The organism is Streptomyces sp. NPDC059224 (assembly GCF_042754285.1).
In the GTDB taxonomy this organism is placed as follows: domain Bacteria; phylum Actinomycetota; class Actinomycetes; order Streptomycetales; family Streptomycetaceae; genus Streptomyces.
On the sequence record NZ_JBHZAN010000028.1, the window covers coordinates 56,987 to 113,107 of the forward strand.

The 56,121-nt window shown below is 72.0% G+C and carries 49 protein-coding genes and 3 pseudogenes (2 of these 52 only partly in view); 22 read left to right on the plus strand and 30 right to left on the minus strand.

Going from position 1 to position 56,121, the window contains the following annotated elements:
- Nucleotides 1–2,078, minus strand: partial view of a penicillin acylase family protein gene (locus tag ACFXI4_RS29640; protein ID WP_384996706.1) — the 5' portion only. It extends 712 nt beyond the left edge of the window; 2,078 of the gene's 2,790 nt are visible here — the first part of the coding sequence; its start codon is at nucleotides 2,076–2,078; its stop codon lies beyond the left edge, outside the window.
- 268 nt (nucleotides 2,079–2,346) lie between these two features.
- On the opposite strand from ACFXI4_RS29640, the gene ACFXI4_RS29645 reads away from it, so the two are divergent.
- Nucleotides 2,347–2,949: a hypothetical protein gene (locus ACFXI4_RS29645; protein WP_384996709.1), complete on the plus strand. Its 603-nt coding sequence runs from the start codon at nucleotides 2,347–2,349 to the stop codon at nucleotides 2,947–2,949.
- 100 nt (nucleotides 2,950–3,049) lie between these two features.
- On the opposite strand, the gene soxR is transcribed toward ACFXI4_RS29645, so the two are convergent.
- The gene (soxR, locus tag ACFXI4_RS29650) at nucleotides 3,050–3,508 is read right to left on the minus strand and encodes a redox-sensitive transcriptional activator SoxR (RefSeq protein WP_362726367.1); all 459 of its coding nucleotides are present in this window, start codon (nucleotides 3,506–3,508) and stop codon (nucleotides 3,050–3,052) included.
- 113 nt (nucleotides 3,509–3,621) lie between these two features.
- On the opposite strand from soxR, the gene ACFXI4_RS29655 reads away from it, so the two are divergent.
- Entirely contained in the window at nucleotides 3,622–4,083 is a 462-nt protein-coding gene (locus ACFXI4_RS29655) for a MaoC family dehydratase (RefSeq protein ID WP_384996712.1), read from the plus strand.
- Nucleotides 4,084–4,118: 35 nt separating this feature from the next.
- Here ACFXI4_RS29655 and ACFXI4_RS29660 read toward each other — a convergent pair whose 3' ends face one another.
- The 3 genes from ACFXI4_RS29660 to ACFXI4_RS29670 form a co-directional block, all read right to left on the minus strand.
- On the minus strand, nucleotides 4,119–4,742 hold the full coding sequence (locus tag ACFXI4_RS29660) for a TetR/AcrR family transcriptional regulator (protein WP_362726371.1): 624 nt from the start codon (nucleotides 4,740–4,742) through the stop codon (nucleotides 4,119–4,121).
- A gap of 91 nt (nucleotides 4,743–4,833) precedes the next feature.
- Nucleotides 4,834–5,121: a YiaA/YiaB family inner membrane protein gene (locus tag ACFXI4_RS29665; protein WP_384996715.1), complete on the minus strand. Its 288-nt coding sequence runs from the start codon at nucleotides 5,119–5,121 to the stop codon at nucleotides 4,834–4,836.
- A gap of 59 nt (nucleotides 5,122–5,180) precedes the next feature.
- Nucleotides 5,181–6,332 (minus strand): acyl-CoA dehydrogenase family protein, encoded by a 1,152-nt coding sequence (locus ACFXI4_RS29670; protein WP_362726387.1) that lies wholly within the window; start codon nucleotides 6,330–6,332, stop codon nucleotides 5,181–5,183.
- 65 nt (nucleotides 6,333–6,397) lie between these two features.
- Between ACFXI4_RS29670 and ACFXI4_RS29675 the strand changes: the two genes are divergently transcribed.
- Both ACFXI4_RS29675 and ACFXI4_RS29680 read left to right on the plus strand, forming a co-directional pair.
- A complete protein-coding gene (locus ACFXI4_RS29675) occupies nucleotides 6,398–7,048 on the plus strand; it encodes a TetR/AcrR family transcriptional regulator (RefSeq protein WP_362726378.1) in 651 nt (216 codons plus the stop codon).
- A gap of 74 nt (nucleotides 7,049–7,122) precedes the next feature.
- On the plus strand, nucleotides 7,123–8,082 hold the full coding sequence (locus ACFXI4_RS29680; protein WP_384996717.1) for a DMT family transporter: 960 nt from the start codon (nucleotides 7,123–7,125) through the stop codon (nucleotides 8,080–8,082).
- A gap of 12 nt (nucleotides 8,083–8,094) precedes the next feature.
- Here ACFXI4_RS29680 and ACFXI4_RS29685 read toward each other — a convergent pair whose 3' ends face one another.
- From ACFXI4_RS29685 to ACFXI4_RS29725, 9 genes are all read right to left on the minus strand, one after another.
- Nucleotides 8,095–9,183, minus strand: coding sequence for a Zn-dependent alcohol dehydrogenase (locus tag ACFXI4_RS29685; RefSeq protein ID WP_384996719.1), 1,089 nt, complete (start codon nucleotides 9,181–9,183; stop codon nucleotides 8,095–8,097).
- Nucleotides 9,184–9,196: 13 nt separating this feature from the next.
- Nucleotides 9,197–10,585, minus strand: coding sequence for an aldehyde dehydrogenase family protein (locus tag ACFXI4_RS29690; protein WP_384996721.1), 1,389 nt, complete (start codon nucleotides 10,583–10,585; stop codon nucleotides 9,197–9,199).
- A gap of 89 nt (nucleotides 10,586–10,674) precedes the next feature.
- A complete protein-coding gene (locus tag ACFXI4_RS29695; RefSeq protein ID WP_384996724.1) occupies nucleotides 10,675–11,127 on the minus strand; it encodes a DUF3574 domain-containing protein in 453 nt (150 codons plus the stop codon).
- Nucleotides 11,128–11,285: 158 nt separating this feature from the next.
- Nucleotides 11,286–11,933, minus strand: a complete 648-nt coding sequence (locus tag ACFXI4_RS29700) for a class F sortase (RefSeq protein WP_384996727.1) — start codon at nucleotides 11,931–11,933, stop codon at nucleotides 11,286–11,288.
- On the minus strand, nucleotides 11,920–12,633 hold the full coding sequence (locus ACFXI4_RS29705; protein WP_384996729.1) for a hypothetical protein: 714 nt from the start codon (nucleotides 12,631–12,633) through the stop codon (nucleotides 11,920–11,922). The genes ACFXI4_RS29700 and ACFXI4_RS29705 overlap by 14 nt, the downstream gene beginning before the upstream one ends.
- Nucleotides 12,634–12,734: 101 nt before the next feature.
- A complete protein-coding gene (locus ACFXI4_RS29710; protein WP_384996731.1) occupies nucleotides 12,735–13,979 on the minus strand; it encodes an MFS transporter in 1,245 nt (414 codons plus the stop codon).
- Nucleotides 13,980–14,002: 23 nt separating this feature from the next.
- On the minus strand, nucleotides 14,003–15,385 hold the full coding sequence (locus ACFXI4_RS29715) for a CitMHS family transporter (protein WP_384996733.1): 1,383 nt from the start codon (nucleotides 15,383–15,385) through the stop codon (nucleotides 14,003–14,005).
- Between the two features lie 138 nt (nucleotides 15,386–15,523).
- Nucleotides 15,524–16,141, minus strand: a complete 618-nt coding sequence (locus tag ACFXI4_RS29720; RefSeq protein ID WP_384996735.1) for a TetR family transcriptional regulator — start codon at nucleotides 16,139–16,141, stop codon at nucleotides 15,524–15,526.
- A 64-nt stretch (nucleotides 16,142–16,205) separates the two neighbouring features.
- Nucleotides 16,206–16,748 carry a hypothetical protein gene (locus ACFXI4_RS29725; protein WP_384996737.1) on the minus strand — a complete coding sequence of 181 codons (543 nt, stop codon included), beginning with the start codon at nucleotides 16,746–16,748 and terminating at the stop codon, nucleotides 16,206–16,208.
- A 157-nt stretch (nucleotides 16,749–16,905) separates the two neighbouring features.
- Here ACFXI4_RS29725 and hmgA point away from each other — a divergent pair, with 157 nt between their 5' ends.
- The 4 genes from hmgA (at nucleotide 16,906) to ACFXI4_RS29745 (ending at nucleotide 21,717) form a co-directional block, all read left to right on the plus strand.
- On the plus strand, nucleotides 16,906–18,261 hold the full coding sequence (gene hmgA / locus ACFXI4_RS29730; RefSeq protein ID WP_384996739.1) for a homogentisate 1,2-dioxygenase: 1,356 nt from the start codon (nucleotides 16,906–16,908) through the stop codon (nucleotides 18,259–18,261).
- A 26-nt stretch (nucleotides 18,262–18,287) separates the two neighbouring features.
- Entirely contained in the window at nucleotides 18,288–19,037 is a 750-nt protein-coding gene (locus tag ACFXI4_RS29735) for a GntR family transcriptional regulator (protein WP_384996741.1), read from the plus strand.
- Between the two features lie 12 nt (nucleotides 19,038–19,049).
- Complete coding sequence (locus ACFXI4_RS29740; protein ID WP_384996743.1) at nucleotides 19,050–20,201, plus strand: type ISP restriction/modification enzyme; 1,152 nt, start codon at nucleotides 19,050–19,052, stop codon at nucleotides 20,199–20,201.
- A gap of 319 nt (nucleotides 20,202–20,520) precedes the next feature.
- Complete coding sequence (locus ACFXI4_RS29745) at nucleotides 20,521–21,717, plus strand: CaiB/BaiF CoA transferase family protein (RefSeq protein WP_384996745.1); 1,197 nt, start codon at nucleotides 20,521–20,523, stop codon at nucleotides 21,715–21,717.
- Nucleotides 21,718–21,732: 15 nt separating this feature from the next.
- Here ACFXI4_RS29745 and ACFXI4_RS29750 read toward each other — a convergent pair whose 3' ends face one another.
- From ACFXI4_RS29750 to ACFXI4_RS29760, 3 genes are all read right to left on the minus strand, one after another.
- Nucleotides 21,733–22,005 carry a hypothetical protein gene (locus ACFXI4_RS29750; protein WP_362732465.1) on the minus strand — a complete coding sequence of 91 codons (273 nt, stop codon included), beginning with the start codon at nucleotides 22,003–22,005 and terminating at the stop codon, nucleotides 21,733–21,735.
- A 126-nt stretch (nucleotides 22,006–22,131) separates the two neighbouring features.
- Complete coding sequence (locus ACFXI4_RS29755) at nucleotides 22,132–22,935, minus strand: anti-sigma factor domain-containing protein (RefSeq protein WP_384996747.1); 804 nt, start codon at nucleotides 22,933–22,935, stop codon at nucleotides 22,132–22,134.
- Entirely contained in the window at nucleotides 22,932–23,474 is a 543-nt protein-coding gene (locus tag ACFXI4_RS29760; protein WP_362729215.1) for a sigma-70 family RNA polymerase sigma factor, read from the minus strand. Before ACFXI4_RS29760 ends, ACFXI4_RS29755 begins: the two co-directional genes overlap by 4 nt.
- Before the next feature lie 206 nt (nucleotides 23,475–23,680).
- Here ACFXI4_RS29760 and ACFXI4_RS29765 point away from each other — a divergent pair, with 206 nt between their 5' ends.
- The 4 genes from ACFXI4_RS29765 (at nucleotide 23,681) to ACFXI4_RS29780 (ending at nucleotide 30,030) form a co-directional block, all read left to right on the plus strand.
- Nucleotides 23,681–25,204, plus strand: coding sequence for a DUF4331 domain-containing protein (locus tag ACFXI4_RS29765; protein WP_384996749.1), 1,524 nt, complete (start codon nucleotides 23,681–23,683; stop codon nucleotides 25,202–25,204).
- 144 nt (nucleotides 25,205–25,348) lie between these two features.
- Nucleotides 25,349–26,755 (plus strand): tetratricopeptide repeat protein, encoded by a 1,407-nt coding sequence (locus tag ACFXI4_RS29770; RefSeq protein WP_384996751.1) that lies wholly within the window; start codon nucleotides 25,349–25,351, stop codon nucleotides 26,753–26,755.
- The gene (locus ACFXI4_RS29775) at nucleotides 26,752–28,371 is read left to right on the plus strand and encodes a nickel transporter (RefSeq protein ID WP_384996753.1); all 1,620 of its coding nucleotides are present in this window, start codon (nucleotides 26,752–26,754) and stop codon (nucleotides 28,369–28,371) included. The genes ACFXI4_RS29770 and ACFXI4_RS29775 overlap by 4 nt, the downstream gene beginning before the upstream one ends.
- A gap of 45 nt (nucleotides 28,372–28,416) precedes the next feature.
- Nucleotides 28,417–30,030 (plus strand): serine/threonine-protein kinase, encoded by a 1,614-nt coding sequence (locus tag ACFXI4_RS29780; protein WP_384996755.1) that lies wholly within the window; start codon nucleotides 28,417–28,419, stop codon nucleotides 30,028–30,030.
- An 11-nt stretch (nucleotides 30,031–30,041) separates the two neighbouring features.
- Here the strand turns inward: ACFXI4_RS29780 and ACFXI4_RS29785 are convergent, their stop codons facing one another.
- On the minus strand, nucleotides 30,042–30,839 hold the full coding sequence (locus ACFXI4_RS29785) for an SGNH/GDSL hydrolase family protein (protein WP_384996757.1): 798 nt from the start codon (nucleotides 30,837–30,839) through the stop codon (nucleotides 30,042–30,044).
- 279 nt (nucleotides 30,840–31,118) lie between these two features.
- Between ACFXI4_RS29785 and ACFXI4_RS29790 the strand changes: the two are divergent.
- The 3 genes and pseudogenes from ACFXI4_RS29790 to ACFXI4_RS29800 form a co-directional block, all read left to right on the plus strand.
- Nucleotides 31,119–31,674 (plus strand): annotated as a pseudogene (locus ACFXI4_RS29790) (lipopolysaccharide biosynthesis protein); the annotation flags it as partial.
- Between the two features lie 292 nt (nucleotides 31,675–31,966).
- Nucleotides 31,967–33,061 carry a DUF5925 domain-containing protein gene (locus ACFXI4_RS29795; protein WP_384996759.1) on the plus strand — a complete coding sequence of 365 codons (1,095 nt, stop codon included), beginning with the start codon at nucleotides 31,967–31,969 and terminating at the stop codon, nucleotides 33,059–33,061.
- Nucleotides 33,062–33,076: 15 nt separating this feature from the next.
- Nucleotides 33,077–33,847 carry a DUF72 domain-containing protein gene (locus ACFXI4_RS29800; RefSeq protein WP_384996761.1) on the plus strand — a complete coding sequence of 257 codons (771 nt, stop codon included), beginning with the start codon at nucleotides 33,077–33,079 and terminating at the stop codon, nucleotides 33,845–33,847.
- Between the two features lie 7 nt (nucleotides 33,848–33,854).
- On the opposite strand, the gene ACFXI4_RS29805 is transcribed toward ACFXI4_RS29800, so the two are convergent.
- Complete coding sequence (locus ACFXI4_RS29805) at nucleotides 33,855–34,223, minus strand: GntR family transcriptional regulator (RefSeq protein WP_362718010.1); 369 nt, start codon at nucleotides 34,221–34,223, stop codon at nucleotides 33,855–33,857.
- Nucleotides 34,224–34,293: 70 nt separating this feature from the next.
- Between ACFXI4_RS29805 and ACFXI4_RS29810 the strand changes: the two genes are divergently transcribed.
- Both ACFXI4_RS29810 and ACFXI4_RS29815 read left to right on the plus strand, forming a co-directional pair.
- Nucleotides 34,294–35,223 (plus strand): GNAT family N-acetyltransferase, encoded by a 930-nt coding sequence (locus tag ACFXI4_RS29810; protein WP_384996763.1) that lies wholly within the window; start codon nucleotides 34,294–34,296, stop codon nucleotides 35,221–35,223.
- Entirely contained in the window at nucleotides 35,204–35,704 is a 501-nt protein-coding gene (locus tag ACFXI4_RS29815) for a DUF402 domain-containing protein (RefSeq protein ID WP_384996765.1), read from the plus strand. The genes ACFXI4_RS29810 and ACFXI4_RS29815 overlap by 20 nt, the downstream gene beginning before the upstream one ends.
- Before the next feature lie 26 nt (nucleotides 35,705–35,730).
- On the opposite strand, the gene ACFXI4_RS29820 is transcribed toward ACFXI4_RS29815, so the two are convergent.
- Nucleotides 35,731–36,345 (minus strand): class I SAM-dependent methyltransferase, encoded by a 615-nt coding sequence (locus tag ACFXI4_RS29820; protein ID WP_384996767.1) that lies wholly within the window; start codon nucleotides 36,343–36,345, stop codon nucleotides 35,731–35,733.
- Between the two features lie 141 nt (nucleotides 36,346–36,486).
- Here ACFXI4_RS29820 and ACFXI4_RS29825 point away from each other — a divergent pair, with 141 nt between their 5' ends.
- A complete protein-coding gene (locus ACFXI4_RS29825; protein ID WP_362718018.1) occupies nucleotides 36,487–36,621 on the plus strand; it encodes a hypothetical protein in 135 nt (44 codons plus the stop codon).
- 26 nt (nucleotides 36,622–36,647) lie between these two features.
- Here ACFXI4_RS29825 and ACFXI4_RS29830 read toward each other — a convergent pair.
- Nucleotides 36,648–37,098, minus strand: a pseudogene (locus tag ACFXI4_RS29830) (GNAT family N-acetyltransferase).
- A gap of 185 nt (nucleotides 37,099–37,283) precedes the next feature.
- Here ACFXI4_RS29830 and ACFXI4_RS29835 point away from each other — a divergent pair.
- A complete protein-coding gene (locus ACFXI4_RS29835; RefSeq protein ID WP_384996769.1) occupies nucleotides 37,284–38,240 on the plus strand; it encodes a lytic polysaccharide monooxygenase in 957 nt (318 codons plus the stop codon).
- Nucleotides 38,241–38,316: 76 nt separating this feature from the next.
- Here ACFXI4_RS29835 and ACFXI4_RS29840 read toward each other — a convergent pair whose 3' ends face one another.
- Nucleotides 38,317–39,177, minus strand: coding sequence for an esterase/lipase family protein (locus ACFXI4_RS29840; protein WP_384996772.1), 861 nt, complete (start codon nucleotides 39,175–39,177; stop codon nucleotides 38,317–38,319).
- 170 nt (nucleotides 39,178–39,347) lie between these two features.
- Nucleotides 39,348–39,795: pseudogene (locus ACFXI4_RS29845) on the minus strand (MarR family winged helix-turn-helix transcriptional regulator).
- A gap of 313 nt (nucleotides 39,796–40,108) precedes the next feature.
- Here ACFXI4_RS29845 and ACFXI4_RS29850 point away from each other — a divergent pair.
- Complete coding sequence (locus ACFXI4_RS29850; protein WP_384996774.1) at nucleotides 40,109–43,561, plus strand: DNA polymerase III subunit alpha; 3,453 nt, start codon at nucleotides 40,109–40,111, stop codon at nucleotides 43,559–43,561.
- A gap of 5 nt (nucleotides 43,562–43,566) precedes the next feature.
- On the plus strand, nucleotides 43,567–44,565 hold the full coding sequence (locus tag ACFXI4_RS29855) for an ImpB/MucB/SamB family protein (protein WP_384996850.1): 999 nt from the start codon (nucleotides 43,567–43,569) through the stop codon (nucleotides 44,563–44,565).
- A 348-nt stretch (nucleotides 44,566–44,913) separates the two neighbouring features.
- Here ACFXI4_RS29855 and ACFXI4_RS29860 read toward each other — a convergent pair whose 3' ends face one another.
- From ACFXI4_RS29860 to ACFXI4_RS29885, 6 genes are all read right to left on the minus strand, one after another.
- Nucleotides 44,914–46,998 (minus strand): SpoIIE family protein phosphatase, encoded by a 2,085-nt coding sequence (locus ACFXI4_RS29860; RefSeq protein WP_384996776.1) that lies wholly within the window; start codon nucleotides 46,996–46,998, stop codon nucleotides 44,914–44,916.
- A 168-nt stretch (nucleotides 46,999–47,166) separates the two neighbouring features.
- Entirely contained in the window at nucleotides 47,167–48,246 is a 1,080-nt protein-coding gene (locus tag ACFXI4_RS29865) for a S1 family peptidase (protein WP_384996778.1), read from the minus strand.
- 232 nt (nucleotides 48,247–48,478) lie between these two features.
- Entirely contained in the window at nucleotides 48,479–49,336 is an 858-nt protein-coding gene (locus ACFXI4_RS29870; RefSeq protein WP_384996780.1) for a slipin family protein, read from the minus strand.
- Between the two features lie 139 nt (nucleotides 49,337–49,475).
- A complete protein-coding gene (locus ACFXI4_RS29875) occupies nucleotides 49,476–50,375 on the minus strand; it encodes a S1 family peptidase (protein ID WP_362720133.1) in 900 nt (299 codons plus the stop codon).
- 464 nt (nucleotides 50,376–50,839) lie between these two features.
- A complete protein-coding gene (locus ACFXI4_RS29880; protein WP_384996783.1) occupies nucleotides 50,840–51,655 on the minus strand; it encodes an LLM class flavin-dependent oxidoreductase in 816 nt (271 codons plus the stop codon).
- Between the two features lie 156 nt (nucleotides 51,656–51,811).
- Nucleotides 51,812–53,614, minus strand: a complete 1,803-nt coding sequence (locus tag ACFXI4_RS29885) for an FAD/NAD(P)-binding protein (RefSeq protein WP_384996785.1) — start codon at nucleotides 53,612–53,614, stop codon at nucleotides 51,812–51,814.
- Nucleotides 53,615–54,494: 880 nt separating this feature from the next.
- Between ACFXI4_RS29885 and ACFXI4_RS29890 the strand changes: the two genes are divergently transcribed.
- Nucleotides 54,495–54,935, plus strand: coding sequence for a cell division protein SepF (locus tag ACFXI4_RS29890; protein ID WP_351699550.1), 441 nt, complete (start codon nucleotides 54,495–54,497; stop codon nucleotides 54,933–54,935).
- A gap of 37 nt (nucleotides 54,936–54,972) precedes the next feature.
- Here ACFXI4_RS29890 and ACFXI4_RS29895 read toward each other — a convergent pair whose 3' ends face one another.
- Nucleotides 54,973–56,121 carry the 3' portion of an acyl-CoA dehydrogenase family protein gene (locus ACFXI4_RS29895; RefSeq protein WP_384996787.1) on the minus strand. It continues 45 nt past the right edge of the window, so the window shows 1,149 of its 1,194 coding nt (coding positions 46–1,194); its start codon lies off the right edge, out of view — the gene reads right to left on this strand; the stop codon is at nucleotides 54,973–54,975.

The window sequence follows — 56,121 nt, forward strand, 5'->3', positions numbered from 1 at the left end:
AGTTTCTTCACCCGGTCGTCGAGGAGGTTGCCGCGATGGACGGATCCGTCGCCCCAGCTCGCCGTCGTGTAGTTCAGTGCCTGTTTGTTGTTCCAGGAGATGTAGTAGTCCTGGTCGATGGAGTTGGGGTGCTGCGAGGCCGGGGTGTAGTCGGACGTGTTGGTGGCCGGGTTCCAGTTCTGCCACTCGTAGGCCGCCTGCGCCCAGACCGGGAACTCGGGGTCGACGCCGGTCGCCCGTACCGGGTTGTTGCCGCTGTTGTAGTACGCGGTGTGCGAGGAGTCGGCGTAGAACCAGTTGAAGGTGAAGTTGATGTGCTGCGCCGCGCTCTGGAAGGTCTCCGGGCTCTTCACGTAGTCGGGGTCGTTGAGCATCTGGAAGCCGATGATCGAGTCGGCCTCGTGCATGTAGGAGGAGCGCAGGGTGGTGTAGGCCACCTTCTTCCCGCCGACGGTCGCGCGGTATTCGACGGGTCCGTACTTCGTCTTCCACACGCGCATGGTGTACGAGCCGGCGGCCGTGCCGTCGGCGGTCGTCGGCTTCCAGGAGTTCTTCTGCTCGACCTCGTCCATGGCCGTACAGGTGCCGTGGTACAGGTAGTGGTGGTCGTCCTGGCAGAGCTCGACGGCGTAGCTGTCGATGATGTCCTGGCCGGAGGTGGTGGCGGACCAGGCGTAGTCCTGGCCGCGGCCGAGTTCGACGTACATGCTCAGACCCGCGAAGGAGGCGCCGCGGGCGCTGATGCCCGGGCCCTGGATCTCCTGGAGCATGAGCAGCTGCGGGGCGAAGTAGCCGGTCTGCGGTCCGAAGACGGCGACCGGGTGTCCGCTCGCGGTGTGCCTGCCGCTGACCACGAGCGCGTTGGACATCCCGCGCCTGGCCGAGCTGAGGGCGGTCGCGGTCGCCGCGGCGGAGGCGGCGGAGGCGCTCTGGTCGGCGCCGGTGCCGGTGGCGTCGTAGACCAGTGGCTCGGTCGCCACCGAACCGGAGTCCGGCAGTGCCTCGCCCTGCGGGCTGGACGGCTTGGTGCCGTAGGGGAAGCTCTCGCCGTTGTGGACGGTGAGCGCGGCCTCGGGGTCGTTGCGTTCGCGGAACGACTCCCAGACCTTGGTGCCCTGCTCCACGCCGTACTTCTGCTGGGCGGCGAGCAGTGAGAGGGCGTTGTTGACCTCGCCTCCGCCGCCGGAACCGAACAGCGAGCCGACCACGGAGGCCAGGGCCACCAGGTCGGTGATCTTGAAGTGGTCGATGGTGCCGGCGTTGGTGATCGAGTCCTTGTGACCGGTCAGGACGTACTCGCCGGGGAAGTAACGGCCGCTGTCGGAGGCGTCTATGTAGGAGTTGACGCCGGCGAGGTAGGCGTTGGCGTCGGCGAGGGCCTGCTGGCCGCGGGTGCCGTTGTTGGCGACGGCGTTGTCGATCTGCGCCTGGAGGTCGGCCTCGGTGTAGGGGGCGTTGCGGTAGAACTCCTGCTCAAGGCCCTGGTTGGAGGCGGCGCCGCCGGCGAAGGTGGTGAGCTGGCCGCGGCCGACGTGCCGGAACACGTCCATCAGCCACAGCCGGTCCTCAGCCGCGGCATAGCCGGCGCCGAACTCCGTGCCGTATCTGGTGGTACCGGTGATGTGCGGGACGCCCGTCTTCTTGTCGCGGACGATCGTCACGTCGCTGCGCCCCGCCGGGCTCTCCGTGGAGGCGACCTGATCGGAGGCGACCCCGAACGAGGAGTCGTTGAAGAACGTGTTGATCTTCGCGTCGGTGAGGGTGGAGTAACCCGTGGCCAGGTTGCTGTAGGGGCCCAACTGGTCCTCGGCGTGCGCGGGCTGGGTGCCGAAGACCTGGTTGAGCAGGACCTGGGCGAGAGTGGCGTTGCCGTTCTCACCGGGCGGAAGGATGTCCGAACACTGGCCGCCGCAGTAGTCGTTGGAGGCCGTGGCCGCCGCGGCCGGAGTGGCCTGGGCCAGCGGGGAGAGCAGACCGGCGACGAGGACGCATACAGATGCCGCTTTCAGGAACCCGGGGAGCTTGCGGGGAGTTCTCAGTCTGTCGAACAACGCGTGATGTCTGGTGCGCCGGGGCATGGCGACTCCTCACGACGGGGGTGGTGCCGGACGTTACCGCCGGTATCCCCGGGATTGAAGATGAACATGCGTCAAGTTTTGGAGTGGTGGCCCGAGTCGGCGGCGTCACCGGCCGTCGGTCAAGGCGGGCGGCCTTATGGACGGCATCGGAAATCCGATGGAGCCGATTCGAGTGTCGATACGTCTATACGGCAACGCCGCGCGACGTCCGTGCGACGCCGCCGAAGTGACCGGAGTACAGGTGCAGGTGTGACGGAGGTGCAGGGCGATGGCCGGTTTCCGGAGTCTGGCGAGACAGGTGCGAGACCCACGGTGTGATCTGGCGCTGCGGCGCTACTCGCTGCGCAAGTGCCTGGAGCGGTTCGCTCCCTACGGGCACCGTGCGACCTGGGACCATCTCTGCTCGCGGGCCGGGTTCGGTCCTGAGGACCGGTCCCCCGATCCAGCGCGTCTCGTGGGCGCACTGGAGGAGCTGGAAGAGGCACGGGCGGTCTGGCTGGCCTACGAGGTCGAGTTCGCGGAGCGCCGCAAGAAGGAGAAGCACGACGGGCTGCGCCGCCCGGGCAGCGTGGACGACTGGCATCGGCTGACCTGGGGCGGATTCGGAGTGGCCTGGTGCGACGACCCACGGGTCCACCCCGACGAACCACTGGCCGAGGTGCTGCGACGGCTGATCGCCGCCCTGGAGCGCGAACCGGGCGCGGTCTGCCCGGTGTGCGCCGGGGAGCGCCTCATCTGGAAGTACGACCTGGACCACGAGCCCTCCGCCGGTCCGGTCTGCACGGACTGCGGGATCCTGGTGCCGCGTCCGGTGCTCACCTCCGAGGCCCTGGCCTACGCCAGGCGCGGACGGCTGCTCATGTCGGCCTGACCCCCTGGGGTGCGTCGGGGGCGCACCCCCCCAACTGGCGTCGGGACCGGCCGCGTCGACGCCGGCCGCCGTCCCCGCGTGTGCTCGCCGCCGGCCGGGTTCAGGGGCGCTCCGGCAACAGGCTCGAGCCCGCCCGGCGTTGACCGAAGGCGTCGTCCGGGTTGGACAGCACGCAGGTGTCCAGCGAGAGACAGCCGCAGCCGATGCAGTCGGTGAGGTGATCGCGCAGCCGGTTGAGCTGCCTGATGCGTTCGTCCAGTTCGGCGCGCCAGGCGCGCGAGAGACGGGCCCAGTCCTCCCGGGTCGGGGTGCGTTCCTCGGGAAGTTCGCTCAGGGCCTCTCGGATGGTGGCGAGGGGGATGCCGACGCGTTGTGCCGCCCGGACGAAGGCCACCCTGCGTAGTGTGTCGCGGGTGTAGCGGCGCTGGTTGCCGGTGGTGCGCCGACTGCTGATGAGCCCCTTGGCCTCGTAGAAGTGGAGTGCGGAGACGGCGGCGCCGCTGCGCGCGGACAACTGGCCCACGCTCAGCTCTTGGATCTTGTCGGGAATCTGCGGCACCCCGCAGAGCCTACCGACCCGCGCGGGCCGCGCTCCGTTGACAGGGAGCCCGCTCCCGACCATGCTAAGCAGTCGCTTAGGTATGGACGTGCGATCGCGAGAGGGCCGGGAACATGGCAGAACCGAGGATCTTCACCTCCCCCGACGAGCTGAAGGCGGCCGTGGGCGAGCAACTTGGCCACACCGACTGGCTGGAGGTCGACCAGAAGCGGATCGATCTGTTCGCGGAGGCGACGGGCGACCACCAGTGGATTCACGTCGACCCGGAGAAGGCCGCCGCGGGACCGTTCGGGACGACCATCGCGCACGGCTACCTGACGCTGTCGCTGCTCCCGCTCTTCGGCCCCCAGCTGATCTCGGTCGAGGGCGTCAGGATGGGCGTGAACTACGGCACCAACAAGGTCCGTTTCCCTGCCCCTGTCCCCGTCGGTTCCCGGCTGCGCGCCACCGCCACGATCACCGACGTGACGGACGTCACGGGCGGTGTCCAGGTGAGTGTCGCCTTCACCGTGGAGCGCGAGGGCGGCGACAAGCCGGTCTGCGTGGCGGAGTCGGTGTCCCGGTACTACCTGTAGGAGCGGCCGCCCGCGAGGCCGTCCGGTCCGCAGGGCTACCTGGCCCCGACCATCCGGAGCACGAGGTCGGCGTAGAGCGCGCCGACCTGCTCGGGTGTGCGGGGGCCGTCCACGTTGAACCAGCGGGCGACGTCGATGCAGAGGGAGAGCACCGCGAGGGTGGTGCCGTGGATGTCGATGACGTCGAACTCCCCCGACGCGACGCCGTCCTCGATGATCCCGCGCACCTCGGCGTCGACCTGGCGGCGCAGCGCGAGGATCTCGGCGCGCGCGTCGGGGCCGAGAGCGTCCAGTTCGTACTGCACGACCCGGGCGGTGGTGCGCCGTCCGGCGTGCCAGCGGACGAAGGAGCTGACGCCGTCGGCGAGCCGCTCGGCGGCGGTGCCCTCGCGCCGGGCCGCCGTCTGGAGGATCTCCAGGGCCTTGTCGTGACCGATGCGGCTGATCCGGTGGAGCAGCTCTTCCTTGGTCTTGTAGTGGATGTAGAGCGCGGCCGGGCTCATGCCGGCGCGGCCCGCGATGTCGCGGGTGGTGGTGGCGTGGTAGCCGCGCTCGGCGAAGGCCTCCACGGCGGCGACCAGCAGCCGCCGGGCCGCGTCAGGGGTGACCTCGTCCCACGGCTCGACCTCGCCGCCGGTCGTCTCCTCCGCCGTACTCATCGCTCGCTCGCCCCTCTCGGTACCGGAGCACCACCATACCGCCGAAGCTGAGCGAGCGCTTAGCATGCCCGCTCAGAGCTTGTCCCACGACTCAGAGCTTCTCGAAGGGGTCGTGTTCGGCGAGCAGCTTCTCCAGCCGGGCCTGGTCGACGCGGCTGACGATCTGCCCGGCCTCCTGACGGTCGCGGACGACCTTCGCGAGGGTGAAGGCGGAGGTGACCAAGTAGAGGACGGCGATGCCGAGGAAGGCGCGCACCCAGGCGTCTGCGTGCAGCCGGAAGATGCCGATGGCGGTGGCCGTGACGGCGATGGCGAAGGAGGCGACGGCCTGGCCGTAGTAGGCGGCCGTGTTCTGCTGTCTGACCGGTGTGTCATTCATGGTCCGATGATCGGCGGACGTGGCCCGCGCCACATCCGTCGGGATACTCAGAGACCTACTCAGAACGCCGAAACGCCTGTCAGTGCCCGCCCGATGAGCAGTTTCTGGATCTGGCTGGTGCCCTCGTAAAGGGTCATCACCCGCGCGTCGCGCAGGAGTTTGCCGACCGGGTACTCGTCGATGTAGCCGTAGCCGCCGAAGACCTGGAGGGCGTTGTTGGCGGCGCGCACGGCGGCCTCGGAGGCGAAGAGCTTGGCCTTGGAGGACTCGGTGGCGAACGGCAGGCCGCGGTCGACCAGGTCGGCGACCCGCCAGGTCAGCAGCCGGGCCGCGTCCACGTCGACGGCGATGTCGCTGATGAGCTCCTGGACCAGCTGGTGGCCGGCGATCGGGGTGCCGAACTGCTCGCGCTCCCCCGCATACCCCACGGCCGCCTCCAGCGCGGCCTGGGCGATCCCGACGCAGCCGGCGGCGACCGACATCCGCCCCTTGGCCAGCGCCGACATGGCCACCGAGAAGCCCTTGCCCTCGGGACCGAGCATCGCGGCGGCGGGCACCCGGACGTCCTCCAGGACGAGTTCCGCGGTGGCCTGGCCGCGCAGGCCGAGCTTGCCGTGCACGGCCCGGCGGGTCAGGCCGGGGGTGTCGGCGGGCACCAGGAAGGCGGAGACGCCCTTGTGGCCGGGCGCGTCGGTGGAGCGGGCGAAGAGCAGGACCACGTCGGCCCAGGTGCCGTTGGTGATGAACATCTTGGCGCCGTTGACGACGTAGTCGTCGCCGTCGCGAACGGCGCGGGTGGTGAGGCTGCCCGCGTCGGAGCCGGTGCCGGGTTCGGTGAGACCGAAGCAGCCGACGTACCCGCCGGAGGTCAGCCCCGGCAGCCACCGCCGTTTCTGCTCCTCGCTGCCCCAGGCGGCGACGGTCTTGGCGACCAGGCCCAGGGAGACCGAGACGATTCCGCGCACCGAGGAGTCACCGCGGCCGAGTTCCTCGGTGACCAGGCAGTACGACAGGTGATCGCCGCCCGAGCCGCCGTACTCCTCGTCGACGGTCAGGCCGAGGAAACCGACCTCGCCGAGCTTCTTCACGATCCCCCGGTCCACCTCCTCGGCGCGATCCCAGGCGATCACGTGCGGGGCGATCTCGCGCTCGACGAAGTCCCGCGCGAGCTGCCGTACGGCGGTCTGCTCCTCGCTGAGTCCCAGGTCCACCATGCGATCACCCCACATTTAAATTAGCAGTGCTAGTTTACTGGTGCAGCCCTACTATGTGCGCCATGGCCCGACCGCGCAAGCCCCTCCTCAGCACCGACCGGATCGTCCGGGTGGCACGGGAACTCGTGGACGCGGAGGGCCTGGCGGCCGTCTCCACCCGCCGGCTCGCGGCCGAGCTGGGGGTGAGCGGGCCCTCGCTCTACAACCACTTCCGCACCAAGGACGAGATCCTGGAGGCCGTCGCGGACTCGGTGAGCGCGCAGGTCGACCTGTCGATGTTCGGGCGCGGCGACGGGCGGGACTGGCGGACCGCGCTGCACGACTGGGCGGTGTCGTACCGGGCCGCGCTGCGCGACCACCCGAACATCGTCCCGGTCCTGGCCCGCGGTCCCGGACGCCGCCCCGCCGGGCTGCGGCTCGCCGACGCGGTCTACGGCGCGATGGTGGACGCGGGGTGGCCGCCGGCGCAGGCGACGTCGATCGGGGCGCTGATGCGCTACTTCGTCATGGGATCGGCGCTGGGATCGTTCGCCGGGGGCTTCGTGGACGACGCGAGCGCCTACGATCCGGCCGACTATCCGCATCTGGGCCAGGCGCACCTGCTGGCGGACCAGCAGGAGAAGATCGACGAACGGGCCTTCGAGACGGGGGTGCGGGCGCTGCTGGACGGGCTGGCCCAGCAGTTCACCCAGGTGAAGGAGACGGCGGGGTAGGCCGCGCCCCGGTCCCGGCCGGCCGTCCGAAATCCGCCAGCCCCGCCCCCGCCTCCCTCTCTAACCTCAATGTCATGACGAATCCCGCGCCCCGGTCCCTCCCCCGTGCCCCCGCCGTCTCCGCCCTCCCCGCCGTAGCCGCCGTCGTCACCGTCGTGCTGTGGGCCTCCGCCTTCGTGGCCATCCGGAGTGCGGGGGACTCCTACTCCCCCGGTGCCCTCGCCCTCGGCCGGCTGTTCTCCGGGTCGGTCGCGCTCGGGCTGCTCTGCCTGGTGCGGCGCGAAGGGCTGCCGCCCCGGTCCGCGTGGCGGGGTGTCGGGATATCAGGCGTGCTCTGGTTCGGCTTCTACATGGTCGCCCTGAACTGGGGCGAGCAGCAGGTCGACGCGGGGACGGCCGCCCTCGTGGTGAACGTCGGCCCCCTGCTGATCGCCCTGCTCGGGGCCCGGCTGCTCGGCGACCCCATGCCGCCCCGGCTGCTCGCCGGGATGGCGGTGTCGTTCGCGGGTGCCGTGACCGTGGGTCTTTCGATGGCCGGCGGGGGCGGTTCCTCGGTCCTGGGCGTGGTGCTGTGCCTGCTCGCGGCGGTCGCCTACGCGGCCGGTGTGGTCTCCCAGAAACCCGCCCTGGCCCGGGCGAGCGCGCTCCAGGTGACGACGTACGGGTGTCTCGTGGGCACCGTGGCCACCCTCCCGTTCGCCGGGCAGCTGGTGCACCAGGTCGCGGGCGCACCACTGTCCGCGACCCTCGACATGGTGTATCTCGGGATCTTCCCGACCGCCCTCGCCTTCACGACCTGGGCATACGCCCTCGCCCGGACCACGGCGAGCCGGATGGGCGCGACGACGTACGCCGTGCCGGCGCTGGTCGTGCTGATGTCCTGGCTGGCCCTGGGCGAGGTGCCGGGGCCGGTCACCCTGGCGGGCGGGGTGCTGTGCCTGGCCGGTGTGGCGGTGTCCCGGTCCCGGGCCCGGACGCGGGCCCCCCGTACCGTGCCGACGGCCGGGGAGCCGCACCCCGAACGGGTGCCGTGACCCTCCTCGGGGTCAGAAGACGACCAGGGCCCGGCCGCCCTTGCCCACCAGCATGTTCTCGAACGCCGAGGGGATGCCCTCCAGGGCGATCCGTTCCGTCACCAGCGCGCCCAGGTCCAGGCGGCCGGCCCGGACGTGCTCGGCGAGCACCGGCAGGTCGCGGGCCGGGTCGGAGTTGCCGTAGACGCAGCCGGAGAGGGTGCGGCCCCAGTGGAAGAGCTCCAGGGCGTTGAAGGTGACCTGCTCGCCCCTGCCACCGATGCCGACCACCGTCGTACGGCCGCCCCGGCGGGTGGACTCCCAGGCCGCGCGGATGCTGACCGCGCGGCCGGCGCACTCCACGGAGACGTCGACGCCCTGTTTCCCGGTGAGCCCCCGGATCGCCCGGGGTGTGGCGTCGGAGGCGACCACGTAGTCGGTGGCCCCGGCGGCCCGGGCCAGTTCCTCCTTGGCCGCGGAGACGTCCACCGCGACGATCCGGGACGCGCCCGCGATCCGGGCGGCCTGCACCGCGGCCAGGCCCACCCCGCCGACGCCGAACACCGCGACGGTCTCGCCCTCCCGGACCCGCGCCGAGTTGTGGACGGCGCCGTAGCCCGTGAGCACCGCGCAGCCCAGCAGGGCCGCGTCGGTGAGCGGGATGCCGCCCGGCAGCGGCAGGACGCAGGACTCGGCGACCACCGTCTCCTCCGCGAACGCGGCGACGTTCAGGCCGGGGTGCAGGTCGGTGCCGTCCGCCGTGCGGGCGTGGACGTCGGCGGCGCCGGCCAGCGCGTCGGCGCACAGCCAGACCTCGCCGAGCGCGCAGGCGTGGCACCTTCCGCAGGAGGGCGCCCAGTTGAGGACGACCGGGTCACCGGGCGCCAGCCGGGTGACGCCCTCCCCCACGGCGGCCACCGTGCCCGCGCCCTCGTGTCCGAGGACGGCGGGGACCGGCACCCGCATGGTGCCGTCGGACAGGGAGAGGTCGGAGTGACAGACGCCGGCGGCGGCGAGGCGGATCCGGACCTGGCCCGGTCCGGGGTCCGGGAGGACGATCTCGGTGACCGCGAGGGGAGCGCCCACGGCGGGCAGTACGGCGGCTCGGACTGTGGCAGCCATCAGAGCGGCCTCCTCAGAACTGAAGGGACTTGGTCTGGAGGTACTCGGCGAGGCCGTGCGCGCCGAGTTCCCGGCCGACGCCCGACTGCTTGTAACCGCCGAACGGCGCCAGCGGGTTGAAGCGTCCGCCGTTGATGTCGACCTGCCCGGTCTCCATGCGCCGGGCGAAGGCCACCGCCTCCGCCTCCTCCCCCGCCCAGACGGCGCCCGCGAGGCCGTAGACCGTGCCGTTGGCGATCCGGAGCGCGTCCTCCTCGTCCACGTAACGCAGGATCGACAGCACCGGGCCGAAGATCTCCTCCTGCGCGATCGTCATGTCCGGGGTGACATCGGCGAACACGGTCGGGCTGACGAAATAGCCCTGCTCGCGCGGGGCTTCGGGGCCCCCGGCGACCAGCCGGGCGCCCTCCGCGACACCCTGCTCGATGTAACCCCGCACCCGGGTACGCTGCTTGGCGCTGACGACCGGTCCGATCCGCTCCGCGTACTTGGCGGCGGCTGCCGCGGCCAGCTCCACCGCCTGCGCGTACTGGTCGGTGTGTACCAGCATCCGCGTCCAGGCGCTGCACGTCTGCCCGGAGTTGGACATCACGTTGGCCACGCCGACGTTGACGGCCTTGGCGAGGTCGGCGCTCGGCAGGATGACGTTGGCGGACTTGCCGCCCAGCTCCAGGGCCACCTTCTTCACGGCCGCCCCGGCCACCGCGCCGATCCGCTTGCCGACGGCCGTCGAGCCGGTGAAGGAGACCAGATCCACCCCCGGATGCTCGGCGAGGGCCTGCCCGGCCACCGGACCGAGGCCGGTGACCAGGTTGAACACACCGGCCGGGAAGCCCGCGTCGGCCACCGCCTCCGCGAACAGCTGGGCGGTGAGCGGGGTGTCCTCGGCGGGTTTGAGGACGACCGTGCAGCCGGCCGCGAGCGCCGGGGCGACCTTGGCGACGATCTGGTGCAGCGGGTAGTTCCAGGGCGTGATCGCGCCGACCACGCCGACCGGCTCCTGGTGGACGGTCGAGTTGCCGACCTTCTCCTCGAACGGATGGACCGCGGCCAGTTCGGCGTACGAGCCGGCGACCGCGATCGGCAGCCCCGCGTGCACGGCCTGCGAGAACTGCGGCGGGGCGCCCAGCTCCGCGGTGACCGTCTCGGCGATCTCGTCCTTGCGTGCCGCCAGCGCGTCGCGGAGCGCGCCGAGCCGGGCGGCCCGCCCGGCGGGCGGGGTGGCGGCCCAGACCGGGAGGGCGGCACGTGCGGCGCGCACGGCGGTGTCGACGTCCAGCGCGCCGCCCGCCGGGACCCGGCCGATGACCTGCTCGTCGACCGGGTTCACGACCTCGATCACGTCCTGGCTCTCGGCGGCGCGCCAGGCGCCGTCGATGTACAGGCCGTCGTGTGCCTTCATGCTGCTTCCTCCCGGCGGGCAGGGTCTGAGGCCTCACAAACTAGCGGCGATAGTTTTTCGGCGCCAGAGACGGACGGACGGCGGGATCGTCAGAAGTCGACCCGGGCCTGTTCGTCCACCCGCCCCACGCTCTCCTGCGCGAAGGCCTTCTCGTAGGCCCGCCGGATCTCCTCGATCTTCCGGTCGCCGCTCTTCGCCGCCGGCTCCGGATACAGCAGGATCAGTTCGTACGACCGCTCCTTCTCGATCGTGCCGTGCGCGTCCCGCCACTGCCCGCGCCCGCTCTGCACGGTCAGCCCGTCGGGGAAGTCCGGGGTGACCTCCTTGTCGACGAAGGCCGTGAACTGCCGGTCGGTGACGGCGGGGCCGCCGTCCGGCCGTGCGGTACCGAAGAAGAGCCGGGTCTCGACGTAGGCCTTGCCGCGCGCCGGCACGGCGGCGGGCCGGCCGTCGGCCAGGGCGGTGTACGCGGCCGGCGTGCCGGCGAACAGCACTCCGGCCAGGGCGAGCGCCGAGCGGTTACGGAGCCAACGAGTACGCATGTGACCTTCTTAGGCGGTTTGTCCCTCCCTGGTCCCGGCTTCCCGTCGGGATTCACTCGTCCAGGTCGGAACCGCCACGTCCCCTCGGCGGCGCGGGAAACCGACGACCGGCCGCGACGGCCGCACACCGCGCGCCGGCGGTGCGGGCCGCCGCCCGGTCACTGCGTCGCGGTCAGATGGGCGAAGACCACCACGTTGCTGGTGTAGCCCGTCCTCCGGCTGAAGAGACCACCGCAGGTGATGACGCGGAGTTCGGGACGCCGGGTCTGGCCGTACACCTCCTCGCTCGGGAAGCCGGCCTTGTCGTAGACCTTCACCCGGTCCACGGTGTACACGGCGGTACGGCCGTCCGCGCGCCCGGCCTCGATCCGTTTGCCGGGCTTGACCTGCGCGAGCGCCGCGAAAACGGCGGGCCCCGTCCTGGTGTCCCGGTGGCCGACGGCCACCGCGAGCCCGGACTCGCCCGGCGTGGCGCCGCCCTCGAACCAGCCGATCAGCTTCGGGTCGTCGACCGGCGGTGTCTCCAACTGCCGCCCCTGGTCGAGCCGGACCCCGATGACCGGCGCGTCGACGCCCAGGACGGGGATGCGCATCGACGTCGGCCGGGACCGGGGCAGCGGGCGGGGCGGGGGCCCCTCGGCCCCGGGCCGGCCCGCGCCCGGGCCGGCCGCCGCCGAGGCGTCCGAACCGCCCGGACCCCCGCACCGGACCACGGCCACCAGGACGATCGCCAGCAGGGCGGTCCTGGCGAGGCGGAAGGCGCGGGTCCGGTACCAGGGCCTGCGTCTGCGCCTACGCGGCGCCATGGGGGCGACGGCGGATCAGCCGGACGTACACCACACCGCTGGCCGCGACCAGACCCACGGCCGTCGCCGCCGCCAGCGGCGAGAACGCGGCCGCAGTGTCGGCGAGGCCGCCGCCGCCCGCGTGCACACCGCCCTGCGGGCCGCCGCGGTCCCCGCCCTGCACCCAGGAGTCGCCCCGCTGGTTGTCCTCGATCTGCCCGTTGGGACCACCCTGGCCGTTCTGACCGTTCTCGCCGTTGGGGCCGTTGGGGCCGTTCTGGCCCGGCGCCCCGTCCTGCTTGCCGTCGCGGCAGTTGACCCGGAAGACCTTCTCCTTCAACGCGCCGGACACCGTCCACGAGAGCTTGTACTGCCCGTCGGCCAGCCCCAGCGGGTCGGTGTGACCGGCACCTCCGGCGAGCTGGATGGTGCCGGCGACGGTGGCCGCGGTGGGCAGCGGGGGCTGTGGCGTGATGGTGTAGGCGATGGCGGGGAGGACGTCGAAGTTGACGGCGTCGAGATAGAACCTGCAGACCACCGGGTCGTCCTTGGACACGCCGAAGGGCACGCCCACCCGGTGGATCCTGATGTCGCCGTTCTCTCCTACGGCCGCCGCGTTCGGCGCCGCCACCCACGACGCACCCGCCGCGGCGATGGCGGTGAGGACGACGGTGGCGCCCGCTCGGGAACCGGCGGCGCGGGGCAGTGTGAGCGTGGGCATGCAAGCTCCTCCAAGTTAGACGATTTTCATACAAATCGACCTTTCGTTTGGACTGTCACCCATGCACTCCACGGCCCGTGGCACCGACATCCGACGCGCCGTCAGATATCGCTCGTGCGGCGCAACGCCGGGCCCCCGCGCCGCGTCCGCGGCTCCGGGCCGGCGCCCCCTGACCGCCCCGACGCCCCCGGCGAGCGCACCGCCACACCCGCGGAGACCAGCAGCAACGCGCCCAGCATCACGAACGGCGCGGCCACTCCGGCCACCCCCGCCACCAGCCCCGCTCCGGCCGGCGCGGCCACCTGGCCCAGGCGGTTGCCGGTCAGCCGCAGGGCGAGCGCCGTGGACCGGGCGCCCTCGGGAGCGGCCTGGACGACCGTCGTCATAGACAGCGGCTGCCCGACCCCCAGGCAGAAGCCGAGCGCGGCGAGCAGCAGGGCCAGCGCCCACACCGGGGCCGGCAGCGCGATCGCGGCGCACAGCACGGCCGCCAGGAAACACGTCAGGGTCAGCAGAAGCGGCCGGCCGAGCAGCCGCAGCAACGGCGTGAGGACCAGCCGGCAGGCGATCGTCGCCCCCGCACGGATGCTGAGCAGGACTCCGATCACGGCCGGCGCGATGCCGCGGTGCTCGCCGACCACCGGGAGATACGCGGTCAGGATGTCGGTCGCGGACAGGACCGACAGGCTGATCAGCATGCCCGCCGGGACCCCCCGGGCCCGCAGGATGCCGCCCACCGGGACGCGGACGCCCCGCTCGTGACGGCACGTCACCGCCGTACGGTCCTCGATGTGCCACAGCGAGCCGACCGCGACCGCCGCCCCCGCACCCGCCACCACGAGGGCCAGCGCGCTGCTGCCGGCCATGTCGGGCCCGCCGATCAGCGCACCCGCGGCGATCGGTCCGACCAGCTGCCCGAGCGACGCGCCGATGGTGAAGTGGCCGAAGTTGCGGTCCTGTTCGTGCGGGGCCGACTGGCGGGCCACCAGCGACTGCGCGCCGATCACGAAGCAGAGGTGGCCGAGGCCCATCACCCCGCTCCACAGGGCCATCGCCCAGAGGGAGTTCGCGAGGCCGCTGAGCGCGCAGCCGCCGGCTATCAGCACCACGCCGACCGGCAGCAGGGGCGCGCAGCGGCCGTGGTCGGTACGGCGGCCGAGCGGGACGGCGGCGAAGAGCGGGAGCAGGGCGTAGACGCCGGCGATGACACCGACGGCCCGTTCGTCGGCGCCGAGCGCGAGCGCCCGGTACGAGACGGCGGGTCGGGCCATCGACACCGCGCCCTGCGCGAAGCCGAAGGCGATGACGAGGCGGAGCAGCCAGCCGCGGTTCCTGCCGGGCGCCATGGTGAAGTCCTCCGTGGAGCAGGTCAGATGATGCCGAACAGGATTCCTGCCCCCAGCACCACGAGTGAGGTGAGGGCGGCCCACTTGACGACGAAGCGGGTGTGGTCGCCGAACTCGACCTTGGCCATGCCTACCAGGACGTAGACGGCGGGTACCAGCGGGCTCGACATGTGCAGGGGCTGGCCGACGATCGAGGCGCGGGCGATCTCCACGGAGGAGACTCCGTGCGCCTGGCCGGCCTCGGCGAGGACCGGGAGGATCCCGAAGTAGAAGCCGTCGTTCGACATGAAGTACGTGAGCGGGATGCTGAGCACGCCGGTGACGAGGGCCAGGTGCGGGCCCATGGCGTCGGGGATGTTGCCGACGAGCCAGCCGGCCATGTGGTCCACCATGCCGGTGCCCTGGAGGACCCCGGTGAAGACGGCGGCGGCGAAGACCATGCCGGAGACGTTGAGGACGTTCTCGGCGTGCGCGCCGAGGCGGGCCTTCTGGGCGCGCATCTGCGGGAAGTTGACCGTCAGCGCGAGCGCGGCGCCGAGCAGGAACAGCACCGGGATCGGCAGCCACTCCATGATCATCGAAGCGAGAAGGGCGACCGTGAGCAGCGCGTTGAACCAGTACAGCCCGGGACGCAGGGTCTCGCGGTGCGGGTCCAGGCCCTGGAAGTCCTCGTCGGCCGGGGGCTGCCCGGCGGGCATGGGGCCCGGACCGCCGCCGGTACGCGCGAGCGGCCCGGCGGCCCCCACCAGGACGGTCTCGGTCTCCTCCACCAGCGCCTCGTCCAGGGTCAGCACGCCGAGCCGTTTGCGCTCACGGCGGCCGAGGACGTACGCGAGGGCGATCACGAAGAGGAGTCCGACGGCGAGCGCGGGGATCATCGGCACGAAGATGTCGCTCGCGTCCAGCTTGAGGGCGGTCGCCGCGCGTGCCGTCGGTCCGCCCCAGGGCAGCGTGTTCATCACGCCGTTGGCCATCGCGGCCACCCCGGTCATCACGACCAGGCTCATCTTCAGGCGCTTGTACAGCGGGTACATCGCCGAGACGGTGATCATGAAGGTGGTGGAGCCGTCGCCGTCGAGGGAGACGATCGCGGCGAGCAGAGCCGTACCGACGACGATCCGCAGCGGGTCGGCCTTGCAGAACTTCAAGATCCCCTTGACGATCGGGTCGAACAGACCGACGTCGATCATCACACCGAAGTAGACGATCGCGAACATGAGCATCGCCGCGGTGGGCGCGAGGCTGGTGACGCCGTCGATGACGTAGTCGCCGAGCTCGGCCCCCTTGCCGACGAACACGCAGAACAGCGCGGGTATCAGGACGAGCGCCGCGATCGGCGACATCTTCTTCAGCATGATCAGGACCAGGAAGGTCGCGATCATGGTGAAGCCGAGGATGGTCAGCATGAGTGGAACACCTAACGTTCGCCCTTGAACTCCCGCCAGGGCCGGCGGTGCGATGACGTTAGGTCGCGCCAAACGTCGTTAACAAGACGTTGACACGCGAGCAATAAGCGCAAAAGTCCAGGTCACGAGGGTCTCGTCTCAGTCCAGCACCCGCGCCAGATAGGCCCGCAGCAGTTCCCGCGTCTCCGCGATGATCGTCTCCTCGCCCTCCGGGTCCATCCGGAAGGACAGGTGGACCAGGGTGTCGGCGGTCTCCACGGCCACCAGGAACGTGCGGCGCAGGGCCTCGTCCGGGGTGCGGCCGATGTAGCCGGAGAGCAGGTCGGTGAGGCGGTCGGCGACCCTGCGGTTGGGTTCCGCGTGGCGGGCGCCGACGGGTATCTGGTTGCCGAAGTCGACGAGCGAGAATCCGGGGGCGGTGCGCTTCATGGCCAGGTACTCGTCCAGCACCGCGTCCATCGCCGCACGCCAGTCGCCCTTCGGCGCGTCCTTCAGCCGCTCGGCGACCCGCTCGGTGTAGCGCTCCAGGTTGCGCTGGGCGAGGGCGTCCACCATCTGCCGCTTGTTGCCGAAGAAGCGGTAGACCGAGCCGATGGGCACCGCCGCGCGCACCGCGACGGCCCGGGTGCTCAGCTCTTCGTAGCCCACCTCGTCGAGGAGGTCGGCGCAGGCGTCGAGAATCCTGGTCAGCCGTTCCGCACTGCGGCGCTGGACAGGAGCTTTACGAAGCGGGGGCGCTGGGGGCACGGGCTTCATGATGCCTTTCCGCGGGGATCAGGTGAACCTCGCCCCCCAGTACGGAGACGGATGGCCCATGCACTCATCCGGGCGGGGGTCCGTCCGTCCCCGTCGGCGTGACCGTCTCCGCCCCCGATGCCGTGACGTCCGCCGTGCTCTCGACCGGCTTGCCGTGGACGACCCACACCGTGCCGTCGTCCGCGTAGAGGCGGACGGTGACGTGGTGGGTGCCCTGCGGGACGAGCCTGGCGGGGAGGTGGTAGACGGGGGTGCGCAGTCGGGTCACCAGGTCGCCGTCCACGAAGAGGTAGGCGAGGCCGTGCCCGTCGACCGCCCGGGCCGCGGTACCGGCCGGGGAGAGGTGGAAGCGGTGCACGTCGAGCCGTACGTCCCAGCCTCCGGCGGTGTCCGGCGTGACCACCGTGCCCACCTCGGGCGCCTGCTTCCCGCCGGCCTCCCGGTAGTGGCGTCCGCCCTCGTCCGTGTCGTCGAGGATCTTGCCCACCGGTGAGGGCGCCCCCGTCTCCCGCTGCTCGTGCGCCTCCCCGGTCCCGCAAGCCGCCGCAGCGACCAGCAGCAGCGCGCCGGCCGCGAGCGCGCCCGGCAGTCCACGCGTCCACGACATGCCCGGGAGCGTAGAACAGCGCGCCGTGGACCGGATCCCCCTGGAGTCGGGTTCTCGCCGTCCCTCGCAGGGATGATCCCGGCCCTCTTGCACCCGCCCCCACTCAATCCTACGGTGATACATAGGAATCAGGCACTCACCGGTCCAGGGAGCGATCATGAGCGATGGGGGCACCTCCCGCGCGAGCGTGTTCGAGCGTGAGGGAGCGCGGAAGACCGCGGAAGGGCTGGCGTACCTGTCGGGGTTCGGCAACGAACACGCCTCGGAGGCGGTGCCGGGCGCCCTGCCCGAGGGCCGCAACTCCCCGCAGCGCGCCCCTCTCGGCCTGTACGCGGAGCAGCTCAGCGGTACGGCCTTCACCGAGCCGAGGGTCAACAACCGCCGCTCCTGGCTGTACCGGATCCGCCCCTCCGCCGCCCACCCGGCGTTCACCCGGGCCGCGGGCGACGGGGCGCTGCGCACCGCGCCCTTCACCGACGTCGCCCCGGACCCGAACCGGCTGCGCTGGAACCCGCTGCCCGAGCCGGCCCCCGGTACGGACTTCCTCGCGGGCCTGTGGACCCTCGGCGGCAACGGCGACGCGACCCAGCGCACCGGCATGGCCGTGCACCTGTACCACGCCAACTCCTCGATGGAGCGGGTCTTCTCGGACGCGGACGGTGAACTGCTGATCGTCCCGGAGCGCGGCGGGCTGCTGCTGCGCACCGAGTTCGGCCTGCTGCACGTGGAGCCGGGACACATGGCGCTGATCCCCCGTGGGGTCCGCTTCCGGGTGGACCTGCTGGAGGCCACGGCCCGCGGCTATGTGTGCGAGAACTACGGCTCGCCCTTCCGCCTCCCCGACCTCGGCCCGATCGGCGCCAACGGCCTCGCCAACGCCCGCGACTTCCAGGCCCCCGTGGCCGCCTACGAGGACGTTGAGGGTCCGGTGGAGGTGGTCAACAAGTTCTGCGGCAGCCTGTGGACCAGCACATATGACCACTCCCCACTGGACGTCGTCGCCTGGCACGGCACACATGTGCCCTACCTCTACGATCTCCGCCGCTTCAACGTGATCGGCAGCATCTCGTACGACCACCCCGATCCGTCGATCTTCACGGTGCTGACGTCCCCGTCGGACACTCCCGGCCTGGCGGGGGTCGACTTCGTGGTCTTCGCCCCGCGCTGGCTGGTGGGCGAGAACACCTTCCGGCCGCCGTACTTCCACCGGAACGTGATGAGCGAGTACATGGGCCTGGTGGAGGGCGCCTACGACGCGAAGGCGGAGGGGTTCGTGCCGGGCGGCGGCTCCCTGCACAACATGATGTCCGCGCACGGTCCGGACCGGGAGACGTTCGACCGGGCGAGCGCGGCCGAACTGCGTCCGCAGAAGGTCGACGACGGCCTCGCCTTCATGTTCGAGACCCGCTGGCCGGTCACGCTCACCCCGCAGGCGGCGACCGCCGAGCATCTGCAACAGCGCTACGACGACGTGTGGCAGGGCCTGGAGCGCCACTTCCGGCCCTTGCACTGAAGATCCCCCGACGGTACGGATGCCCTGTGACCTCCTTCGCCCCGGACTCGATCGTCCTGAACCGCAAGCTGCCGCTCTGGTATCAGGTGTCGCAGTCACTGCGCGCCTCGATACTCGGGCGCTCGCCCCGGGATCCGCTCCGGCTGCCCACCGAGGAACAGCTCGCGGAGCACTACGGCGTGAGCGTGCTGACCATGCGGCAGGCGCTGAAGGAACTGGAGGACGAGGGCCTGATCAGCCGGCACCGCCGCCGGGGCACCTTCATCGAACCGGACGTGCGGCGGGGCACCCCGGTACGGCTCCTCGGCTCGGTGGACGCGATCGTGGCCCAGCAGTCCGGCATGACGGCCGAACTGCTGGACCACGGCACGGCACCCGTGGCGGGTGAACTCACCGAGTACTTCCCGGATCTCGACGAGGTGGCGACGTACCACCGGCTGCGCAGTGACGAGCAGACCGGCGAGCCCACCAACCACGCCCGCAACCACGTCCGTCCCGAACTGGCCGAGCGCATCGATCCGCAGGACCTGGCCCGACGGCCCATGACCAAGGTGCTCCGCGACGTGGTCGGCGCGGACATCAGCCGTATCACGGACACGGTCGAGGCCCGGCTGGCCGACCCGGAGACGGCCCGGCTGCTCCAGGTCCCCCTCCTCAGCCCGATCCTGCACTACACCGGAGTCACCTACGACACCGCCGGCCGGGTCCTGGACCTGGCGGTCATCCACTACCGGGGCGACCGTTTCTCCTTCACGGTCACCCTCGACGCCACCTGAACTCGTCGTACGATGCCGGGCGTGACGCACGACGACGCTCCGCCGCTGGCGGACCTCATGCCGTGGTCCGTCGCACCACTACGGCTCGGCCGGGGGTGGCCGACGGCCCCCGATCCGGCGACCCTCAGGGCCCGCTGGGACGCGCTCCTGAAGGCCGAGGGCCCGGAGCGCGAGGCCCTGTTCGAACCGACGCGCGCCCGGACCCTCCATTCGGCCGTGCCCCAGCTGCCGGGGCAGCCGACCGGCACGGAGCGGCTGGCGGGGGCCTCGGGCCCGTGCGCGGACCCGGTCCGCGTGCTGTCCGCCCCCTTCGACGAGGAATGGCTCCTTCCGGACCACCGCCTCATCGACGCGGCCCGCCCGGAGTTGTGGCGGGTGGCCGACGGCCACCAGATCTTCGCGGTGGAGTCGGCCGAGGGCATGCCGCTGCTGGCGACCTCCCTGCTGCCCACGCTCCGTGCCGGTCGTGTCCGCCCGCTGTACCGCCGCCCGGGCGGCGGCGAACCGAACCTGGCACCGGGCCTGCTGGCACACCTCGCCGACCGCCTGGGCCATGCCCTCGCCCCGCCGGACGTGCTGGCCTGGGCCCTGGCGGTGATCCGCCCGGACCACACGGTCCCGCTCACCGAGGACCCCGACCTGTGGTCCCGGGGCGTGCGGCTGGGCCGGCGGGCCCTGTGGCTGCTCCGCCGGGACGGCGAACGCCCGAAGCTCCCCGGCGGCCGCCGCCCCTACGTCCGCGCCCCGCTCCCCTCCCGCCCCCTCACGATCCGCTACGACCCGGAGGAGGAGACCCTGCACATCGACGAGGGCCGCGTCTCACCGGTACCGCCGCAGGCCTGGGAGTTCGCGGCGGGTGAGGTGCGGGTCCTGGAGGCATGGTTCGCGGCCCGGACCGCCCCGGCACGACCGGGGACGCTGGCGGCGATCGTTCCGCAGTCCTGGCCCCAGGCGTGGACGTCGGATCTGCTGGAGCTCATCACGGTCCTGACCCTGCTCGCGGACGTACGGTCCCAGCGGGCCGCCCTGGAGATCGAGACCCGGATCACGGCGGCGGAGCTGACGGCGGCGGGCGTGCTCCCGCCCCCGGAGGCAGCCCGCAGACCGGCGTCGATCCTGGAGCACACGGAAGAGGGCCCGGCAGGTCAACTGACGCTGCTGTGACTCGTCCGCACGGGCTACGACGGTGTGAACGCGCCCAGCACCCGTCCGGTCCCCTTCCGCCGCCCGCCAAGCCCCACGATGCCGGGCCGAGGGGCTCCGGGTCCTCCGCGAACGCCGCGGGTCCTCCGCGGATACGCACCCGAGGCGGTCCGCCTCCGGGCCGGGCGGTCCGCGAGCGCCACCTGTTCGGCGACGCGCCGCCGCCACGGGTCCGCTCGGCCGGCGCCCCATCCGGTCGCGGGTCCGCGCGCCCGGAGCGCGCTCCTGGTCGCCGTCCTCCTGCTGACAGGACCGCCGGTGGCGGGACATGATCCAGGCCATGGACCGTCTCCCTCTGCCCCTGGAGGGCATCACCGTCGTCGCCGTCGAACAGGCCGTCGCGGCACCGTTCGCCACCCGGCAGCTCGCCGATCTGGGCGCCCGGGTGGTCAAGGTCGAGCGGATCGACGGCGGCGACTTCGCGCGCGGCTACGACACCGCCGCCAAGGGGCTCGCCTCGCACTTCGTGTGGTGCAACCGGGGCAAGGAGTCCATCGCGCTGGACCTGAAGGACCCGCGCGGACTGGACGTCGTGAGACGACTCGTCGCGGGCGCCGACGTCTTCGTGCAGAACCTCGCGCAGGGAGCCGCCGCCCGGCTCGGCCTGGACGCGGCCACGCTGTGCGCCGCGCACCCCCGCCTGGTCGCCGTGGACGTCTCCGGATACGGCGCGTCGGGTCCGTACGCCGGCAAACGCGCGTACGACATGCTCGTGCAGTGCGAGGCGGGGCTGGTGTCGGTCACCGGCACGCCTCAGCAGCCGGTGAAGGCCGGGATCCCGGCGGCGGACATCGCGGCGGGCATGTACGCCTTCTCCGGCGTCCTCGCGGCGCTGGTGCGGCGCGGCACGACCGGCCGGGGCGGGCCGGTGGAGGTGTCCATGCTGGACGCGCTGGCCGAGTGGATGGGGCATCCGCTGCACCACACCCTGCACGGCGGGACCCCGCCGGAGCGCACCGGTCTGGCGCACGCGGTGATCGCGCCGTACGACGCCTATCCGACCGGGGACGGCGGGCGGGTGCTGCTGTCGGTGCAGAACGACCGGGAGTGGCGACGGCTTGCCGAACAGGTGATCGGGCGGCCGGAGTTGGGTTCGGATCCGGCGTTCGCGACGAACGCGGCGCGGGCGGCGAACCGGGCACGGACCGACGAGCTGGTCGCGGCCGCTCTCGGATCGGTCGGCGCGGACGAGGCGGTGGCACGCCTGGAAGCCGCGGGCATCGCGTGCGCGCGGCTGCGGGACCTGTCCGAGCTGGCGGAACATCCGCAGCTGGCCGCCCGGGAACGGTGGCGGGAGGTGGGGTCGCCGGTCGGACCGCTGCGTGCGTTGCTGCCGCCCATCACGCTGCCGGGCGGGGACGAGGCGCGGATGGGGGACGTACCCGCGCTCGGACAGCACACCGACGCGCTGCTGCGTGCCGTGGGGATGACGGACGCCGAGACAGCAGCGCTGCGCCGGGACGGTGTGGCTGCCTGAGCGCGAGCCTGACGGTCAGTGCTTGTCGCTGCCGCCGAACAGCGAACGGCGTAGCCGACGAAGCGGCGCGAAGAGGGAGACGCGGCTGACCCGCGCACCCCGGTCGCTGCGGCGTGCGGGCTCACGCGCGGTCAGCTCACGCATCAGTGACGTCGCCTCGATCGCCTGCTGCTGCGGTATGGCGGGACCCGCCAGTACCGACAGATGGCGGTCGAGGCGCGAACTGGTCGCGCTGCTCCCGCAGGTGATCGCAGGAACCCTCGCCCTGCTGCGTGTTATCTGTTCCATGTCACTCCCCACCCGTACGAGTCCACCCGGCCCGGGCAGGGTAACCCTATCGCCCCGATGGGGCACTCGTGTATCGCGGTCACAGGATTCACCTTTCCCGCAAGGCTGTTGACGACCCCTCTTAGGCTACTCTCCGAATCCGACCGATTTCAGGGCGAGTTGGACAATCGGCTGGCTGGTGGGCTGCGGAGAGCCACCGGCGGGCTCGACGGTTACGGCGAGTGACGTGGCGGACGTGTCGAGACCGGTCGCGACCAAGGGCGTGTCGGTCTTGAAAAGCCCGAGGGAGCGCGGTTGCGCATGGGGGCGCATGAGCCAGAGCTGGTGCACGCGCCCCTTCGACAGCGCGCCGTATCCGCTGAGCGTGACGACGGCCTGCCGCTCCGAAGCGGAGACCACGGCTCCGATGCTTCGGCCCTGGGCGTCCTTGCCGCTGGCCGCACGGGCGTCGGTCGCGGCCAGGACGTGGGCGATCTCACTCGACTGGGCTCGCGCCGCGTCGAGTTGGTCCTGGGTCCGGCCGGCCTGCACCGCGAACAGGGAGGCGACGACCAGCGCGGCCGCCGCGGTGGCGGTGGCGAACGGCACGAACAGCGGGCGCTGCCGTCTGCGCGGCGGCGGGGGCTGCGCACCCCAGACGTGCGGCGGCAGATTGGGAACGCGCTCCCGGGCGGGAACCGCCGCCTGCGGGGTGGCACGTACGGCGGCCAGGACCCGGTCGCGCATCGCGTGGGGCGGCGGGGCCGCCGTGGACCAGGCCAGCCGTACCGCGTCCTCGGTCAGCGCCCGGACCTCGGCAGCGCACCGGTCGCAGCCCCCCAGGTGCTTCTCGAAGCGGCGCCGTTCGCCGGGCTCCAGGGCGTCCAGGGCGTAGGGCGCGGCCAGCGAGTGCAGGTCCTCGCGGTGCAACAGGCGGCCGACCAGGCTCATACGGCACCTCCCAGGCAGTCACGCAGCCGGGTGAGTCCGTCGCGCATCCGTGTCTTGACCGTGCCCAGCGGCAGTTTGAGCCGCTCGGCAACCTCGCGGTAGGTGTAGCCGTCGTAGTAGGCGAGGGTGACCGACTGGCGCTGCAGGGCGGTGAGGCGGTCCAGGCACCGGCGTACCCATTCGCGCTCCAGCCCGGCCTCCACCTCCTCGGCGACCTGGTCGAAGGCAGGTTCGCCCGCGCGCAGCGCCTCGCGCTGCTCGCGTTCGCCGGCCGCGCGGGCGCTGCGCACCCTGTCGACGGCGCGGCGGTGGGCGAGGGTGAGGATCCAGGACAGGGCACTGCCACGGGCCGGATCGAACTTGGGTGCGGAGCGCCAGAGTTCGAGGAGCACCTCCTGGGCCACCTCCTCGGACTGGGCGGGGTCCCGGACCACGCGTCGCACAAGTCCGAACACCGGACCGGACACCAGTCCGTAGAGGTCCTCGAACGCCTTCTGGTCGCCGGCCGCGACGAGCACCAGCAGTTCGTCCGCCTCCACCCCGTTCCCCCTTCTGTGGCCGCACCCGGCCCGTCCTCCCACACCAGGCATTCGCAACTGACGCACCTCCGGCAGAAGTACGTACGCACGGGCCGAAAACGCGGGTCGAGCAGGAAGAAAAGATTTTTTTCTTCCGACCAATCCAAACGGCCGTCCCGTTCCGTATACCCGTCCGTCAAGCAAGTTGGGACCGAGGGACGGACGGCATGACACCTCTAATCTCCAGGAGTGGCGCGGGGCGCAAGGGCCTTGTCTCGCTCATCTGTGGGGCACTGGCCACCGGCGGGATCACAGCCGCCAGCGTCGCCGCGCTGGAACCGGGAGCGGCCTCCGCCTCCTCCCACCGGGAAGCCCCGCTCATCTCGGGCACCCCGCAGTACGACAACACGGACCTGTACGCGTTCGTCAGCCCGGACAAGCCCGACACCACGACCATCGTGTCGGACTACATCCCCTTCGAGGAACCGGCGGGCGGCCCGAACTTCTACCAGTTCGCCGACGACGCCCAGTACGACATCCACATCGACAACAACGGTGACGCGAAGGACGACCTGATCTTCCGTTACACCTTCCGCACCCAGATCAAGAACAAGAAGACGTTCCTCTACAACACGGGTGTGGTCGACAACCTGACCGACCCCGACCTGAACGTCACGCAGGCGTACAACCTCGACCTGATCAAGTTCAGGAACGGCAGGCAGCAGCACACGACGAGGATCGCCAGCGACGTGCCGGCGGCCCCCTCGGACGTCGGCAAGGCGTCGATGCCGGACTACGGGAAGCTGCGCTCCCAGGCCATCTACAAGACGGTCAACGGCGGCGCGACCTTCGCCGGCCAGGCGGACGACCCGTTCTTCGCCGACCTGCGCGTCTTCGACCTGCTGTACGGCGGCAACCTCTCCGAGGTCGGCCGGGACACCCTGAAGGGCTACAACGTCAACACGATCGCCCTCCAGGTGCCGAACTCGCTGATCCGGCAGTCGGCGTCGCGTCCCACCGTCGGCATCTACGCGACGACCCAGCGCCGGAACGCGCAGGGCTACTACGCCCAGGTCTCGCGCCTCGGCAACCCGCTGGTCAACGAGGTCGTCAACCCGCAGAAGGACAAGGACAAGTTCAACGCGTCCCAGCCCAAGGACGACGCGCAGTTCCTCAAGAACGTGACCAACCCGGAACTGCCGAAGCTCATCGAGGCGATCTACAACATCAAGGCGCCGAAGGAACCGCGCAACGACCTCGTCGACGTGTTCCTCAAGGGCGTCAAGGGCCTCAACCAGGAGCAGCCGTACGCGACGCCGTCGGAGATGCTCCGCCTGAACACGTCCATCAAGCCCACCGCCAAGCCCAAGCGGCTCGGTGTCCTCGACGGCGACAACGCGGGCTTCCCGAACGGGCGCCGGCTCACCGACGACGTGATCGACGAGGCGCTGCAGGTCGTCGAGGGCGAACTGGTCGGTTCGAAGAACGACCTGGGCGACGCGGTCGACAAGAACGACAAGGGCTTCGAGAAGTACTTCCCGTACGTGGCCGAGCCGACGTCCGGCTCCCGCGGAGCGCTCGCCAAGGCTGCCGGGAGCAGCACGAAGAGCGCGCTGGGTGACGCCCTGACCAGTTCCGACAGCAGCAACACGACGCTTATCGCCGGGTCCGCGGCCGCGGGTGCCGCGGGCGTCCTGCTGATCGGCACGGCGTTCGGCTGGTGGCGCCGCCGGATGCAGCGGCCGTACTGAACGCCGTCGCGAGGAAGACAAGGGGGCGGTCCCCCGCCCCTTCCGGGGCGCTCAACGCCCCCCAGTGACCGGCGCGGCCCGCTTCCCACCCAATCCCCCACGGCAGCGGGCCGCGCCACCGTGCGACATCTACGAGGAGAGGGCATGGCCCCGGGTACGAACGACAAGCAGACCGCCGGCCCGAAGGACGACGAGCGGGTCACCGCCCTGCGCCGCTTCGCCGCCGCGGGGCGGAACTGGCGGCGCGCGCAACTCGCGGGTTCCGCCGTGCTGCTGGCCATCGCGTTGACCGGTGGTGCGATCGCCGTCGGGGCGTCGGGGGACGGCGGTACGCCGATGGCCGCGTCGAGTGCCGTGTCACCGGCGATGCTGGCGAGCGGGGACCTCGACAGCAGCATCGCCTCCCTCCAGGCCCATCTCCGCACCCAGCCGAAGGACTCGGACAGCTGGGCCACCCTGGGCCTCGCCTACGTCGAGCAGGCGCGCACCAAGGGCGATCCGTCCCGCTACCCGCAGGCGGAGAAGTCCCTCAGGCGCGCGCTCCGGATCACCCCGGACAACGACCAGGCACTGGCCGGCCAGGCCGCGCTCGCAGCCGCCCGGCACCAGTTCGCGCAGGCGCTCACCTACGCGGACCGGGCCCTCGCACAGAATCCCTACAACGCCGGCGCCCTGTCCTCCCGTATCGACGCCCTGGTCGAACTCGGCCGCTACGGCGATGCGGCGAAGGCCGCCGATCTGGCCGACCGGCGCAAGCCGGGCGTACCGGTGTTCACCCGGTACGCGTATGTGCGGGAGCTGCGGGGCGACGTGCGGACGGCCCGGCAGGTGCTCCAGCAGGCGCTGTCCACGGCCACCTCGAAGGGCGACATCGCCTACGTGGCCGCGCAGCTCGGCCTGCTCGCCTGGAACCAGGGCGACTACAGGAGCGCGCTGGACTACTACGCCCGCGCGCTGACCGCCGACGAGAACTACCTCCCCGCGCTGGAGGGCCGGGCCCGCGCCCAGGCGGCGACCGGCGACCGGGCCGACGCCATCAAGGGCATGGAACTGGTCGTCTCCCGCTACCCCCTGCCCCAGCCCCTCGTCGAACTCGGTGAGCTGTACGAGGACCGTAACGCCAAGGGCGACCGGGCGAAGGCGGCGGACCAGTACGCGCTCGTCGAGGCCTGGATCGCGCTCGCCCGCGCCAACGGCGTCAACGCCGACCTCGACACCGCGCTCGCCGCCGCCGACCACGGCGACAAGGCCGAGGCACTGAAGGCGGCCCGCGCCGAGTGGGCCCGCCGCCGCACGGTGCACACGGCGGACGCGCTGGCCTGGGCCCTGCACGTCAACGGCAAGGACGAGGAAGCGCTGCCGTACGCCCGCCGGGCCACCGCCACCGGCTACCGCAACGCCTCCTTCGGCTACCACCTGGGCATGATCGAGCTGGCCGACGGCGACCGGACGGCCGGCCGGACCGCCCTCACCAAGGCCCTCGCGCTCAACCCCGGCTTCTCCCCGCTGGGCGCGCGTACGGCCCGCAAGGCGCTGGAGGACTCGAAGTGAACCTCCGCCGCGCCGCCGCCCTGTTCGTCATGGCCGGCGGCCTCACGCTCCTGCCGGCCACGGCCGCGAGCGCCCACCCGCTCGGCAACTTCACGGTCAACAAGTACGACGGTCTGGTCGCCGCCCCCGGGCAGCTCCGCGTCGACCATGTCGAGGACCTGGCCGAGATCCCGGCGACGCAGGCCAAACCGGACCTGAAGCGGCTGGGCACGGCCAGGTGGGCCGAGCAGCGCTGCGCGACCGCGGCCGACGGCAGCAGACTCACCGTCGGCGGCAGGGCGACCGCGCTCACCGTCGCGGCCGGCCACGCGGAACTGCGGCCCGGCCAGGCCGGTCTGCACACCCTCCGTGTAGAGTGCCGGTTCACCGCGCCCCTGCCCGAGGGCGGCACGGCCGACCTCTCCTTCCACAGCGCGGGCGCCGACACGGGTCCCGGCTGGCGGGAGATCACGGCGCGCGGCGACCGGATGACACTGACCGCGACGGACGTACCGAGGACCTCCGTCTCCCACGAACTCACCAGCTACCCCAAGGACCTGCTCTCCTCCCCGGCCGACGTCACGTCCGCCGCGGTGCGCGTGCGGCCGGGCGGCCCGGCCCTCGCCGAGGAACGCCAGGACGCCCCGGGTGCCGCGATCCTTCCCCGGGGCGTCGACCGCTGGACCCAGGCCCTGACCGACCTGGTCGCCCGCAACCACCTCACCGTCGGCTTCGCGGCGATCGCGCTGTTCATCGCGATCGGACTCGGGGCGATGCACGCGCTCGCACCGGGCCACGGCAAGACGTTGATGGCGGCGACGGCGGCGGCCCGCGGCGGCCGCGCGCGCCTGCGCGACGTCCTCCCGCTGGCGGCGTCGGTCACGGTCACCCACACCCTGGGCGTGGTGGCCCTCGGCATCCTGGTCACGGCGGGCTCGGCGGCCACTCCGTCGGTGATCGCCTGGCTGGGCATCGCGAGCGGCCTCATGGTCCTGGCGGCCGGCGCGAACCTGACCCGCAGGGCATGGCGGAACCGGGAGCACCGGCACACACCCGCACCCACACCCACACCCACACCCGACCACGGCCACCACCATCATCACGATCACCAGCACGAGGTGTCCGAGGTGCGGGAGCCGGCCCTGGTCGGGGCGCAGGAACACACGCGCGCCCACACGCACGGACCCGACCACGGGCATGACCACCTTCATGGCCACGGCCACGACCACGACCACGGCCACACCGGCCTGGCGCACAGTCACGGCGGGTTCACCCACACCCACTCCACGGCCCCCACCCTGCGCGGCACCCTCCTCCTCGGCTTCGCCGGGGGCATGGTCCCGAGCCCCTCCGCCGTGGTCGTGCTCGTCGGCGCCGCCGCCCTCGGGCAGGCCTGGTTCGGACTGCTGCTCGTCGTCGCCTACGGCGTCGGTCTCGCACTGACCCTGACCGCCGCCGGATTCGCCGTCGTCAAGCTGGGTACGGAAATGACCCGGGTGCTGGACAAACGCCCACGGTGGACCACCCACCCCATGGCCACACTGGTCCGCAGGACCACCCCGCTCGCCTCGGCGCTCGTGGTAGTGGCCCTGGGCGCCGGACTGGTCCTCAAGGGCGCCGCATCCGCACTGCTCTGAGTTACGTTTGTGATGAATCAGCGCGAGCTGCCGTGGGGAGCACCCGTGACCGAAGAGCCGGGCCGTGAGCGAGTGATCGCGGGCCGCTACAGACTGCTGTCCCCGCTCGGTGAGGGTGGCATGGGCACCGTGTGGCGGGCCCGGGACGAGGTGCTGGGCCGCGAGGTCGCCGTCAAGGAGGTGCGGGCGCCGGCCGGGCTGCCCGGCTCCGACGTCGAGCGGATGTACGCCCGTCTGGAGCGCGAGGCCTGGGCCGCGGCCCGGGTCGCGAACCGCAACGTGGTGACGGTGTACGACGTGGCGATGGAGGGCGGGCGGCCCTGGATCGTCATGGAGCTGATCCGCGGGGTGTCCCTCGCGGACGTACTGGACTCCGAGGGCCCGATGTCCCCGCAGCGGGCGGCCGGCATCGGCGCCGAGGTGCTGTCCGCGCTGCGGGCCGCGCACGCCGCCGGGGTGCTGCACCGGGACGTGAAACCGGGCAACGTGCTGTTGTCGAACGACGGGCGGGTGGTGCTCACCGACTTCGGGATCGCCACCGTCGAGGGCAGCTCGGCGCTGACCATGACCGGCGAGGTGATCGGTTCACCCGAGTATCTGGCCCCGGAGCGGGCGTTGGGGCGCGCGTTCGGCCCCGAGTCGGACCTCTGGTCGCTCGGAGTGCTGCTGTACGCGGCGGTGGAGGGCACCTCCCCGTTCCGGCTGGACACCCCGCTGAACACGCTCCGTGCCGTGGTGGACGAGGAGCTGCCCCCGCCCCACCGTGCGGGTGCCCTTGCTCCGGTCATCGAGGGGCTGCTCCGCAAGGATCCGGCCGGGCGGCTGCCGGCCGAACAGGCCGAGCAGGACCTGCGGCTGATCGCGTCGGGCGGCACGCCCTCGTTCGGGGGCACCCCCGGCCCCGCCGCCACCGTGCCGATACCGGGGCGGTACGACGCCCCGACACGTGTCGCCCGTCAGCAGCAACCGCCGTCCCCCACCACGCCGTTGCCCGCTCCCACGGACACCCGGCCGCCCGCGTCCGACCGCGACGGAAACCGCAGGGCCGGTACCGTGCTGATCATCGGGCTGGTGCTGGTCGTCCTCGCGCTCGGCGGGCTCACGTACGCCCTGCTCAACGGTGGCAACGGCGAGAAGGGCGACGGCAACGCCGGTCCCAGCCAGTCGGCCGGCAGCCTCAGCTCCCCGGCGCCCAGCCGGAGCGGCAGGACGGAGTCCACGACGCCGTCGCCGTCGCCGTCGGCGAGCAGCAGTGCGGCGGCGCAGAGCGTGAGGGTCGGCGTGACCGGGTCCGGCACCGACTACTCGGGGAGCTGCCCTCCGCCGACCGGGCAGGCCCCCGCCTTCACGGCGACGTTCACGGTCGGCAGGGTGCCCGCGGAGGTGCAGTACCGCTGGGTGCTGAAGAAGGGGTCGCTCGACGACCAGGGGTGGAAGACGCTGTCCTTCCCGGACGGCGGCGGGAAGACCCGGCAGACCAAGGTGACCGTGACGACCTGGTCCGACAGCGGGACGCTGAAGGACGCGATCGCCGTCGAGGTGCGCAGCCCGGTGACGGTGACGTCCGACTCGGTGCCGTTCTCCGTGACCTGCACCAGGACGACGGAGACCCCGTCCGACGGGGCCTCCTCTTCGCCTTCGCCTTCAGGTTCGGACTGACGTACCGAAGCTCACGCGTTGTTGGTCAGGGCCGGCAGATAGCCGCCGGAGTGGCCGGACGCGGTGGGGTGGTACGACTCGCCGATGTCCAGCCAGTTGACGCTGTGCAGCCAGGAGCTGCTGGAGCAGATCTCGTGGCCGGTGAACGTGGTGCGGACGTCGCCGAAGACGAAGCCGTGGTCGGCGGCGCGCTTGGCGATCGCGGCGTCGATGTAGTCGGCGGCGTTGTTGATGGCGGAGCGCTTGGTCGAGGAGAGGCCGAGGCAGGTGGTGCCCAGCTTGTAGAAGCGGGGATAGCCGAGCACGACGACCCTGGCGTGGGGAGCCCTGGCGGTGATGGCGTCGTACACGGTGTCGAGCTTGCCGGGGAGTGTGGAGTCGACGTAGGCCTCGGCGGTGTCGATCCGGGACAGGCAGGTGCTGTCGGAGCTGAGCACACAGGTCGTCATGACGTCCGCGAAACCGGCGTCGTTGCCGCCGATGGTGATCGAGACCAGGGTGGTGGCGGAGCTGAGCGTGGCGAGCTGGCCGGAGAGCACGTCGTCCGTGGTGGCGCCCGAACAGGCCAGGAACGAGAACGAGGACGGGCTGTGGGCGGCGTTCCACAGATACGGGTAGGCCTTCGTGCTGCGGTCGCAGCTGCCGCTCGAACTGATGTAGCTGCCGGCGCCGACCCCGGACGAGTACGAGTCACCGAGCGCCACATAACCACCGGTCGCCGCCTGCGCCTCGGTTGCGGCTCCGGCGAGTGCGAGGCCGGATGCGAGGAGGAGCGAAGTCACGTATGCCGTAATTCGGGAACGTCTCATGGAACCTCCCTTTAGCAGGATCTCTGCCACAACCGTCGTACCAATGACGCGTGTTGACGGGAAGTGTCCATGCCAAGACTTTTCGGCGCCTCAACCGGTCCGCACCGGGCCGATGCCGTAAAGGAATTGGGCGACTTGCCCCCAGGAGACATCAGGTGTCCCCGGGGAACGGTCATGTCCGCAGCCCGCCTGACGCTCCGCGTTCGCCTGCGCGAGTCGGCCATGCGGACCATGCGGCTCAGGACACCGTCACCCCAGGGCGGCGCACGGCAACGACCAGGACCGGGGAGGGACCTGGGACCGCTGCTCACGGGCGCCGCGACCGCCGTCGCCGGGACCGGCGCGCTGCTCGCACGGACCGACTCGGGCACGGCCGGCGGCATGATGCTGTTCGCCGTCCGGGACTGGTGGCGGCGGCGCTTGCACCGGTACCGCGACGTACGGCGGCGAGATGGCCCTGCAGGTCTTCATGTTCACGCTGCCGGGCGCTGCCCTGCCGGCGGGTCTCGCCCTGTTCCCGCGTACCGGTGCCACGGCGAAGGAGCGTGCGGAGGACAGGGGCAGCCTGGCCCCGGTGGCCGCGCTGCTGCTCATGGGTGGCTTCCTGGTGGCCCGTTGGGGCGACGAGTCCTTCGAGCGGGCCCGGCCCGGCGAGGCCGCCGCGATGGACTGGGTCTACGCCCACGACAGGCCGACCGTACGGCTGCTGTGGCTGAGCAACGGCACGGTCGCCGACGTGACCCCGGCGATCCCGTGGGGCGCGAAGGACATGGAGCGGGTCGACCACCTGCCGACGCAGGCGCCTACCGACCCGGCGCTGGTGTCGGGCCTGGTCAACCCCCGGGGAGCGTGTCGACCACTGTCACGATCAGGGCGAGCGCGGCCACGCCCACACCGAGCAGGGCGGTGAGTCGCCACCGCCGAGCCCCCGAATGCCACTCATGACGCCCCATCAGGGACGACAGTAAGGGCGGAAATCACCCCCGGGGCAGGTATCCGGGATCGGCGGCGCGCAGCAGGGCCGGGGGGACACTCCGGATACTCCGGAAGCTCGGCGCACACCCGACACTCTCCGCCCACTTCGGAAAACGGGTGCGCGGCGGGTCCCGTTGCCGGATCATGGCGGCATGTCTGCCAAGCCGCACGAGACGCTGCCGATCCGGCTCAACGTCGACGACTCCGACTCGCCGTCCGACGTCGTCGACGCGCTGTTCCTCGGCCGCTTCGCGACGGGTGAGCAGCCGTATTCGCACGCGGCCAACATCGACCGGGTGCGCACCGGGGCGACCCTGCTGCCGAAGGAGGCGCGGGTGCTTCGGGTGGCCCGCGACGACGACCGCAGCGCGACGCTGGCGGAGGGGGATGGCTGGACCCTCCTCGTCTCCCGCTGGAACCGGGGCGCGGACGTCACGGTCACCGCGACCACCGCCGAGCTGGCCTCGAAGGTGCTGAACGAGGCGACGGACGGCGCCGCGGACGAGCCGGAGCCCCAGCCGGACAACGTGACCATGGGGTTCTGGTACGTCTCCCCCAGGCGCGGCCCGCACCGCACCACCCGCCAGATCTCCGCCGGCACCTGGGACGAGGTCCGCGCCAACTACACGGCGCCGGTGGCGGAGGCGATGGACCGCCTGATGAAGACGACGCCCGAGGACATCGCCGGCCGTCTCCTGCTGCTGCACGGCCCGCCGGGCACCGGCAAGACCTCCGCGCTGCGGACGCTCGCCCGGTCCTGGCGGGACTGGTGCCAGGTGGACTGCGTCCTCGACCCCGAGCGGCTCTTCTCCGACGTCGGCTATCTGATGGACATCGCGATCGGCGAGGAGGACGGCGCCGGCAAGGGCCGCTGGCGGCTGCTCCTGCTGGAGGACTGTGACGAGCTGATCCGCGGCGAGGCCAAGCACACCGCGGGCCAGGCGCTGTCGAGGCTGCTGAACCTCACCGACGGGCTGCTCGGCCAGGGCCGCAACGTCCTGGTGGGCGTCACCACCAACGAGGACCTGGAACGTCTGCACCCCGCCGTGGTCCGCCCCGGCCGCTGCCTGGCCCGTATCGAGGTGGGCGCGCTGACCCGCCCCGAGGCGGTGAACTGGCTCGGCACGGACGAGGGGGTGGGCCGCGACGGAGCGACCCTGGCGGAGCTGTACGCACTACGCCGCGGCACGGCGCCGACCTCGGTACCGGGCGCGCGGGAGGACGCGGACGCGGGGCTGTACCTGTAGTGCTTTGATAGGGACATGCCCCTGTTCATCGGGACCTCGGGCTGGCAGTACAAGGACTGGCGGGACGTCCTGTACCCGGCCGGCACACCCGTGCGCCGGTGGCTGGAGGAGTACGCGGCGCACTTCACGACCGTCGAACTGAACAACGCGTTCTACCGTCTGCCGAGCCGCGAGAACTTCGAGTCCTGGCGGGACCGGGTCCCCGCGGACTTCGTGATCGCCGTCAAGGCGAGCCGCTATCTCACGCACATCAAACGCCTGAAGGATCCCGCCGAGCCGGTCGACCGTCTGATGAACCGTGCGGCCGGCCTCGGCGACCGGCTGGGCCCGGTCCTCCTCCAGCTCCCGCCGACCCTCCGGGCCGACCCGGCCCTGCTGGACGCCTGCCTGGCGTGCTTCCCGTCCGGCACGAGGGTGGCGGTGGAACCCCGCCACGACTCCTGGTGGACGCGGCAGACGCGCGCGGTCCTGGAATCCCGGGCAGCGGCTCTGTGCTGGGCCGACATCCAGGCCCACCCCATGACCCCGCTCTGGCGTACCGCCGACTGGGGCTACGTCCGCTTCCACGAGGGCCGGGCCACGCCCTGGCCCCGCTACGGCCGGCGCGCTCTGGAGACCTGGATCGACCGCATCGCCACGGCGTATCCCAGGAGGGCCGATGTCTACACGTACTTCAACAACGATCCGGGCGGAGCGGCGGTGCGGGACGCCGCGGCTTTCGGGAGAGCGGCGAGGAGGGCGGGGCTGCCGGTGGCACGGGCACCGCACCCGAGCGTCAGCGGCTGACCACCCCTCACTCTCCGTAGGCCGCCCGCAGGGCGTCCCGCACCGCGGCCAGCGCCGCCTTCTCGCCCAGCCCCAGCCGGCGCACCCGCTCCGCGTACGCCTGTGCGGCCGACGACGCCTCACGTTCGGCGGCCGAGCCGGCGGCCGCCACGAACGTGCCGTTGCGCCCCCGCGTCTCGATCACGCCGTCCGTCTCCAGCGCCCGGTACGCCTTGGCCACCGTGTTCACCGCCAGCCCGAGCGACTCGGCCAGCCCCCGTACCGTCGGCAGCCGGTACCCCACCGGCAGCACCCCGCCCCGCGCCTGCTCGGAGATCTGCGCCCTTACCTGCTCGTACGGCGGCGCGCTGTCATCGATGTGGATCTTCAGAGTCACGGCCCGATTCTCCCGTATCCGCCGGAAAATGAGAGGCATCACGTGTTCGCCCCCGCATAGCGTGCGCCCCATGACAGTGATCGTGCGCGATCTGCGCCCCGATGTCCGGTCGGACGCCGAAGGCTTCGTCCGGGTGCGGCAGCTCGCCCTGCCCTACTTGCTGTTCACCCCGGAGTCCCTGGTCCACGACCTGACGCACACCCACCCCGACGCCCGTTTCCGCCAGCTGGTCGCGGAGGAGGACGGCGAGATCATCGGCACGGCCCAGGCCGGCCTCGCCCACGAGAGCACCGAGCCGGGCCAGGGGTTCGCCAACGTGTACGTCCATCCGCGGCGCACCGGCCGGGGCGCCGGCACCCTCCTGGTCCGTACGGCGGAGGCGCACCTGTCGCAGGCCGGGGCGAGAACCTCGTACGCCTGGGTCCTGGACGCCCCGGCCCACCGCGCCTTCGCCGAGCGTCGCGGGTACGCGGCGAGCCGCTCCGCCCACTTCCTCCGTCTCGACCTCGCGCACGGCACCCTCCCCCCGCTGCGGACTCCCCCGCCCGGCGTCGAACTCCGCTCCGCCGCCGACTTCGCCGAGGACCCGCGTCCGCTCTTCACCCTCGACGCGGAGACGACGCTGGACGAACCGAGCGACATCGACACCGAGTTCGCCGACTACGAGGCGTGGCTGGAGACGACCTGGCGGCATCCCCTGTTCAGCCCCGAGCTGACCTCGGTCGTCCTGGTGGAGGGACGTCCGGCGGCGTTCAGCGCGGCGCGCACCGACGGCGGCCCACGTTATGGCACGGTCATGACCGGCACGGCCCGTGCCTTCCGCGGCCGGGGCCTGGCCAAGCTCGCCAAGAACCACTCCCTGCACCGCGCCCGCGCCGCCGGTTGCACGGAGGCGTTCACGGGCAACGACAGCGGCAACGGCCCGATGCTGGCGATCAACAAGTGGTTCGGCTACGACATCTGCGCGACGGAGGTCAGATATGTCCGTGAACTCGGCTGAGCCACCGGTCACGGTGGACGTCGTCCTGGTCAAGGCGGGCCGCACGAAGATCCGTTATCCCGCCGAGCTGCTGCACGACGACGGCATCCGGATCGCCGTACGCGCGCCGTGGGCCGGTGACGTCGCCCGCGACTTCGGCTTCGTCCGTTTCGAACAGGGCGATGTCTTCACCGAGTTCTACTGGCGCGACCGCTGGTACGCGGTCAAGGAGGTCCGTGCCGCCGACGGCACGCTCAAGGGCTGGTACTGCGACGTCACCCGACCGGCGACGCTCACCGGCGGTGAACTGGTCGTCGAGGATCTCGACCTGGACCTGTGGCGGTCCGCCGACGGCACGGACGTACGCCGGCTGGACGAGGACGAGTTCGCCGAGAGCGGGCTGGCGCAGCGGGACCCGGCCGCCGCCGCGGCCGCCGTGACGGCGCTCGACACGCTGGAGACGCTGGCCCGCGAGGCCGGCTTCGAGACCCTGCTGTCCTGACGTCCCCTACCGGCCGTCACGCCCTGTCACACCGTCGCCACCACCGCGTACCGCTCGTCGTCCACCTCCTTGCCCCACAGATCCGCCTGCCCCGACAGCCGCTCCAGGCGCACGTCCGCGGCGAGCGGTGTCAGCAGGGCGATGAGCCGCCCGGCGGGTATACCGACCGGCGCCGCCGTCCCCCACACCCCCTCCACCAGCACGAACCGCCCGCCGGGACGCAGCAGGCCGCGCCAGTGCCGCAGCACGCGCGCGGGGTCGGGCAGCGCCCACAGCACATGCCGTACGAGCACGGTGTCGAAGAGCCGCTCACCCACCGGCGGTGCCGCCGCGTCGCCGAGCAGGAACACCGCGTCACGGCCGGCCAGCTTGGCGCGGGCCCGCTCCACCATCGCCGGCGAGCTGTCGACCCCGGTGACGTGATGGCCCCGCTCGGCGGCGAGCAGGGCCAGGCTGCCGGTGCCGCAGCCGAGGTCGAGCAGATCGGCGGGGCGTGCCGGCAGCCAGGTCCCGAGCCTCTCGGCCCAGGCCGCGCGCACCTCGGGCGGGCCCAGCCCATGATCCGGCTCGGCGTCGAAGGTGGCGGCCTGCGCATCCCAGTCGACACTCACCGCGACTGTCCGGTCACTCCTGTTCGTCATGCCCCAAGCGTGACACCCACCACTGACACTCGGTCCGTGTGACAGCGACCACTGACAGACCGGCACCGATGAGGAACTCTCGCCAAAAGGGTCTATCTCCGTGACAAACACGGAACTCGGTAGGCACTGAAGGAGGCAGCCATGCGCCGCACGACCGTGCAGAAGCCCCTGAAGAAGACGGAAAGCCGCCGGATCCGCGAGGAGGCGGACCAGCGCCCCGCCGGACGTCCCGAGGTACGGAAGGACATCGCACGCACCTGGTGGCCGGACGGCTGACCTGGCCGGGTTCCCCCCCGGCCCCCTCAGCTCAGCCGCTTGCGGTAGTGGACGCCGTCGTACGGCCCGTCCACGCGCCGCCCGACGGCCTCGTAGCCGTACTTCGGGTAGAGCTCCCGGTTCTCCCGCATCAGCGCGTTGGTGACAGAGCCTGACCTCGGACAGGCCGAGCGCACGCGCGCGTGCGTCCACGAACTCCAGCAGCCGCCGCCCCACCCCCTGGCCACGCGCGTCGGGGTGGACGGCGATGCTGTCGAGGAAAAGGTGGTCGTCGTGGGCCTCGATCACGACGAGCCCGGTCACCGGTTCCCCGACGACGAACACCCTGCCCGCGGCCACGTCTGCCGCGTGGTCCGCCATCATGGGCTGCGGCACCACACCGATGCGTGCGACGTAGGGGTGGTACGCCATGTCGGTCAGGGCCTTCACGGCCGGTACGTCGGTGGCCCGGGCGGGCCGGATCTCGTCGTTCGTCATGGCACGGACACCAACTACCTCAGCGCAGTCCGAACACTCCCTTAAGGCGACCATAAGGATCTCTTCCGCCCGCTCCCAGCAGGCGATTCCGCGGTTTCTTGGGGCTAGTTTTCTGATCGCCCCCACGGGATCCACCCCGGCGGTACGAACCCGCCCCGAGGACCGTCGCTCCGAGGAGTTCCCGCATGTTCGCAGCACGCCGCAAGGCCGCCGTCGCCGTCGCGCTCGGCGTGGGTGCGGCCGCTCTCGCCGCCGCCCCCGCGTCCGCGCACGGCACGATGGGCGACCCGGTCAGCCGGGTCGCCCAGTGTTACGCGGAGAACCCGGAGAGCCCGACGTCGCAGGCGTGCAGGGCGGCGGTCGCGGCCGGCGGCACCCAGGCCCTCTACGACTGGAACGGCATCCGCATCGGCGACGCGAACGGGCGGCACCAGGCGCTGATCCCGGACGGCAGGCTGTGCAGCGCGGACAACGACGAGTTCAAGGGCCTCGATCTGGCCCGCGCCGACTGGCCGGCGACGAACGTGAGCGGCGGGCCGTACACCTTCAAGTACCGGGTGACCGCGCCGCACAAGGGCACCTTCAAGGTGTACCTCACGAAGGCCGGTTACGACCCGGCCAAGCCGCTGGCCTGGGCGGACCTGGATCTCGATCACCCCGTGGCAACGGCCACCGACCCGGTCGCCGCCGGCGGTTTCTACACGTTCGCCGGACGGCTCCCGGAGCGCACCGGCCGTCAGCTGCTGTATGCGATCTGGCAGCGTTCGGACAGCCCGGAGGCCTTCTACTCCTGTTCGGACGTGGACTTCGGCGGCAGCGCCGGTACGGGTACCGGAACGACCGGCGCCGCCTCCCCGCCCCCGAGTGCCTCCGCCCCCACCGACGGGCAGATCGCCGCCGGTGCCGACAAGTCGACGATCGGGCATCACGGCCACGGCGACGACGCCGGCAGGTCGGCCGAACCGAGCAGCCGCCCGGCGCCCGACAACGCCGTCGCGGCGGACGGGAGTTCGAAGACGGTCCTGGCCGAGACCGGCGGCAGCGGCAGTACGCCGTATCTCGCGGTCGGCGGGGCGGCCGCCCTGGCACTGGGCTCCGGTGCGCTCTTCATGTCCGTACGGCGACGGGCGCACCGGCACTGATCCCTCATGACTCCCCGGGGCCTGACCGGCGGCTCAGGCCGGACAGGCCCCGGCGGCGTTCAGCCGGGCGGGCCGCTCAGCTGAACGCCGAGGCGCAGCTGGTGGTGGTGGCGTGTGCCGGGTCGAGCGCGTTGGCCACCTCGTGGAAGGCGATCCGGTCGAAGAGTGCGATGGCCACGTGCTCGGAGAGGTCCAGCGAGCACAGGTCCTGGAGCAGGACGTTGTGGACGTCCGAGCCGCTCAGGTACTGGCTCTGCCAGGGGGTGGCCACCTCGTCGTACTTGGTGGAGATCACCGTGTAGTGCACTCCGGGGACGGTGTCGCCGCCCGCGTTGAGCTTGGTGAGGAAGGCGGAGCCGGGGATCTGGTCGGCGAGGCCGGGGGTGGTGGCCTTGATCAGGTCCGAGGCGCCGGGGAAGTACGGCAGCAGGTTGGTGAGGCCGCTGAGGGTGGCGCCGTGGTTGTCGGGGGCGAGGCCGACGAGGGCGTTCACCTTGGCGGCGCCGCCGAGGAACTTCAGGTAGTAGCGGGGCATCATGCCGCCCTGGGAGTGGCCGACCAGGTCGGCCTTGGCGGCGCCGGTCGCGGAGAGCACCTTGTCGACGTAGGCGGAGAGTTGCTCCGCCGACTTGTCGATGGGGCCGAGACCGTAGAAGACGGGGACGCCGGACAGCTGCCCGTAGTCGAGGGAGAAGACGCAGTACCCGCGGTCCTCCAGGTACGGGGCGAGGGAGAGCCAGTTGTCGACGGAGTTGCCCAGCGTGCCGTGGACCAGGATCACCGGGCGGGGGTGGGCGGCGGAGGGGCGGCAGGAGTAGTCGTTCCAGCCGGTGCTGGGGGCGCTCGACGCATGGGCGGTGGCGGCGGGGACGGTGGCGACGGCGGCGGCGAAGAGCAGTGCGGTCAGGGGTCTGAGCACTCGCTTCCAGGGCAGCATCGTGTGATCTCCTTGCGGCTCAAGGGAGTTGCGACGGCCTTACGCCCTGTGATCCGGATCACGAGGATGCTGTTTCACTCATCAAGTTACGGACGAGTAGTGCAAGCGTGAAGTTACGCGTCGGTAAAACTTCCGAGTAACCGGTCGCGCGCCACCCGCCTGACGGGATGTCACCAGCCGGGCCTGAGGGGACCATAGGGCGCGATACGCGGCAAACCGTCCCGCAACACGCGCACTTCACCCTCCCCCAACGCGTCACTCCAGCCCCGCACGACCTCCGCGGCCGCCTCCTCCGCCGCTCACGCGCACGCCCACCCCCGCTCGGTGAGCACGGCCAGCCGGGCCCGCGCGCCCCCGGGGCGCGCCCGCCGCTCGGCATACCCCTGGCGTACGACTTCGCCGACGAGCCGACCCGCCGCCTGCTCGGTCACCCCGAGACGCGCGGCGAGCTCGGTGACGGTCGCCCCGTCCGGGGCGAGCCGCGCGAAGACGAAGCCATGGGCGGCCCTGCCCCTCGAGGCCGCGGGCGACGGCCCCCGCGTCGAGGCGCCGGGTCAGTTCGCCGGCGACGGCGAGCAGGACTGCGGAGAGGACCACGGCCTCGCCGTGCGGGCGCACCCAGCACGCCGTCGGGGCCCGCCGAAAGGGGCCCCGGCCGGCGAACCGGCAGACCGTGCCCTCGGCCGCTCCCGCGGTGGACCGACCACGAAGATCGCGGAGGTGATTTCGCCCAACTGCCCCGCCAGGCCGGAGAGTCGACCGGACGGCGCCCCTTCGGGACGCCACCCCTCCCTCAAGAATCGCTGATGCGTTCGAATCTAGTGTCGCCTACCTGGACTGATGAGGTTAGAGTAATCGAACGCGAGTACGATGAACATATCGGGTGTATCGGGCTTGTGGCCGAAAAGGGGTGGAGTGATGGAGGTGCGGCATGACGGGCTTCGCCCATCTGCACGTCGCGTCCGGTTACTCCGCCCGCTACGGCGCCTCCCATCCCGAGCAGCTCGTCCGGCGGGCGGCGGACCGTGGCATGTCCGCGCTCGCGCTCACCGACCGGGACACGGTCACCGGGGCCGTCCGCTTCGCGCAGGCCTGCGCGAAGGACGGGGTCCGGCCGGTCTTCGGCATCGACCTGGCGGTGGCGGCTCTCGCGCCTCCGCCGCCGGGCCGGCGCCGCCGCACCCCGGCGCGCGGGGGGGCGCACGTGATCGAGCCGCCACTGCGGTTCGTGCTGCTCGCCCAGGACCGGGCGGGCTGGGCCCGGCTGTGCCGGATCACCTCGGCCGCCCATGTCGGCGCCGTGTCCGGCACCCCGCCGGTGGTGCCGTGGGAGGCACTGCGCGAGTACGGCGGCCCCGGCCTGACCGTGCTGCTCGGCCCGCTCTCGGAACCGGCAAGGGCGCTGTCGGCGGGCCGGGAGGACGTGGCGATGAAGCTGCTGGCGCCCTGGCAGGAGATCTTCGGGAAGGGCGTTCGATTGGAAGCCGTCGCGCAGAAACGTTCCGGCACGGGTCCGGGCTCCTTGCGCCTGGCGGCCCGCACCCTCGCCCTGGCCGACCGCACCGGCGCCACCGCCGTCCTCTCCAACGCCGTCCGCTACGCCGACCCCGAGCAGCACCGCCTAGCCGACGTCCTGGACGCCGCCCGGCTGCTGCGGCCGATCGACCGGCGCCGGCTGGACAGCGGGGAGCGCTGGCTCAAGGACGAGCGAGGAATGGAGACCGTCGCCCTCATGATCGCCGAATGCGCCGCAGGAGACGTCCGCCGGGCCCGCCGGCTGCTGGCGGACACCGCCGCCACGGCCGCCGAGTGCACCGTCGACCCCGCGGCCGGCCTCGGGCTCGGCACCCCGCACCTCCCCGAACCGGCGCTCTTCGGCGCCGATCCCACAGCCGGCGGCGCGGCCCGGCTGCTCCGCCTGCGCAGCGAGGCCGGCCTGGCCCGGCGCGGCCTCGACCGCGACCAGGAGGCGCTCGCCCGGCTCGACGAGGAGCTCGCCGTCATCTCCCACTGGAACTACGACGCGTACTTCCTCGCCGTCGGCCAGGTCGTCGCCGACATCCGGGCCAAGGGCATCCGGGTCGCCGCCCGCGGTTCCGGCGCCGGTTCCCTGGTCTGCCACGCCCTGGACATCGCCACCGCCAACCCGCTCGACCACCGTCTGCTGTTCGAACGCTTCCTGAGCAGACGCCGGGAGTCCCTGCCCGACATCGACATCGACGTGGAGTCCGCCCGCCGCCTGGAGTGCTACGACACGGTCTTCGAGCGGTTCGGCAAGGAGCGGGTCGCGGTCACCGCGATGCCCGAGACCTACCGGGCGCGCCGGGCCCTCAGGGACACCGGTCTCGCGCTCGGCATCGCCCCCGCCGACGTCGACCGGATCGCCAAGAGCTTCCCGCACCTGCGCGCCTGCGACATCACCGGCGCCCTCGCCGAACTGCCCGAGCTGCGTCAACTGGCCACCGAGGCACACCGCTACGGCCCCCTGTGGGAACTCGCCGAAGGCCTCGACTCCCTCGTCCACGGCATGGCCATGCACCCCTGCGGTGTGGTCATCAGCGACGCCACCCTCCTGGACCGGCTGCCGGTGCAGCCCACCCCGCAGGGCGACTACCCCATGGCCATGGCCGCGAAGGAGGAGATCGAGGCGCTGGGCAACATCAAGCTCGACGTGCTGGGCGTGCGGATGCAGTCCGCGATGGCACACGCCGTCACCGAGATCGAACGCACCACCGGTGACCGCATCGACCTGGACGACCCCGGGCAGGTGCCGCTCGACGACGTCTTCGCGTTCAAGCTCATCCAGGCCAGTCAGACCCTCGGCCTGTTCCAGCTGGAGTCCCCCGGCCAGCAGGACCTGCTCTCCCGGCTCCAGCCCCGTGACGTCCAGGACGTCATCGCCGACATCAGCCTCTTCCGTCCGGGGCCGGTCGCCGGCGGCATGCCCGAGCGCTACATCGCCGCCCGGCACGGCGGCACGCCCGACTACGCCCACCCGGACCTCGGGCCGGTCCTCGCCGACACCTACGGCGTGACCATCTGGCACGAGCAGATCATCGAGACGCTGCGGGTGCTGACCGGTTGCGACCGGGCCTTCGGCGAGATCACCCGGCGGGCGCTCGGCGACAAGGAGCAACTGCCCCGGATCAGGGACTGGTTCCACGAGCGGGCCGGCGCGCGCGGCTACAGCGCGGCCGTCCGGGACGAGGTGTGGAGGACCGTCGAGGCCTTCGGCGCGTACGGCTTCTGCCGGGCCCACGCGGTCGCCTTCGCCGTGCCCGCGCTGCAGAGCGCCTGGCTCAAGGCGCACTATCCGGCGTTCCTGCTGGCCGGCCTGCTCGAACACGACCCCGGCATGTGGCCCAAGCGGGTCCTGGTCTCCGACGCCCGCCGCCGTGGGGTCCCGGTACTGGCCGTCGACGTCAACCGCTCCCGGGTGCGGCACACCGTGGAGATGACCGAGAAGGAGGAGTGGGGCGTGCGGCTCGCGCTGTCCGCGGTGCACGGCATCGGTGAGGACGAGTGTGCCCGGATCGAGGCGGGACAGCCGTACGGATCACTGTCGGACTTCTGGCAGCGGGCCCGCCCCAGCAGACCCGTCGCCGAACGCCTCGCCGAGATCGGCGCGCTCACCTGTCTGCACGACGGCCGGCTCACCCGCCGCGACCTGCTGCTCCAGATCGCCGAACTCCACCGCCAGTCCCGCAACCGGACCGCGGCCTCGGGCCAACTGCCCATCGACGCCGGCGCGATCGGCGGGGCGGAGCCGAGCGGGCTGCCGGAGATGACCGGCCGTGAGGCCCTGAGCGCCGAGCTGAGCACCCTCGGCATCGACATCTCCCGGCACCTCATGGAGCACCACCACCGGCTGCTGCGCGAGATCGGCGCCACCGACACGGCCCACCTGGCCGGGCTGCGCGCCGGTCAGCAGGTGCTGGTCGCGGGGGTGCGGGCCTCCACCCAGACCCCGCCGATCGCGAGCGGCAAGCGGATCATCTTCGTCACCCTGGAGGACGGCTCCGGCCTGGTCGACCTGGCCTTCTTCGAGGACTCCCACCCGGCCTGCGCCCACACCGTCTTCCACAGCGGCCTGCTCCTGGTCCGCGGCACGGTCCAGGTGCGCGGCACCCGCCGTACCGTCGTCGGCACCATGGCCTGGGACCTGGACGAGATCGCCGCCGCCCGCCGCGACGACGGCCCCCAGGCCGCCCTCGCCCTCCTCGGCGCCGGCCGCCCGCACCCGACCCCCGCCCAGCCGACGCGCACCCTGGCCGACGGCACCGCGGGCGCCCGCCTGCACCCGTACGCCGACCTCCAGCCCGCCGGCACCCGCTCCGCCGACCTGAAGAAGTTCGGCCACCGAAGCCCCGGGAGCGCGGGATGAACGGGATGAACGGGATGAACGGGAGGGGCACACGGCAGCGGCACATCGCCCACCTCCACCTGCACACCTCACTGAGCGAGACCCGGTACGCCGACATAATCGAACTGATGTCCGGTATCACGCCGCACGTCCAGGCCGTCCCGCCCAACGCCGTACAACTGGACCTGACGTCGGCACTCCGGTACTTCGACCTGTCCCCCTACGAGGTCGTCCAGTTGGCGAAGCTCCGGTTGAAGGCTCTGTACGGCATCGACAGCAGCGCGGGGCTCGCGGGCAACCGCATGCTGGCGGCCATGGCGGCCGACGCCTCCGCGCCGGGGGACACCACCTGGGTCCCCACCGGGCAGGCGGCCGAGTGGCTGTATCCGCGTCCGGTCACCGCCCTGCCCGGGGTCGGCCGCACCACCGCGGACACGCTCCGCAGATACGGCCTGCACACCATCGGCCAGATCACCGACCTGCCGTCAGCGACCCTGCAACGGCTCCTCGGCGCGGGTCCCGCCAGGCTGCTGGCCGAGCGCGCCCGTGGCCACGATCCCCGCCCGGTCACCCCGGCGGAACCGGCAGCGCACCTGATCACCGACCTCGTACTGGAGCGGGACTGCCTCGACCCGGCCCAGCACCACCGCGCGGTCCTGGGACTCGCCGACCGGATCGGCCAACGACTGCGCGGTGACAGCCAGGTCGCCGGCCGGCTCACCCTCACCGTGCGCTACGCCGACCGCAGCTCCACCACCCGCACGCGGACCCTGCCGGAACCCACCGCCCACTCCCCCGCCCTCACCGCGGCTGCCCTGGAACTGCTGGCCTCCCTGGGGTTGCAGCGAGCGAGGGTCCGGGCCTTCGCGGTCCGTGCCGACGGTCTGCTGCCCGCCGACAGCGCCTACCGCCAGCTCTCCCTCGATCCCGGCGACGCCCGCGCCCACGCGGCCGAAGCCGCCGCGGACCGGGCCCGCCGACGCTTCGGGAGACAGGCCGTACGTCCGGCCGCCCTGGCCGACTGACCGCTGTCGCGGGGCCTGCCGGCGGCGGCGCTCCACGGACCGGGTGTGCCGCAGGTCACCACGGTGGAGGCGGCGGACGGGGAACGCCCCTGGGCGGCGGGCCGTTCACTTCTACGTGGCTGCGGAGGGGACAGTGTCCCCGGGCCTCACCTACAGCCCATGGGGACGATCGTCCGGCTGAAGCCCCATGGAGCCCCTCGCCGAGAGGCGACCGCCCTCCGCACGCCACCACGTTCGGCCCCGGCTGGTCTCCCCCGTCCAGTCGGGGCGCCTTCTCGTGTGCCAGGACGGTCGCGCTCCGTCCCCCTCCCGTCGTCCGACGTCACGCCGCCCGCCGCGGCGCACGGTCTACGGCCACGGACGACGGCGGTCCGAGGGCGGGAGGGTCTGTTCGGCCCAGACGGTCTTGCCGTCGGCCGTATGGCGCACGCCCCAGTTCTGGGCGAGCTGGGCGACGATGAACAGGCCGCGCCCCCCTTCGTCGGCGGTCTTCGCATGGCGCAGCCGTGGCGCCAGAGAGTCGCTGTCGTGGACCTCGCAGGTGAGGGTGCGGTCCTTGATGAGCCGCAACCGGGCCGGCGGGGTTCCGTAGCGGACGGCGTTGGTGACCAGTTCGCTGACGATCATCTCGGTGGTGTAGGCGGTCTCCTCGTCGACCCTCCACCGCCGGAGCTGGTGGAGGGCCTGGCTGCGGGCGGTGGCCACGGCCTTGGGGTGGTGACCGACATGCCAGGTGGCGACATGGTCGGCGGGGAAGGCACGGGTGCGGGCGAGGAGAAGGATGACGTCACTGTGCCGGCCGTCGTTCCGCAGCCGGTACAGCACGTCGTCGCACAGGTCCTGCAGAGGCCGCCCGGGATGGGAGAGCACCCGTCGCAGGGTGTCCGGGGCCGATGAGATCCGTGGCAGCGCCTCGGTGTAGAAGGCGAGGACGCTGCCGTCGGCGACGGGGACCGTGGTGGCGGCGAAGGGCGGCCCCGCGACGCTGCCCAGCGGAGGTCCGCTCGGCAGATCCAGGACCTCGGTGGTTCCGTCGGGACGGGCGATGACGGGTGGCGGATGCCCGGCCAGGGCCACGGTGCAGGTCTGGGCGAACGGGTCGTGGACCGCGTACAGACAGCTTCCCGTCAGGGGCACGGGATCACCGGGCGCCAGCGTCGAGCGTTCGTCGGCGAGGCTGAGGGCGGTGTCGTTCAGGCGGGCGAGGAGTTCGTCCGGCTCCAGGTCGAGAGCGGACAGGGAGTGGACGGCGGTCCGCATCTGACCCATCGTGATGGCCGCGTGGATGCCTTCGCCGGCGACCTCGCCGACCACCAGCGCGGTGCGGGCACCGGACAGGGCGAAGGTGTCGAACCCGCCGCCCCCGCCCGCCGCGGAGGGCACGTGCAGGTACGCCGTCTCGACGGTGCTCCGCGGCGCGGGCTGGAGCCGCAGCAGATGCCGCTGGACCGTCAGGGCGATGGTGTGTTCGCGGGTGTAGCGGCGGGCGTTGTCGATGCACAGCGCGGTGTGGGCGGCCACTTCGAGAGCGAGGGTGACATCGCCCTCGTCGTAGTCGTCGGCCTGGCTGGTGCGGTACAGGCTCAGCAGGCCCAGCACGGTTCCGCGCACGGTCAGGGGTACCGTGATGAGGAGGCGGGCACCGGAGGCGCGGATCGCCTCGGCGCGTGGCGGGTCCGCCGCCAGCCAGGGCGTGTCGGGGGTCAGGGTGACGAGGCGGGGCTTGAGGTCGGTCAGCGTCTGGGCGTAGGGCGTGGGGAAGGGCAGGGCGCGTACGTCGCCCACCGGATGTGCCTGGGTCTGCTCCTCGCCGCCGCTGTGGCCGTAGGCGGCCCGGCGCAGCGGCACCTCCGGTCCCAGCGGGCTCAGCGGAGGTTCCTCGCCGCGTATCACGGCGTCCACCACTTCCACCACCACGATGTCCGCGAGGTCCGGCACCACGGCCTGTGCCAGTTCCTCGCAGGTGACGACCACGTCGAGGGTCCGTCCCACGTGCTCGCGCACGGAGCCGAGGACCCTCATGCGCAGACTCACCCGTTCACACTCGGTGACGTCGATCATCTCCGTGAGCACGCCCCAGGGCCTCCCCTGCGCGTCCTCCAGACGGGTCGCGGAGACGGAGAACAGGTACGACGGTCCCGGTGAGCCCTTGCGCCGCACGCCCACCAGCCGCCCCCGCACCGGTTCGCCGCTCTCCAGCACGCCGTGCAGCATCGCCTCCACCTCGCCGGGGGTGGAAAGGTCGTACACGTCGCTGACGTGCCGGCCCACGATCCGGTTCTGGGACACGCCGTGCAGATCCGGTCTGATGCGGTTGATCCGCAGGATGCGCAGGTGCGTGTCGAGGATCAGCAGGCCGGTGGGCGACTGGTGGAACAGGGCCTCCAGCACTGCGGCACCCTTGCCCGGCGAGACGGCTTCGTTGTGCGCCACGGCAACCCACCTCCCTAGTCCAGCCTGCACCGAGCCCCGGTGCACCGCTCCTCGCCCGCCCCTCTGCCGGTGATCCCGCCGTGGCCACGACAGGGCCCGGCGCACGGCATGGAGCTGCCCCGCCCCCGGGGACGGGGGCGGGGCAGTGCGGGGACCGGGTGCGGGTGGTCAGCCGATCTGGGTGCCGGTGGCCGACAGGGCTTCCGTCACCGGCTGGAAGAACGTCTCCCCGCCGGAGGTGCAGTCGCCGCTGCCGCCCGAGGTCAGGCCGATCGCGTTGCCGCCGGAGAAGAGCGATCCGCCGCTGTCGCCCGGCTCGGCGCACACGTCGGTCTGGATGAGCCCGCTCACGGTGCCCTCGGAGTAGTTCACGGTGGCGTTGAGCCCGGTGACCGTGCCGTCGTGGACCTGGGTGGTGGAGCCGCTGCGGGTCACCTTCATGCCCACGGTCGCCTCGGCCGCGCCGGTGATCTTCTGGGTGGAGCCGTCGTAGAGGTCGACCTCGCTCGGGTGGTCCACCGCGGAGGTGTACTTGACCAGGCCGAAGTCGTTGCCCGGGAAGCTGGACTGGGCGTTCGTGCCGATCACGTCGCCGGAGGAGTCCGACCAGCTGGAGATGGCGTCGGTGCAGTGTCCGGCGGTCAGGAAGTACGGCTCGCCGCCCTTGACCACGTTGAACCCGAGCGAGCAGCGCCCGCCGGATCCGCTGATCGCGTCACCACCGGCGATGAAGGGCTTGAACTCACCCTCCGAGTGCCGCAGTTCAGCCCTCCCGCCGAGCCCGTCGACGACCTTGCCCAGCTTGCTCAGCGCGGTTCCGGCGACGGTCTCGTCGGCGGTGACGACGACCTTGTTGTTCACCGGGTCGGTCGCCCACGACGTGCCGGGGATGGTGGCGTCCTGCTTCAGCGTGGTCCGTGCGCCGTCGAGTTCGGCGAGGGAGTTGGCGACGAGTCTCGCCCTGGCCCCGGCCGCCTCGACGGTTCGCGCGGCGGTGTCGTCGAGCACGTTGACGACGAGGCTCTTCGTCCTGGCGTCGTAGTAGGTGCCGGCCGCGTCGGTGCCGAGGTCGGCGGTGAGCGTCGAGGCGAGCTTTCCGGCCGCCGGCCCGGACAGGATCCGCGGGGCGGCGGCCTGGGTGGGCTCGCTGGCGTTCGCACTCTGGAAGGTCACTCCGGCGGCGACGAGCGCGGCTGCCCCCGCGCCGGCGAGGGCCGCCCGGTGCCCGGGTATGCGTCGGTGCTTCAACTCATGTCCTCCTGTGGGGGGTCGGCCCATGAGGTTGTGGGGACCTCGGGGGCCGGAAGGCCGGTTGACGGGCGCCTACTATTCCGACACCCACAGGGAGCACACAAGGTCGACTTCAGGACTCGCGTGCGCGGATGTTGTGCGCCCCCTGCGCCCGGGCCGTTCACAGTCACCCCTGGAGGATTCGCACTGCAAACACTACGGGCGAGTAACCATCGGCGAAGAGTGACTGCTACCCCTGGCCGGAATGTGCCCCTCCAGGCTCTCCCGGCCCGCCGGGCTCGCCCTTGGCCCCGGTCGCCGCGGACCCGTCGGCCGCGGCGGGAAGCTGCTGCTGGGCCCGCTCCAGGAACCGCAGCAGCTCCACCGGGAACGGCAGCACCAGCGTCGAGTTCTTCTCGGCGGCGACCGCCACCACCGTCTGCAGCAGCCGCAGTTGGAGCGCGGCGGGCTGCTCGGACATCTCCTTGGCCGCCTCGGCCAGCTTCTTGGAGGCCTGGAGTTCGGCGTCGGCGTTGATGACCCGGGCCCGGCGCTCCCGGTCGGCCTCGGCCTGCCGGGCCATGGACCGCTTCATGGTCTCGGGCAGCGAGACGTCCTTGATCTCGACGCGGTCGATGGTGACGCCCCATTCCACGGCCGGACTGTCGATCATCAACTCCAGGCCCTGGTTGAGCTTTTCACGGTTCGACAGCAGGTCGTCCAGCTCGCTCTTGCCGATGATGGACCGCAGGGAGGTCTGCGCCATCTGCGAGACCGCGAACCGGTAGTCCTCGACCCGGACGACCGCCTCGGCCGGACCGGTCACCCTGAAGTAGACGACGGCGTCGACGCGGACGGTCACGTTGTCCCGGGTGATGCCCTCCTGCGCGGGCACCGGCATCGTGACGATCTGCATGTTGACCTTCTGGAGCCGGTCCACGAACGGCACGATCATGGTGAAGCCGGGCTCGCGCACCTCCGGCCGGAGCCGGCCGAGGCGGAACACCACGCCTCGCTCGTACTGTCTGACGACCCGTGCCGCGGCCAGTGCGTAGACCGCTCCGACGGACACGAGAGCGGCTCCGGCCGCCACCAGCGCCTCGACCATGCCGGCCCCCAGGGGGTGACTCCAATGGTCCTTCGACGGTAACTCCGGTACCCCGCCGAAAGGGAGACCCCCGTCAAAAGGGGGCCCCCGCACGCCGGTTGCGTACGGGGGCCCACCCGGAGCGGATCCTGGAGGATCGTCAGCCGACGCTCACGCCGTAGTAGCTCAGCGCCTCGGTGACCGGCTGGAAGAAGGTCGTACCGCCGGAGGTGCAGTTGCCGCTGCCGCCGGAGGTCAGACCGTAGGCGACGGAACCGCCGTAGAGCGGGCCGCCGCTGTCGCCGCCCTCGGCGCAGACCGTGGTCTGGATCATCCCGTAGACGACGTCACCGCTGCCGTAGTTGACGGTGGCGTTGAGCGCGGTGACCCGGCCGCTGTGGGTGCCGGTGGTCGAGCCGCGGCGGTACACCGTCGTCCCGACGCTGGGCGTGGCCGCGCTGGAGATGGTCTGGCTGCCGACCGCGCTCGGGTGCGCGATCGAGGTGTTGGTGTAGCGGACCAGCGCGAAGTCGTTGGTCGGGAAGCTGTAGCTGACGTTGGTGCCCAGGACCGTGGTGTGGCCGGAGTTGCTGTACCAGGTCGAGGCCACCTCACCGCAGTGCCCGGCGGTCAGGAAGTAGTACGTGCTGCCGCTGTGCACGTTGAAGCCGAGCGAGCAGCGGTAGGAGCCGCCGTAGATGGCGTCACCGCCGGTGATCAGCTTCTTGAAGGTGCCGGGGGTGCGCTTGATGGTGATCGCGCCGGAGTCGGCGCCCGCCTGCTGCTTGATCTTGGCGATCTCGGCGGCGGAGACCGTGGAGTCGGCGGTGACGACGACACGGTTGGTCTTGCTGTCGACGGCCCAGGCGGTGCCGGGGACGTCCGCCTTCAGAACGGAGCTGTTCACGGCCTTCAGTTCGCTCGCGCTGAAGGTGTGGACGGTACTCGCGCTCGCGGTGGGGACGGCGAACGCTGCCGCGGCCAGGAAGCCGGTGCCCACGGCGATCAGCCGGGTCCGTCTCGTGATACCGCTGCGGGGGGTCGTGCGCTTGATCCTCACTTTTCGTTCCCTCCCAGGGGAATCAGGGGGCCCGCGTGGGGTCGGGGCCCGTGAGGCGCAGCCGGGGGTGACGTCCGGGTTCCGGACATGCAATGCCCCTGACAAGCGCTGTGGGGGAGTATTCGGGCGAACGACCGGTACCCGCAAGAGTGCCTTTCGGCCGTGCGACTGTGTTCGAACCATGCCGACTTTGTGTGATCTCGTCGTGGTCCGGGCGGGATGACGCCCGGTCACAATTCCCTCGAAACCCTCGGGTCACTGTCCGCTCCCCCGTCCCGGCCGCGCGGCCCGGCCTGTTCCCCGGCGACGGGAAGGGGCAGATGAAATGGTCCGCGCAGGCGCACGGCGGCCGCCGCGCCCCGGTCGCGGTCGCCGGTGGTGGAGCCGTCGGCGCCCGGGACGGCCGAATAGATGAACCCGAAACGGTCGTACGGCGGGTCGGGGCGGCGGGGATCCCGGCCGCCTCAGGGCGCGGCCAACTGGCCTGCGCGCCGGGCCAGGCCCAGGTGCTCGCGCAGGGTGCTGCCCGGGTAGAAGGTACGGAACAGCCCGCGGTGCTGGAGCAGCGCCACGGTGCCGTTGACCAGCCGCTCCAGATCGCGGCGCGGTTCGGCGGGGACCAGGTGGAAGCCGTCGGCGGCGCCCTCGCCGTGCCAGCCGGCGATCAGCTCCGCGAGGTCGACCGGACCGCCCCGGTACAGCGGCCCCCGCACGGTCTGCCGGGGGCCGCCGCCACCGTGCCCCGGCTCCGCCGCGCGCTCCCCGTCCCCCAGATCCACCAGCAGACTCACCAGCACCCGCAGTTCGTCCGGCTCCCGCCCGAACTCCTCTGCACGGCTCCGCAGTTCGTCGCGTACGGCGGCGGCCTGCGCGGAGCTCGCGGCCCGCACCAGCACGACATCCGCGTACCGGGCCGCGGTCCGGCGGCCGGCCCCCTCGCCGGCGTCGGCCACCCGGACCGGATGCCCGGACGAGGGTTCCGGCGTCTCGCTCCACCAGCCGGCCCGGCCCCGGCTGACCCGGTCGAGGTGGGCGACGGCGCTCTGCGCGGCGGTCACCAGCGGCACCAGCCCGATCCGCCGGGTGGCCGGGGCCACCTGCGTCAGCACGCCGAGCGGGTCGGACTCCGCCCACCCGAACCGGCCGTCGAGCGTGACGAAGTCCAGGCCCCCGCTCTCGGCGAGCCGCGCCAGCTCGACGTACCGCTCCGCCTCGAACACGCCGACCTGGTCCACGGCGGCGGCCAGATGCAGCAGCCCCCGGCCGTACGAGCCGGTCATGAGAAACCGTCCTCTCGGCGCGTCACGGCGCCTCGGAAGGAAACACCCGGGTCCGCTCCCGGCCCGGAGCCTGCGGCACCTGTGTCGACCGCCCGGCTTCCCCGACCCGTCGCATCTCCCGCTCGGGCGGTCCGTAGAGCCTGCCGGCCGTGACCCTCATGGAGTGGATTCCTCCGGGGAGCCGGCGGGGGACGGCCCTGCGGACCGGGCGGACCGGTCCGTCAGGTCCCGGAGGAAGACCAGCGCCGCCCGCGCCGTGGCGTCGTTCTGCCTGAACGCGGGCCCTCCGGTGCGCGGCCGGGTGAACGCGCCGGGCGTACGGCCGTCGGTGAACGGGCCGAGCGCGAACCGCCGGGGATGCGGCAGCCCGCCCCCGTCGAGGATCCGTCCGTCCACGGGGTCCACCCGGAGCAGCCCCTCGGGCGTCTCGGCGGCCCCGTCCGTCTGGAGCTCGCGCAGCAGCGCGTCCCGGGCCCGCTCCACGGTCGGTTCGGGCAGCCGGGCCTCGACCAGTGCCCGCGCCTCGACGGCGAACCCGGGCACGGTGTCCGCGGACGCCCGGAACACCCCGTCCCGCGCCGTCACCGTCATCCCGGCGCCGACGAACCGGACCACCCCCGCCCGGGACAGCGCGAGCAGCTGCCGCAGCCGGGGCCCGGGCGGTCCGGAGGCCAGACAGCTGAAGAACCCGTGCCACCAGGACCCGATGTCCCCGAGCCGCACCAACTGCCCGTAGACGGAGAGCAGTGCGAGGAAGACCGCCAGATCAGGGCTGTACCGCGGGTCGTGCCGACGGCTCAGGTCCTCCTCGACATGGGCCCGCAGCCCCTCCTGGAACTCCTCGTGCGACCCGTACCGCACCCCGTCCAGCGGGCGGTCCAGCGCCGCGAGGTCGAGCCGGTCCGCCGGGTCCGGCACGGCGGCCGACACCAGGGCCCGGGTCTCGGCGTCGCCCTCGGCGGCGGCGTACTTCTCCTCGAAGTCCCGCCAGGCGACGGCCGTCCGCTCGGGGTGGACGGTGAACAGGCGGTGGTAGTGGGCGAAGCCCAGTTCCTTCTCCACCAGCGGCCACACGTCCCGCCGGAAGTCGAAACCACCCGGCCGGGCTCGCAGTTCGTCGACCTCGCCGGGTCCGAGGAACCGGGGCAGCGGCGGCCGCTCGCCGGTCCAGTCGTAGCCGATCTTCGAGTGGTACGGCACTCCGCGCCGCGACCCGACGTACAGCACCGGCTCCCGTCCGGACGGCAGGTAGGTGTCTTTGTCGTACCGTCCGCCCCGGCCCTCCGTGAGCAGCACCATCAGGTCGACGAAGGCGAGCCCGAAGCCGCGCACCAGCACCGGCTCACCGGGCCGCAGTGCGGACAGGTCGCTGTCGGCGGTGAAGTCCGGCGGCAGGTGGACCAGGCCGTGCGCGTCGGCGTACGCGGCCAGGGCGGTCTGTTCGGGGTCGAGGTCGGCGTCCAGATGACCGAGGGCGAGGACCACGAGGTCGGCGGGGAGCGGGCTTTGGCGGCCCTCCAGCCAGACCTGCCGGCGTCCCTCGCGCGGCCCGCTCACCCGCAGGGCACGGCAGGGGTGGTGGTGCACGGTGACGCCCTCGGGCAGGTCGGCCACGGCGCGGTCGTAGACGTGCCGCAGATACCGGCCCTGGATCCGCCGGTCGGCGAAGGTACGGCCGTCCAGTCCCGCCCACTCGTGCAGGGTCGGTCCCTCGCGCACCGGGCCGCTCATCCGCACCGACTCGTCGGTGAACATGGTGACGTCCTCGGCGTGCGAGTTCATCCACAGCAGCGGCGACTGGGCGGCCCGCCAGATCCGGCCGGCGCCCGGTGGGTGCGGGTCGACCAGGTGGATGTCGAGGCCCGTGCCCGCGTACAGCTCGGGCGCGTTGGCGGCGATGCGTTCGAGGAGCCCGGTCCCCCGCGGACCGGCTCCCACGATCACCAGCCGGGGCCTCATCGGGCCGTCCCCGTGCCGCGTGCGTGGTGCCTCTCGACGTGGTGGCGGCGCCGCGGGACGGTTCTCGGGACGTCCGCGCGCTCGGACGGGTCGGATATGCCGGGGGTGGCGGGGGCTGTGACCAGGGTGTCGGATGACATGCGAAGGCTCCGTGGCGGATCAAGCGAACACGGTGGACGCGCGCACGGTGGTGCGGCGGGTGCCTTCACACGGAACGCCGCTGGGCGGCGCTCTTACGGCCGAGCCCCTCAGCAGGGCCGTCCCTCGACTGTACGGGTCCGTTTCCCCACTCTGTCAAGGCTGTCCGGACTGTGAGCAGCGCGTCTCAAGTCGGTTGACGGGAAACCGGAGACCTGTTCCACTTGGCCCATGCATCCGCAGCAGTGGCTGGTCACCCGCTCCCACATCGACTTCGGTCGCGTGTGGTCCTGTTCCTGTTGAGCTGACCCACTGCGCGCCCCGCCGACGGCGGGGACTTCTCGCGTTCTTCCCCGCGTTCCTCGCTCCGCCTTCACACGTGCACCCCTCCCCTCGCCCTCGCACGGATCTCATCGCCGGAACAGAAGAATTGACGGTATGTCAGGGCCGTTGCGACGCTGAGCTGCTTTGTCGTATCGGCTTACTGTCGGTTCGTCACCCGTAGCCGGTTCACCCGGACGCACCGCTTATCACCCATACGCCCAGAACAATCATATTTCACTCACAGTCAGCAGCCGTGTGGGTCACGACCCTTGGGGTACCTGGGCTCTCGACGTATGCGCTCTGCACCAGTACCGTCACAAACCCCCCGCGCGGCGTCTATCCACTTGGCGCGCCATCCGCATCATGGACGACCATAGGGATGCGGAAGCATGAAAGACCGCTGTGAGAGGAGGCGTCCATGGGATCGGTACGCAAGGCGAGTGCCTGGCTTGGCCTCGTCGACGACAACGATGACGAGCGTTACTACGACGACGACTACTCCGAAGGGACCGAGCAGCCCGGGGATGCCTGGGTCACCGACCCGCGGGTCAAGGTGGCCTCGGACACCGCCGAGGAGAAGGGCCGCCGGATCGGCACGGTCACCCCGGACAGCTTCCGGGACGCCCGCGCGATCGGCGAGCTGTTCCGCGAGGGTGTGCCGGTCATCGTGAACCTCACGGCCATGGAGGCCGGCGACGCCAAGCGGGTCGTCGACTTCGCGGCCGGGCTGATCTTCGGCCTCCGGGGTTCCATCGACCGGGTGTCCAACCGGGTCTTCCTGCTCTCCCCCGCCAACACCGAGATCGTCAACGGTGAGCCGGCCTCGCGCCGGGAAGACGGTTTCTTCAATCAGAGCTGAGGCAGGGCCGCTCGCCGGCCCTGCCCCCGCGCGGGGTTCACCGGAAGGCGTCGAGCCCGGTGAGCGCCTTGCCCAGCACGAGCTGGTGCATCTCGACGGTGCCCTCATAGGTGAGCACCGACTCCAGGTTGGTCGCGTGCCGCATCACGGGATACTCCAGCGAGATCCCGTTCGCCCCGAGGACCGTCCGCGCCGTACGGCAGATCTCGATCGCCTCCCGTACGTTGTTGAGCTTGCCGAAGCTGACCTGCTCGGGACGCAGGCGGCCGGCATCCATCCGCCGCCCCAGGTGATGGGCGAGCAGGATCCCCTTGTGCAGTTCTACCGCCATGTCGGCGAGTTTGGCCTGGGTGAGCTGGAAGCCGCCGATGGGCCTGCCGAACTGCTCCCGCGACTTCGCGTAGCCGACGGCCGCCTCGAAGCAGGTGCGGGCCGCGCCCATGGCGCCCCAGACGATCCCGTAGCGGGCGTGCGACAGACAGCTGAGCGGGCCCTTGAGGCCGGTGACCTCGGGCAGCACGGCATCGGCGGGCAGCCGCACGTCGTCCATCACCAGCTCGCTGGTGACGCTCGCCCGCAGCGACCACTTGTGCTTGATCTCCGGCGCCGAGAACCCGGGCGCGTCGGTCGGCACGACGAACCCGCGGATCCCGTTGTCGCTCTGCGCCCACACGACGGCAACGCCGGCCACCGAGCCGTTGGTGATCCACATCTTGCGCCCGTTGAGCACCCAGTCGCCGCCGGCCTCGCGCTTGGCGTACGTGCGCATCGCGGCGGGGTCGGAGCCGTGGTCGGGCTCGGTGAGACCGAAGCACCCGATGACGTCACCGGCGGCCATGGCGGGCAGCCACCGGGACTTCTGCTCCTCGCTCCCGAACCGGTGAATGGCGTACATGGCCAGCGATCCCTGCACGGACACCAGCGAGCGGATGCCCGAGTCGGCGGCCTCCAGCTCCAGACAGGCGAGGCCGTACTGCACGGCGGACGCGCCGGCGCAGCCGTAGCCGGTCAGTGACATCCCGAGGGCACCGATGCCGCCCAGCTCCTTGGCGAGCTCCCTGATGCCCGGCAGCTCCCCGCTCTCGTACCACTCGGCGACGAACGGCAGCACCCGGTCCGCCGCCCAGCTCCGCACGGTCTCCCGGACGGCGAGATCCTCCGGCTCCAGAAGATCGTCGATGCCGAG

Excerpts from the sequence above, each read along its gene's own strand:
- ACFXI4_RS29825 (WP_362718018.1), top strand. The coding sequence starts at position 36,487 with ATGCGCCGCACGACCGTGCAGAAGCCCCTGAAGAAGACGGAAAGCCGC.
- ACFXI4_RS29770 (WP_384996751.1), top strand. The coding sequence starts at position 25,349 with ATGGCCCCGGGTACGAACGACAAGCAGACCGCCGGCCCGAAGGACGAC.
- ACFXI4_RS29715 (WP_384996733.1), bottom strand. The coding sequence starts at position 15,385 with ATGCTGACCATCCTCGGCTTCACCATGATCGCGACCTTCCTGGTCCTG.
- ACFXI4_RS29870 (WP_384996780.1), bottom strand. The coding sequence starts at position 49,336 with ATGGTCGAGGCGCTGGTGGCGGCCGGAGCCGCTCTCGTGTCCGTCGGA.
- hmgA (WP_384996739.1), top strand. The coding sequence starts at position 16,906 with ATGAGCGATGGGGGCACCTCCCGCGCGAGCGTGTTCGAGCGTGAGGGA.
- ACFXI4_RS29645 (WP_384996709.1), top strand. The coding sequence starts at position 2,347 with ATGGCCGGTTTCCGGAGTCTGGCGAGACAGGTGCGAGACCCACGGTGT.
- ACFXI4_RS29660 (WP_362726371.1), bottom strand. The coding sequence starts at position 4,742 with ATGAGTACGGCGGAGGAGACGACCGGCGGCGAGGTCGAGCCGTGGGAC.
- ACFXI4_RS29690 (WP_384996721.1), bottom strand. The coding sequence starts at position 10,585 with ATGAAGGCACACGACGGCCTGTACATCGACGGCGCCTGGCGCGCCGCC.
- ACFXI4_RS29835 (WP_384996769.1), top strand. The coding sequence starts at position 37,284 with ATGTTCGCAGCACGCCGCAAGGCCGCCGTCGCCGTCGCGCTCGGCGTG.
- ACFXI4_RS29665 (WP_384996715.1), bottom strand. The coding sequence starts at position 5,121 with ATGAATGACACACCGGTCAGACAGCAGAACACGGCCGCCTACTACGGC.
- ACFXI4_RS29810 (WP_384996763.1), top strand. The coding sequence starts at position 34,294 with ATGACAGTGATCGTGCGCGATCTGCGCCCCGATGTCCGGTCGGACGCC.
- ACFXI4_RS29840 (WP_384996772.1), bottom strand. The coding sequence starts at position 39,177 with ATGCTGCCCTGGAAGCGAGTGCTCAGACCCCTGACCGCACTGCTCTTC.
- ACFXI4_RS29885 (WP_384996785.1), bottom strand. The coding sequence starts at position 53,614 with ATGAGGCCCCGGCTGGTGATCGTGGGAGCCGGTCCGCGGGGGACCGGG.
- ACFXI4_RS29740 (WP_384996743.1), top strand. The coding sequence starts at position 19,050 with ATGCCGGGCGTGACGCACGACGACGCTCCGCCGCTGGCGGACCTCATG.
- ACFXI4_RS29850 (WP_384996774.1), top strand. The coding sequence starts at position 40,109 with ATGACGGGCTTCGCCCATCTGCACGTCGCGTCCGGTTACTCCGCCCGC.
- ACFXI4_RS29800 (WP_384996761.1), top strand. The coding sequence starts at position 33,077 with ATGCCCCTGTTCATCGGGACCTCGGGCTGGCAGTACAAGGACTGGCGG.
- ACFXI4_RS29695 (WP_384996724.1), bottom strand. The coding sequence starts at position 11,127 with ATGCGTACTCGTTGGCTCCGTAACCGCTCGGCGCTCGCCCTGGCCGGA.
- ACFXI4_RS29890 (WP_351699550.1), top strand. The coding sequence starts at position 54,495 with ATGGGATCGGTACGCAAGGCGAGTGCCTGGCTTGGCCTCGTCGACGAC.
- ACFXI4_RS29855 (WP_384996850.1), top strand. The coding sequence starts at position 43,567 with ATGAACGGGATGAACGGGAGGGGCACACGGCAGCGGCACATCGCCCAC.
- ACFXI4_RS29795 (WP_384996759.1), top strand. The coding sequence starts at position 31,967 with ATGTCTGCCAAGCCGCACGAGACGCTGCCGATCCGGCTCAACGTCGAC.
- ACFXI4_RS29755 (WP_384996747.1), bottom strand. The coding sequence starts at position 22,935 with ATGAGCCTGGTCGGCCGCCTGTTGCACCGCGAGGACCTGCACTCGCTG.
- ACFXI4_RS29675 (WP_362726378.1), top strand. The coding sequence starts at position 6,398 with ATGGCCCGACCGCGCAAGCCCCTCCTCAGCACCGACCGGATCGTCCGG.
- ACFXI4_RS29815 (WP_384996765.1), top strand. The coding sequence starts at position 35,204 with ATGTCCGTGAACTCGGCTGAGCCACCGGTCACGGTGGACGTCGTCCTG.
- ACFXI4_RS29725 (WP_384996737.1), bottom strand. The coding sequence starts at position 16,748 with ATGTCGTGGACGCGTGGACTGCCGGGCGCGCTCGCGGCCGGCGCGCTG.
- ACFXI4_RS29750 (WP_362732465.1), bottom strand. The coding sequence starts at position 22,005 with ATGGAACAGATAACACGCAGCAGGGCGAGGGTTCCTGCGATCACCTGC.
- ACFXI4_RS29710 (WP_384996731.1), bottom strand. The coding sequence starts at position 13,979 with ATGGCGCCCGGCAGGAACCGCGGCTGGCTGCTCCGCCTCGTCATCGCC.
- ACFXI4_RS29700 (WP_384996727.1), bottom strand. The coding sequence starts at position 11,933 with ATGGCGCCGCGTAGGCGCAGACGCAGGCCCTGGTACCGGACCCGCGCC.
- ACFXI4_RS29785 (WP_384996757.1), bottom strand. The coding sequence starts at position 30,839 with ATGAGACGTTCCCGAATTACGGCATACGTGACTTCGCTCCTCCTCGCA.
- ACFXI4_RS29685 (WP_384996719.1), bottom strand. The coding sequence starts at position 9,183 with ATGGCTGCCACAGTCCGAGCCGCCGTACTGCCCGCCGTGGGCGCTCCC.
- ACFXI4_RS29745 (WP_384996745.1), top strand. The coding sequence starts at position 20,521 with ATGGACCGTCTCCCTCTGCCCCTGGAGGGCATCACCGTCGTCGCCGTC.
- ACFXI4_RS29720 (WP_384996735.1), bottom strand. The coding sequence starts at position 16,141 with ATGAAGCCCGTGCCCCCAGCGCCCCCGCTTCGTAAAGCTCCTGTCCAG.
- ACFXI4_RS29820 (WP_384996767.1), bottom strand. The coding sequence starts at position 36,345 with ATGACGAACAGGAGTGACCGGACAGTCGCGGTGAGTGTCGACTGGGAT.
- ACFXI4_RS29680 (WP_384996717.1), top strand. The coding sequence starts at position 7,123 with ATGACGAATCCCGCGCCCCGGTCCCTCCCCCGTGCCCCCGCCGTCTCC.
- ACFXI4_RS29880 (WP_384996783.1), bottom strand. The coding sequence starts at position 51,655 with ATGACCGGCTCGTACGGCCGGGGGCTGCTGCATCTGGCCGCCGCCGTG.
- ACFXI4_RS29765 (WP_384996749.1), top strand. The coding sequence starts at position 23,681 with ATGACACCTCTAATCTCCAGGAGTGGCGCGGGGCGCAAGGGCCTTGTC.
- ACFXI4_RS29655 (WP_384996712.1), top strand. The coding sequence starts at position 3,622 with ATGGCAGAACCGAGGATCTTCACCTCCCCCGACGAGCTGAAGGCGGCC.
- ACFXI4_RS29705 (WP_384996729.1), bottom strand. The coding sequence starts at position 12,633 with ATGCCCACGCTCACACTGCCCCGCGCCGCCGGTTCCCGAGCGGGCGCC.